At 71.2% G+C, this 56,903-nt stretch carries 49 protein-coding genes, 2 tRNA genes and 1 pseudogene (1 of these 52 cut by a window edge); 18 read left to right on the plus strand and 34 right to left on the minus strand.

The window, feature by feature from the left end:
* A protein-coding gene (locus tag AB0B68_RS14050) for an NAD-dependent epimerase/dehydratase family protein (protein WP_238687678.1) crosses the window boundary here: on the plus strand, positions 1-172 show its 3' portion. Its footprint begins 944 nt before the window's first position; only the last 172 of its 1,116 coding nucleotides appear in the window; the start codon falls outside the window, past its left edge; the stop codon is at positions 170-172.
* On the plus strand, positions 169-975 hold the full coding sequence (locus AB0B68_RS14055) for a WecB/TagA/CpsF family glycosyltransferase (RefSeq protein ID WP_355004607.1): 807 nt from the start codon (positions 169-171) through the stop codon (positions 973-975). The genes AB0B68_RS14050 and AB0B68_RS14055 overlap by 4 nt, the downstream gene beginning before the upstream one ends.
* 66 nt (positions 976-1,041) lie before the next feature.
* Here AB0B68_RS14055 and AB0B68_RS14060 read toward each other — a convergent pair whose 3' ends face one another.
* Positions 1,042-2,598: a S8 family serine peptidase gene (locus tag AB0B68_RS14060; protein WP_357260214.1), complete on the minus strand. Its 1,557-nt coding sequence runs from the start codon at positions 2,596-2,598 to the stop codon at positions 1,042-1,044.
* 216 nt (positions 2,599-2,814) lie between these two features.
* Here AB0B68_RS14060 and AB0B68_RS14065 point away from each other — a divergent pair, with 216 nt between their 5' ends.
* Entirely contained in the window at positions 2,815-3,414 is a 600-nt protein-coding gene (locus AB0B68_RS14065) for a hypothetical protein (protein ID WP_357194790.1), read from the plus strand.
* Here the strand turns inward: AB0B68_RS14065 and AB0B68_RS14070 are convergent.
* The 3 genes from AB0B68_RS14070 to AB0B68_RS14080 all read right to left on the minus strand — a co-directional run bounded on the left by AB0B68_RS14070 (position 3,382) and on the right by AB0B68_RS14080 (position 5,066).
* Positions 3,382-3,780: a hypothetical protein gene (locus AB0B68_RS14070; RefSeq protein WP_357194787.1), complete on the minus strand. Its 399-nt coding sequence runs from the start codon at positions 3,778-3,780 to the stop codon at positions 3,382-3,384. The two genes, AB0B68_RS14065 and AB0B68_RS14070, sit on opposite strands and share 33 nt — an antisense overlap.
* A 213-nt stretch (positions 3,781-3,993) precedes the next feature.
* Complete coding sequence (locus tag AB0B68_RS14075) at positions 3,994-4,215, minus strand: DUF397 domain-containing protein (protein WP_091396369.1); 222 nt, start codon at positions 4,213-4,215, stop codon at positions 3,994-3,996.
* Positions 4,185-5,066 carry a helix-turn-helix transcriptional regulator gene (locus AB0B68_RS14080; RefSeq protein ID WP_091396372.1) on the minus strand — a complete coding sequence of 294 codons (882 nt, stop codon included), beginning with the start codon at positions 5,064-5,066 and terminating at the stop codon, positions 4,185-4,187. Before AB0B68_RS14080 ends, AB0B68_RS14075 begins: the two co-directional genes overlap by 31 nt.
* Positions 5,067-5,692: 626 nt before the next feature.
* Between AB0B68_RS14080 and AB0B68_RS14085 the strand changes: the two genes are divergently transcribed.
* Entirely contained in the window at positions 5,693-5,977 is a 285-nt protein-coding gene (locus AB0B68_RS14085) for a hypothetical protein (RefSeq protein ID WP_355004603.1), read from the plus strand.
* Positions 5,978-6,080: 103 nt separating this feature from the next.
* Positions 6,081-6,542: a hypothetical protein gene (locus tag AB0B68_RS14090; RefSeq protein WP_357194783.1), complete on the plus strand. Its 462-nt coding sequence runs from the start codon at positions 6,081-6,083 to the stop codon at positions 6,540-6,542.
* A 7-nt stretch (positions 6,543-6,549) separates the two neighbouring features.
* Here the strand turns inward: AB0B68_RS14090 and AB0B68_RS14095 are convergent, their stop codons facing one another.
* Together AB0B68_RS14095 and AB0B68_RS14100 are read right to left on the minus strand one after the other, a co-directional pair.
* Complete coding sequence (locus AB0B68_RS14095; protein ID WP_357194780.1) at positions 6,550-7,365, minus strand: PASTA domain-containing protein; 816 nt, start codon at positions 7,363-7,365, stop codon at positions 6,550-6,552.
* Between the two features lie 153 nt (positions 7,366-7,518).
* Positions 7,519-8,199, minus strand: a complete 681-nt coding sequence (locus tag AB0B68_RS14100; RefSeq protein WP_357194777.1) for a PASTA domain-containing protein — start codon at positions 8,197-8,199, stop codon at positions 7,519-7,521.
* A gap of 123 nt (positions 8,200-8,322) precedes the next feature.
* Here AB0B68_RS14100 and AB0B68_RS14105 point away from each other — a divergent pair, with 123 nt between their 5' ends.
* Complete coding sequence (locus AB0B68_RS14105; RefSeq protein WP_357194774.1) at positions 8,323-9,753, plus strand: hypothetical protein; 1,431 nt, start codon at positions 8,323-8,325, stop codon at positions 9,751-9,753.
* Positions 9,754-9,894: 141 nt separating this feature from the next.
* On the opposite strand, the gene AB0B68_RS14110 is transcribed toward AB0B68_RS14105, so the two are convergent.
* Positions 9,895-11,373 carry a glutamate--cysteine ligase gene (locus tag AB0B68_RS14110; RefSeq protein WP_357194771.1) on the minus strand — a complete coding sequence of 493 codons (1,479 nt, stop codon included), beginning with the start codon at positions 11,371-11,373 and terminating at the stop codon, positions 9,895-9,897.
* 313 nt (positions 11,374-11,686) lie between these two features.
* Positions 11,687-12,268 carry a YceI family protein gene (locus AB0B68_RS14115; RefSeq protein WP_357194768.1) on the minus strand — a complete coding sequence of 194 codons (582 nt, stop codon included), beginning with the start codon at positions 12,266-12,268 and terminating at the stop codon, positions 11,687-11,689.
* 99 nt (positions 12,269-12,367) lie between these two features.
* Here AB0B68_RS14115 and AB0B68_RS14120 point away from each other — a divergent pair, with 99 nt between their 5' ends.
* Entirely contained in the window at positions 12,368-12,886 is a 519-nt protein-coding gene (locus tag AB0B68_RS14120) for a MarR family transcriptional regulator (RefSeq protein WP_355004596.1), read from the plus strand.
* Between the two features lie 257 nt (positions 12,887-13,143).
* Here the strand turns inward: AB0B68_RS14120 and AB0B68_RS14125 are convergent, their stop codons facing one another.
* From AB0B68_RS14125 to AB0B68_RS14135, 3 genes are all read right to left on the minus strand, one after another.
* Positions 13,144-15,795: a helix-turn-helix domain-containing protein gene (locus AB0B68_RS14125; protein ID WP_357260217.1), complete on the minus strand. Its 2,652-nt coding sequence runs from the start codon at positions 15,793-15,795 to the stop codon at positions 13,144-13,146.
* A 133-nt stretch (positions 15,796-15,928) separates the two neighbouring features.
* Complete coding sequence (locus tag AB0B68_RS14130) at positions 15,929-17,077, minus strand: acyl-CoA dehydrogenase family protein (RefSeq protein ID WP_357260220.1); 1,149 nt, start codon at positions 17,075-17,077, stop codon at positions 15,929-15,931.
* Between the two features lie 78 nt (positions 17,078-17,155).
* Positions 17,156-18,688 carry an acyl-CoA carboxylase subunit beta gene (locus AB0B68_RS14135; protein WP_357222310.1) on the minus strand — a complete coding sequence of 511 codons (1,533 nt, stop codon included), beginning with the start codon at positions 18,686-18,688 and terminating at the stop codon, positions 17,156-17,158.
* Between the two features lie 168 nt (positions 18,689-18,856).
* Between AB0B68_RS14135 and AB0B68_RS14140 the strand changes: the two genes are divergently transcribed.
* Positions 18,857-19,417, plus strand: a complete 561-nt coding sequence (locus AB0B68_RS14140) for a snapalysin family zinc-dependent metalloprotease (protein ID WP_357194758.1) — start codon at positions 18,857-18,859, stop codon at positions 19,415-19,417.
* A 56-nt stretch (positions 19,418-19,473) separates the two neighbouring features.
* Here the strand turns inward: AB0B68_RS14140 and AB0B68_RS14145 are convergent, their stop codons facing one another.
* From AB0B68_RS14145 to AB0B68_RS14165, 5 genes are all read right to left on the minus strand, one after another.
* Positions 19,474-20,394 (minus strand): hydroxymethylglutaryl-CoA lyase, encoded by a 921-nt coding sequence (locus AB0B68_RS14145; RefSeq protein WP_357194755.1) that lies wholly within the window; start codon positions 20,392-20,394, stop codon positions 19,474-19,476.
* 142 nt (positions 20,395-20,536) lie between these two features.
* Entirely contained in the window at positions 20,537-21,904 is a 1,368-nt protein-coding gene (locus tag AB0B68_RS14150) for a biotin carboxylase N-terminal domain-containing protein (RefSeq protein ID WP_357194752.1), read from the minus strand.
* Positions 21,905-21,975: 71 nt separating this feature from the next.
* Positions 21,976-22,575 (minus strand): TetR/AcrR family transcriptional regulator, encoded by a 600-nt coding sequence (locus AB0B68_RS14155; RefSeq protein WP_238669677.1) that lies wholly within the window; start codon positions 22,573-22,575, stop codon positions 21,976-21,978.
* 104 nt (positions 22,576-22,679) lie between these two features.
* Positions 22,680-25,565 (minus strand): hypothetical protein, encoded by a 2,886-nt coding sequence (locus tag AB0B68_RS14160; RefSeq protein ID WP_357260223.1) that lies wholly within the window; start codon positions 25,563-25,565, stop codon positions 22,680-22,682.
* A gap of 2 nt (positions 25,566-25,567) precedes the next feature.
* Positions 25,568-27,355 carry an HSP90 family protein gene (locus AB0B68_RS14165; RefSeq protein WP_357194746.1) on the minus strand — a complete coding sequence of 596 codons (1,788 nt, stop codon included), beginning with the start codon at positions 27,353-27,355 and terminating at the stop codon, positions 25,568-25,570.
* Positions 27,356-27,475: 120 nt separating this feature from the next.
* Here AB0B68_RS14165 and AB0B68_RS14170 point away from each other — a divergent pair, with 120 nt between their 5' ends.
* On the plus strand, positions 27,476-28,708 hold the full coding sequence (locus tag AB0B68_RS14170) for an MFS transporter (protein WP_357194743.1): 1,233 nt from the start codon (positions 27,476-27,478) through the stop codon (positions 28,706-28,708).
* On the opposite strand, the gene AB0B68_RS14175 is transcribed toward AB0B68_RS14170, so the two are convergent.
* On the minus strand, positions 28,705-29,862 hold the full coding sequence (locus AB0B68_RS14175; RefSeq protein WP_357260226.1) for an FAD-dependent oxidoreductase: 1,158 nt from the start codon (positions 29,860-29,862) through the stop codon (positions 28,705-28,707). The genes AB0B68_RS14170 and AB0B68_RS14175 overlap by 4 nt on opposite strands.
* 106 nt (positions 29,863-29,968) lie before the next feature.
* Here AB0B68_RS14175 and AB0B68_RS14180 point away from each other — a divergent pair, with 106 nt between their 5' ends.
* The 3 genes from AB0B68_RS14180 (at position 29,969) to AB0B68_RS14190 (ending at position 32,359) form a co-directional block, all read left to right on the plus strand.
* Positions 29,969-30,550 carry a TetR family transcriptional regulator gene (locus tag AB0B68_RS14180; protein ID WP_357194738.1) on the plus strand — a complete coding sequence of 194 codons (582 nt, stop codon included), beginning with the start codon at positions 29,969-29,971 and terminating at the stop codon, positions 30,548-30,550.
* A gap of 70 nt (positions 30,551-30,620) precedes the next feature.
* Positions 30,621-31,169, plus strand: coding sequence for a SigE family RNA polymerase sigma factor (locus AB0B68_RS14185; RefSeq protein WP_357260229.1), 549 nt, complete (start codon positions 30,621-30,623; stop codon positions 31,167-31,169).
* The gene (locus tag AB0B68_RS14190; protein WP_357260233.1) at positions 31,166-32,359 is read left to right on the plus strand and encodes a hypothetical protein; all 1,194 of its coding nucleotides are present in this window, start codon (positions 31,166-31,168) and stop codon (positions 32,357-32,359) included. The genes AB0B68_RS14185 and AB0B68_RS14190 overlap by 4 nt, the downstream gene beginning before the upstream one ends.
* 49 nt (positions 32,360-32,408) lie before the next feature.
* Here AB0B68_RS14190 and AB0B68_RS14195 read toward each other — a convergent pair whose 3' ends face one another.
* From AB0B68_RS14195 to AB0B68_RS14220, 6 genes are all read right to left on the minus strand, one after another.
* The gene (locus AB0B68_RS14195; RefSeq protein WP_357194729.1) at positions 32,409-33,311 is read right to left on the minus strand and encodes a sulfurtransferase; all 903 of its coding nucleotides are present in this window, start codon (positions 33,309-33,311) and stop codon (positions 32,409-32,411) included.
* 19 nt (positions 33,312-33,330) lie between these two features.
* A complete protein-coding gene (locus AB0B68_RS14200; protein ID WP_357194726.1) occupies positions 33,331-33,777 on the minus strand; it encodes a hypothetical protein in 447 nt (148 codons plus the stop codon).
* 2 nt (positions 33,778-33,779) lie between these two features.
* Positions 33,780-34,547, minus strand: a complete 768-nt coding sequence (locus AB0B68_RS14205) for an SGNH/GDSL hydrolase family protein (RefSeq protein WP_357194723.1) — start codon at positions 34,545-34,547, stop codon at positions 33,780-33,782.
* 176 nt (positions 34,548-34,723) lie between these two features.
* Positions 34,724-35,851: a hypothetical protein gene (locus AB0B68_RS14210; RefSeq protein ID WP_357260236.1), complete on the minus strand. Its 1,128-nt coding sequence runs from the start codon at positions 35,849-35,851 to the stop codon at positions 34,724-34,726.
* Between the two features lie 227 nt (positions 35,852-36,078).
* Positions 36,079-37,275: a hypothetical protein gene (locus AB0B68_RS14215; protein WP_357260239.1), complete on the minus strand. Its 1,197-nt coding sequence runs from the start codon at positions 37,273-37,275 to the stop codon at positions 36,079-36,081.
* On the minus strand, positions 37,272-37,802 hold the full coding sequence (locus tag AB0B68_RS14220; RefSeq protein WP_357194714.1) for a SigE family RNA polymerase sigma factor: 531 nt from the start codon (positions 37,800-37,802) through the stop codon (positions 37,272-37,274). The genes AB0B68_RS14215 and AB0B68_RS14220 overlap by 4 nt, the downstream gene beginning before the upstream one ends.
* A gap of 141 nt (positions 37,803-37,943) precedes the next feature.
* Between AB0B68_RS14220 and AB0B68_RS14225 the strand changes: the two genes are divergently transcribed.
* The 4 genes from AB0B68_RS14225 to AB0B68_RS14240 are packed head-to-tail and all read left to right on the plus strand — an operon-like array spanning position 37,944 to position 41,322.
* The gene (locus tag AB0B68_RS14225) at positions 37,944-39,713 is read left to right on the plus strand and encodes a proline--tRNA ligase (RefSeq protein ID WP_357260242.1); all 1,770 of its coding nucleotides are present in this window, start codon (positions 37,944-37,946) and stop codon (positions 39,711-39,713) included.
* A 57-nt stretch (positions 39,714-39,770) separates the two neighbouring features.
* Positions 39,771-40,196 carry a CBS domain-containing protein gene (locus AB0B68_RS14230; protein WP_354945799.1) on the plus strand — a complete coding sequence of 142 codons (426 nt, stop codon included), beginning with the start codon at positions 39,771-39,773 and terminating at the stop codon, positions 40,194-40,196.
* A gap of 35 nt (positions 40,197-40,231) precedes the next feature.
* Entirely contained in the window at positions 40,232-40,660 is a 429-nt protein-coding gene (locus tag AB0B68_RS14235; RefSeq protein ID WP_357194707.1) for a SufE family protein, read from the plus strand.
* A 20-nt stretch (positions 40,661-40,680) separates the two neighbouring features.
* Positions 40,681-41,322 (plus strand): DsbA family oxidoreductase, encoded by a 642-nt coding sequence (locus AB0B68_RS14240; RefSeq protein ID WP_357260245.1) that lies wholly within the window; start codon positions 40,681-40,683, stop codon positions 41,320-41,322.
* A gap of 74 nt (positions 41,323-41,396) precedes the next feature.
* On the opposite strand, the gene AB0B68_RS14245 is transcribed toward AB0B68_RS14240, so the two are convergent.
* From AB0B68_RS14245 to AB0B68_RS14265, 5 genes and pseudogenes are all read right to left on the minus strand, one after another.
* Entirely contained in the window at positions 41,397-41,945 is a 549-nt protein-coding gene (locus tag AB0B68_RS14245; RefSeq protein ID WP_357194822.1) for a YbaK/EbsC family protein, read from the minus strand.
* 95 nt (positions 41,946-42,040) lie between these two features.
* Complete coding sequence (locus AB0B68_RS14250) at positions 42,041-42,235, minus strand: hypothetical protein (protein WP_030331904.1); 195 nt, start codon at positions 42,233-42,235, stop codon at positions 42,041-42,043.
* Between the two features lie 91 nt (positions 42,236-42,326).
* Complete coding sequence (locus AB0B68_RS14255) at positions 42,327-42,980, minus strand: GAP family protein (RefSeq protein WP_357260248.1); 654 nt, start codon at positions 42,978-42,980, stop codon at positions 42,327-42,329.
* Between the two features lie 51 nt (positions 42,981-43,031).
* A complete protein-coding gene (locus tag AB0B68_RS14260; RefSeq protein WP_357194698.1) occupies positions 43,032-44,420 on the minus strand; it encodes an MFS transporter in 1,389 nt (462 codons plus the stop codon).
* A 59-nt stretch (positions 44,421-44,479) separates the two neighbouring features.
* A pseudogene (locus AB0B68_RS14265) lies at positions 44,480-44,796 on the minus strand (hypothetical protein).
* Positions 44,797-44,958: 162 nt separating this feature from the next.
* Here AB0B68_RS14265 and AB0B68_RS14270 point away from each other — a divergent pair.
* Together AB0B68_RS14270 and AB0B68_RS14275 are read left to right on the plus strand one after the other, a co-directional pair.
* Entirely contained in the window at positions 44,959-49,404 is a 4,446-nt protein-coding gene (locus AB0B68_RS14270) for an HAD-IC family P-type ATPase (RefSeq protein ID WP_357260273.1), read from the plus strand.
* Positions 49,405-49,753: 349 nt separating this feature from the next.
* Positions 49,754-50,515: a hypothetical protein gene (locus tag AB0B68_RS14275; RefSeq protein WP_357260252.1), complete on the plus strand. Its 762-nt coding sequence runs from the start codon at positions 49,754-49,756 to the stop codon at positions 50,513-50,515.
* Positions 50,516-50,608: 93 nt separating this feature from the next.
* Here the strand turns inward: AB0B68_RS14275 and AB0B68_RS14280 are convergent.
* The 6 genes from AB0B68_RS14280 to gyrB all read right to left on the minus strand — a co-directional run bounded on the left by AB0B68_RS14280 (position 50,609) and on the right by gyrB (position 56,637).
* Positions 50,609-50,684: transfer RNA gene (locus tag AB0B68_RS14280), tRNA-Ala, on the minus strand.
* Between the two features lie 33 nt (positions 50,685-50,717).
* Entirely contained in the window at positions 50,718-50,846 is a 129-nt protein-coding gene (locus tag AB0B68_RS14285) for a DLW-39 family protein (RefSeq protein ID WP_209444550.1), read from the minus strand.
* Between the two features lie 42 nt (positions 50,847-50,888).
* A tRNA-Ile gene (locus tag AB0B68_RS14290) sits at positions 50,889-50,962 on the minus strand.
* 150 nt (positions 50,963-51,112) lie between these two features.
* Positions 51,113-52,033, minus strand: coding sequence for a DUF3566 domain-containing protein (locus AB0B68_RS14295; protein ID WP_357194692.1), 921 nt, complete (start codon positions 52,031-52,033; stop codon positions 51,113-51,115).
* Between the two features lie 4 nt (positions 52,034-52,037).
* Positions 52,038-54,560, minus strand: a complete 2,523-nt coding sequence (gene gyrA, locus AB0B68_RS14300) for a DNA gyrase subunit A (RefSeq protein ID WP_357194689.1) — start codon at positions 54,558-54,560, stop codon at positions 52,038-52,040.
* A 130-nt stretch (positions 54,561-54,690) separates the two neighbouring features.
* Positions 54,691-56,637 carry a DNA topoisomerase (ATP-hydrolyzing) subunit B gene (gyrB, locus tag AB0B68_RS14305; RefSeq protein WP_357204860.1) on the minus strand — a complete coding sequence of 649 codons (1,947 nt, stop codon included), beginning with the start codon at positions 56,635-56,637 and terminating at the stop codon, positions 54,691-54,693.
* Positions 56,638-56,903 lie beyond the last annotated feature (266 nt).

Consider the following 56,903-nt stretch of genomic DNA (forward strand, 5'->3'; position numbering starts at 1 on the left):
GGCGCAGATCAACTACGTCGAGCAGAACCGCACCGGTGATCACCAGTGGTACGTGAGCAGCATGGCCCGGTTCGAGGCGCAGTATCCGGACTGGAAGATCACCTACGACGTGCCGATGATCCTGCGGGAGATCTACGAGGCCAACGTGGACAAGTGGGTGGCCCAGCCGTGAGCGCCCGGACGAAGCGCAACGTGCTCGGCGTCCTGGTCGACGCCACCGACTACGCCACGGCGACCGACGCGGTGGTGACCGCGGCACACGAACGGCGTCCCCTCGCGCTGACCGCGTTGGCAGTGCACGGTGTGATGACCGGGGTGCTCGACCCGGCGCACAACGCGCGGCTCAACTCCTTCGACGTGGTGACGCCGGACGGGCAGCCCGTGCGGTGGGCGCTCAACCTGCTGCACCACGCGGGGCTCAGCGACCGGGTGTACGGGCCGACCCTGACCCTGCACGTGCTGTCGCGCTTCGCCGACGAAGGGCTACCGGTCTACCTGTACGGCTCGACCGAGGAGACCCTCGCCCGGTTGATCCCGGCCCTGGAGCAGATGTTCCCGGCGCTGAAGATCGCCGGGGTGGAGCCGTCCAAGTTCCGTGCCGTTCAACCCGGTGAGGACGCCGAGATCGCCGACCGGATCCGGTCCAGTGGCGCCCGGTTGGTGCTGGTCGGGCTCGGCTGCCCGCGCCAGGAGGTCTTCACGTACGCCATGCGGCCGCTGCTCGACATGCCGCTGATGGCGGTCGGCGCGGCCTTCGACTACCACGCCGGGCTGCTGCGCCAGCCCCCGCCGTGGATGCAGCGCGTCGGCCTTGAGTGGTTCTGGCGCCTCGGTCTGGAGCCGAAGCGGCTCTGGCGCCGCTACGTCATCCTCAACCCGGCCTACCTGAGCCGGCTCGCCGCGCAGAAGACCGGCCTGTGGAAGGCCCGCCCGCCGGCGCCGGCCACCGAGCGGCCGGCCACCTTCTCGGTCTGAGCCCGATCCGTACGACACGAGGCCCCACCCGGCGTGCCGGGTGGGGCCTCGGTCGTCAGAACCCGATCAGACGGTCAGGGTCCAGGTGTTGATGTAGCCGGTGTCGGCCGAGTAGGTGTCCCGCACCTGGAGTCGCCAGATGCCGTCGGCGGCCTCACCGGACACGTTGACCGTGTACGTGGCGTTCACGTTGTCGGCGCTGTCCGAGGTGCTGCTGTTCTTCAGCCGGTACGAGCTGCCGTCCGGGGCGAGCAGGTCGATGACCAGGTCACCGCGGTAGGTGTGCACGATGTTCACCGCCACGGTGGAGGCCGAGGAGGCGTTGCGACCGCAGCCGGAGATGGTGATCGAGCTGGTCACCGCCGAGCCGGCGTCCGGGATCGACACGTCGGTGCCGTTGGTGCCGGTGCAGCCGGTGGGCGGCGGCGGGGTGCTGCCGGTGCCGACGTAGAGCAGCAGGTTCGGCGAGCCCGAGCCGGGGTTGCCCACCACGTTGGGGGTGGCGTTGGCCACCAGTTGGTTGCGGACCTGGGCCGGGGTCCAGCTCGGGTTGGCGCTGGCCACCAGGGCCGCCGCTCCGACCACGTGCGGCGTGGCCATCGAGGTGCCGCTGATCGTGTTGGTGGCGGTGTTGCTGGTGTACCAGGCCGAGGTGATCGACGAGCCGGGCGCGAAGATGTCCAGGCAGGTGCCGATGTTGGAGAACGACGAGCGGGCGTCCGTGCTGGTCGTCGAGCCCACAGTGATGGCTTCCGTGGTACGCGCCGGTGAGGTGTTGCAGGCGTTCGCGCCGCTGTCGTTGCCGGCCGCGAGACCATACGTGACGCCCGAGGCGATCGAGTTGCGGACGGCGTTGTCCAGCGAGGTGTTCGCGCCGCCGCCGAGGCTCATGTTCGCCACGGCCGGCTTGATCGCGTTCGCGGTGACCCAGTCGACGCCACCGATCACACCGGCGTTGGTGCCACTGCCGGAGCAGTTCAGCACCCGTACGCCGACGAGCTGGACGCCCTTGGCCACCCCGTACGCGGACCCGCCGACGGTGCCGGCCACGTGCGTGCCGTGCCCGTTGCAGTCGTCGGCCGACCCGCCGTCCACCGCGTCGTAGCCGGAGGTGGCCCGGCCGCCGAAGTCGTTGTGCGAGAACTTGATGCCGGTGTCGATGATGTAGGCGTGCACGTTGCTCGCCGTGTTCGGGTAGGTGTAGGAGCTGTCCAACGGCAGGTTGCGCTGGTCGATCCGGTCGAGGCCCCAGGAGGGCGGGTTGGCCTGCGTGCCGGAGATCGAGACGGTGTGGTTCTGCTCGACGTACGCCACGGCCGGGTCGGCCGCGATCCGGGCCGCCGCGCTGGCGCTCACCTTGGCCTCGAAGCCGCGCAACGCCGCGCCGTAGGTACGGGCCACCGTGCCGCCGTGGCGGCCGGAGAGCCGCTTCGCCGTGTCGCCGACCCGGTCCCGGGCGACGGCGCTGTCCTTGAGTACGACGATGTAGCTGTCCGGCACGGCGGTGGCTCCGCCGGCGGCCCGAACCACACCCACGGGTTCGGCGGCCAGGGCTGGGGTACCGACGGCCAGCACGGTCGCCGCGGCCACCCCGATCAGTACGGACCTTCGTGGAAGACCCATTTCCTACCTCCCTCTGACCGGCGGTGGAACGTGACCACCGGTCCCAACATCAATCGACACTTGCCGATCTAGCTGAGGGTAAGTCAGCCGTCGGGCAGTTGAACATGTCGAAACGGCCATACCTTCGAGTGATGACCCCCTACGGGCCCGGCGTCCGGGGCGAACGGGGGGCACGCCCGGATTCGCTCCGCCCGGATTCGGGAAAGACTCTCGAACATGGAGAGTCAGCTCAGCATCCTGCTCCCGGTCGCCGCCGTCTGGCTGGCCGCCGGCGTCGTTGCCGACGGCCTTCCCCGGCTGCGCAACACCCGCATGCTGCGTCGGCGTACCGGATGGTTGCTGGTGCTGGCCCTCACCGGCCTGGCGCTCACCGCCGCCGTGCTCGGCGGCGGGCTGTTCAGCGCCGGCACCGCTCCGATCGACCGGGCCGCCGCCGGGCTCACACTGGCCGCCGGCCCGGCGCTCGTGGCGACGGTCTGCTCGGTACGACGGATCCGCCGGCTGTGGGCCGGCGCGGGCGCGTTCGCCAGTGCCCCCGCCACCCCCGCGCCGCACGGGCTGCGCGCCGCCGCGGCCCACCCGCTCGTCGGGCTGCCGCTACAGGTCACCGCCCTGGCCACGGCGCCGGCGTTGATCGCCGCCGCTGGCGCCGACCTCGGGGCCGACCCCGGCGTCACCGGGCCGGCCATCACCGTGGGCGCGCTTGCGGTGATCGCCATCGGGGTCCGGCACGCGCTACGCCACAACCGCCTCGCGGAGCGGGCCCAGCCCGCCGTCGCAGGGTCAACGCGGGCGGCTGGCGCTCTGCACGTATAGCAGTTCCAGGATCGACCTGGTCGCCTCGAACCAGCGATCCAGCCAGTCCTGCGAGGGCACTGTGCCCTTCGGCGGCAACTCCATCAGCAGCCCACGCAGCAACGGGTGGTCCGCCAGGGACTCGGGCGGCTCGATCGGCCAGCCCGCCGGCGGGAACGACGGCTCGATCAGCGGGTTCGGGTCCAGTGAGGGCAGCGACAGCGGAGGATCCGTCGTCTCGGAAGCACCCTCCCGCCCGCTCAACTCCTGGTCGGTCGAGACCACCTCGGTCAGAACCGTGTCTCGACGAGCGCCGCGGTACTTGCCACCGAACCGCTCCGGCTTGGCCGGACCGGTGGTGAGGTTGTCTGAACCGATCGTCGTCATCCGTCTCGCCTACTCGCTCGGTTGCGGGTCGGTGCGGCGGGTCGTCGACCAGCGCCGTACCGACCGGTTCAACGAGACGGGGACGCTCTGGCGACGGGAATCCCGACGGAACCTGGCCGACTCCTGCCGCGACGCGGCAGTCAGTCGCGCCTACCGCGGACACGGCGGAGTCCCCGTCCGGCGAACCAGACGGGGACTCCACTGACCAGTCGGTCAGACCGCGCCGAACACACCACCCCTGGTGCCGGCAACGAAGGAGTGCCAGTCACCCGGTGCGAAGACCAGGGCGGGGCCCGCCTTGTCCTTCGAGTCCCGCACTCCGACCGCCCCCGTCACGTACGCCACCTCCACGCAGTTGTCACAGTTCGGCCCGCTCTTCGAGCTCTTGAACCATGCTGCCTGCGTCAGGTCCACGGGGAACCCTTTGGTCGCCATTTCCACAACGGCTCCTCTGCCAGTTTTGCGATGTGTGCGACGGACTCCTCCGGACGTATGGCCGCAGCGCGGATGTGATCGAAGATGAAGCTGTACTTCTGTAGTTCGTCGCTCTTCTCGAGGAAAAGCCCACCCGTGGCGTTCTCCGCGTACACAACATCCGGATCACCGGGCTCAGGGAAGCTGAGGATCGTGAACGTGCCGTCCATGCCGGCATGCGCACCCACCTCGAAGGGCAGGATCTGCAGCGTCACGTTCGGCAACTCGGCCACCTCGACCAACCGTTTGAGTTGACCGCGCATCACCTCGTCCCCGCCCACCGGCCGACTTACCACCGCCTCATCGAGCACCACCCACAGATCGACCGGATCGTCCTGGGTCAATAACGACTGACGGCCCAAACGGACACGCACTCTTTGATGCACCTGATCGGCGGTGAAGTCCGGCCGAGCGGCACGGATCATGGCTCCGGCGTACTCCTCGGTCTCCAGAAGACCCGGAACGACCTGCTGTTCGTACGCCCGGATCGAACTGGCCGCCGCCTCCAGCCCGACGTACGCGCCGACGAGCACGGTGCTGTAGGGGTGCCACCAGCCCTTCTGGCGGGCCTCCCGGGCGATCTGCACGAGCTCGTCGCTCTCGGCGCCGACGACGCCGTAGATCCGCAGCATGTCCCGTACGTCGCGGGGGGTGGCCGTGGTGTGCCCGGTCTCGATCCGGGAGACCTTGGACGCCGAGCATTCCAACTGTTCGGCGACCACCTCGATGGTGATTCCGGCGGACTCCCGCTGGCGACGCAGCTCGGCCCCGAGCCGCCGCCGTCTGATGGTGGGACTGCGCCGCTCACTCATCGCGCAACCCCGTGAGTCACTGGTCTCCGCCGCTGGCTGCTCGACCCCACTCGGGCTACCTCCGGTAACGCGCCACTGGGTGACACCCGCCGGGGGCGCGACCGTCGACCGGCGAGCGTTCGCGACGAAGGGGGTGGTGCCGGTCCTCGGCCGGCCGCGACGGGCGAAACCGATCCCCAGTCTGCCGCCCGGACGCGGATGGCTTCAATAGGCCTTTCGCGCGACACGCTCACGTATCGGCAAAAGTCGACGTGCAACTTGCATGAAGCACGTCCCTGATGCACTCTGTCCGTATGGCACGGATCACTCAGCGTCTCCGTTCGGTCCCTCGGAGTGGTGACCCCACCGCTTCGGGGAAGCTGGGCACGACGCGGGCCCGGCCGACGACAACGCGACCTGCTCCGGGGTAAGGACCCCGCCGCTGCAAGCCGGCAAGCTGCGGCGGCGGGCGCGTTCCCGGAAGCAACCGGGTGGTGGTCGGGTGACGGCACGTCACCAGCGGGGTACGGCCCGACCACTGCCATCCGCACCACCGGTTCACGAGGCACGACCCCGTCACCGGCCGAGACGTCCCCCGTTCAGGCACCGCCGGCGCAATCGCCGGCCGATCCTCCCCAGGAGCCCATGTGCTTCCCCGCACCGGTGACGTACTGCATGTGACACGCGCGGCGAGTGTCCAGTTCCTCAGGCCGATCAAGTTCCGGGTGATCCGGGTCCTCGACTGGCCGACCTATGACGGCTGGCTGTGGCTCGACGGCTACGAGTTGAACACCGCGGGTGACGCTGTCACCCGACGGTCGATCTTCGTTCAGCGGGAAGGGTTGCAGCAACTGCAGGCCGCCCCCGAACCCCGTCCGCACACCGTGCGGGCCCGCCGCCCGGTCGCGCGTACCCCGCTCCGGGTGGGCTGACCGACCCGAACCGCCGCCGGTGGGCGTGCCGTCGCCATAGAATCGGTACGCCCACCCCGGCACGTTCCACCCGCTCGTCCAGGACCCTGACCCTGGGATGGTCATGGTCAATCAGCCCGCCCTGCGGCGGCACCACCGCTCTCTTATCGCCTATGCCTTCGGACTCCTCGCCCTCCTCGGGGCGATGGCGACACTCCTGGTCCTCGCCCGCGACCCGGCGATGTCGTCCACCCGGCTGACCGCACCGGTGCCCGCACCGGAGATCACCGTGCTCGACTCCGACCCGCCGACGGGCGACGGTCAGTCGGTCTACGACAAACCCGGCTGGACCGACACCGACACCGACACCCCGGCCGAGCAGGCTGGTGGTACCGACCGGACCGGACCGGTGTCCGGGCTGGGTGCCGGCGGCCAGTCCGACGGCCGTCAGGAACTCACCGAGGCCGCTCCGGCTGGGCACAGCGCCACGGACATCCGCCATTCCCTCTTCTGGTCCGGCATCTTCGGCCTCGCCATCTCGCTGGCCGGCATCGGCCTCGTCGGCACCCGCCGCCGGATGTGGTGACCAGCGGTCACGACGTGCTCGTCACAGTGGGGCTCGGTGTGGTCGGGCTCGCCCCGGTCGAGGGCTGAGCCTGGGAGATGATCAACAACACCTCGTCGTCGGTGGACACCGACGTGCCGGCGTCCGGCTCGGTGCCCACCACGGTCCCGGGTGGCAACTCCGACGGGCGGTACACCACCCGGTAGGTCAGACCGAGCCGAGCCAACAGCCCTTCGGCGGTGGCCTGCGGCAGGCCGGCGAGCGGTGGCACCGGCAGCTCGTCCGGCGCTTCCGTGGTCGGCGAGCTGCTCGGCGACTCACTGGTGGGTGCCGCCGACGTGGGGGCTGCGCTGGTCGGCAGGGCGCTGGGGGCACTGGTCGGCGGAGGCGACGGGGTGGGCCCGCGATCGTCCCGGTCGTCGTCCTGCTGGGCGAGCACCACCCAGAGCGCGCCCCCGAGCAGGCCGGCGAGCAGCAGCGCCAGTACGCCCCAGAGGATCGGCGACCACCACCGCCGACCACCCTGCTCCTCGACGTACCACTCACCGCCGGCGTCATCTGGTCGGGGCGAGCGCACCTCGGCCCGGCCGGACCAGGCCGGCGGTATCGGCGCCGTCCGGTCGGCCGGCGGGCCCGGCCGGGTGCCGGCAGACCGGTCGATCGGCATTGTCTGGTCGGGCGAAGGATCGGGACGAGCCGGGACGGTCCGGTCGATCGGTGCCGTCTCGTCCGGTCCGTCGGCGGCGGGCCCGGTCGGGGCCGGCCGATCAGCGGCGGAGGGCAGGGGTCGGGTCCGGTCGTCGTCGTGCTCGTCGGCGGGAGGCTCCTGGCGGTCGTCGCTCATCGCACGTCCTTTCCCGAACCCGGACGGGCGTCATGGCCCTCGACCGCCAACCTAGTCGCCCACACCGCCATCGGTGGGGATCAGCGTGCCGAGCCGCGCCGGCTGTCGGCGAGACAGGACGCCGGTACGAGGCGCGAACCCGCCGGCCTGGAATCAGGGAGTGGGTTTCGGGGTCGGCTGGCCGTCGGAGCCACACCAGATGCTGACCTGGTCGTTCCACCGGGCCGGGCCGTCCTCGGCGGGCTCCTGCCGGCTGACCTTTCCAGTACGTCCGCTGAGGTAGCGCGGGTAGAGGCCCTCGTCGACCAACTCGTCGGCGGCGTCGGCGCAACTCTCGCCGACAACGTCCGGCACCTCGGCGGCCGGCGCCGGCCCGGCAACCTGTAGTTGCACAGTCGTCCCCCGGGCGACCTCGGTGCCCACGTCCGGTGTGGTGCTCTCGACCGTACGGCCGACGCCGCCACCGAAGACCAGCCGCCAACCGAGCCGCTGCTTGCGCAGCGCCTCCCGGGCCTGCTCGAAGTCGGTGCCGATCACCGGCGGCACGGTCAGGCCGGCTGCCTTGGTCGGGGCGGCGGAGGTCTGGACCGCCGACGGTGTCGGTCGGCCGCTGCTCGGCCGGGGTGCGGTGGGCCGGGTGGTCGACGCGCCAGCCGTGGTCGCAACGGCCAGCGGGTCACCAGAGGATGCGTCGTCCTCACCGGCCAGCAACCAGCCGCCGGTCGCACCCACGGCGGCGAGCAGCACCGCTGCCAACCCACCGCCGAGCACAACGCTGGCACGGCCCGCACCGCCACCGGCGGCATTCTGCTGGCCCGTGTTCGTGTCCGTCATAACGCCCACCGCCTCATCACCGGCGACCGTACCGCCCGCCGCCCAACCCGCCCGCACCGGCGGTCCACACCGGCGGGTCTCTGCGACTCGCCGCGCCGACGACGGGACGTTACGCTGCCCGGCATGGCCAGACAGGGCTGGGGAGTGTCGATCGCGGCGGCGATCGGGGTCGCTGCCGGCGCGGGTGCCGCACAACTGGGCTTCGGCTACGGGCTCGGCGTCATCACCTGGACGCCCACCGATGCCGGTGCGACAGACACAGCCTGGGCGGACGGCCTCGCCTGGGCCACCTGGCTCGCCGCCAGTTCGACGGTCCTCGGCGCGGTCTGCGCGCAGCGGCTTCACCAACGCAACGCCCCGGCGAAGACAGTGATCTCTCCGGAAACCTCGCCAGACGGTGCTGCCCCTCAGGAGGGCCTGCGGCTCGACGAACGGCGGCCGGAGCACGACAGCCCGGTCGACGGGCCTTCACCGGTCGTCGACACCGCCCGCCCGGAGGTGGCGGGCACGCCACCAGCGGCGGCCGACACGCCGGTCGACGACCGGGGCGGCCTGCTGCGCCGGGTGGCAGTGGCGCTTGGCGCCGGGCTGGGCGGGCTGGTCACCGTCCTGTTGATTGCGGTACCCGCGCGGGTCGCGACCGGCGCGGACACCGGCGCCCCGCAACGCACGGCCGCCGTACAGGCGACGCTGGGCATCCTGATCGGCGTACTCGTCGCGATCTGGGCGCTTCGCTCCCGAGCCGCCGCGGTCAACGTGACAGCGACGGCCGCCTGGCTCTGGCTGCTCGCGGTGATCTCCGTCATCGACGGGGTACGCGTCGGACGGGGGCTGACCGGCGCGCAGCTCGGTACCTGGCAGTTCGACCCGGACCACGCCCGGTACTGGATCGGGGGTCAGATCTACTGGCCCGGTGCGCTGCTGGCACTGGTGCCCGCGCTGCTGATCGGCGTACTGGCCGCTCGGCGGTCCGCCCGCTCGGGCGGACACCGCGTGGGTGCGGCGGCCTCCGGCGCGGCGGGCCCGGTGCTCGTCGCGCTCGCCTACCTGACCACCCTGCCGCACTGGTCGACGCTGGGCCCCGCGCAGCTGTCCACCCAGCTGATCGCCCCGTACGCGGTGATCGCCGGTATCGGCGGCTCGGTGCTGGCCGCCCGCCTCGGCGAGCACAGCGAACGGAACCGCCCGGCCGAACAGAGCCGCCCGGCCCGGCCGGGTGCTGTGCCTCGGGACACGGTGACCGACCCGGCCCCGGTGACAGGGACCGAGCCCGAGCCGCCGGTCTCCGGCGCGACGGGCGAACCCACTGCGTCAACTGCCGGAGCCTCGGCCTCGACGGTTGGCACCACGGGGCGCCGCAGGAAGGTCAGCGTGCCGTCGCAGATGCCCAGGACGGGCTCGCTGCCGGGCGAAGCCACCGCCGCACCGCAGGTGCCCGCTCCGCGTACGGACCCCGACCGCTCGGATCCGACCCCTCCCACCGAAGCCACGACGAAGGACGCGGCCCCGAGCAGCCGCCGCACCCGCGCAGCCCGCCGCCCCACCACCGACTAACCCCGCCCTGCCGCCCCCAGCCCGGCCGCCCCACCCGGCCTCACCCTGTTGATCATGAAGTTATTGCCACCTCGCTCGGCGTGTCATGGCAACAACTTCATGATCAACGCGCTTCGAGGGGGGGTGGGGGGGTGCAGGGGGTTAGGTGGTTGGCCAGGTGTGGACGGGTTCGTTGGTGCGCTGGAGTTCGGCGTAGCGCTGGACCATGTGGTGCAGCGCGGCAGGCCGGTCCATGCCGTGGCGCCGCTCCGCCGCCCAGACCGCCTCGGTCTGCCAGACGGCGCCGTTGCGGCCGGTACGGCAGCGCTGCTCGATGATGTCGAGCAGCCGGTCCCGCTGCGCCGGGGCGACGCCGAACCCGTCCAGGCCGGTGGCGGCGGTGGGCAGTAGCTGGTCCAGGACCAGCTTGGTGACTGGCACGTCGCCGAGCGCGGGCCAGTGCAGCACGGCGTCGAGGCCACGTCGGGCGGCGGCGTGGAAGTTCTCCTCGGCGGAGCTGAAGGTGAGTTGGCTCCAGATCGGGCGGTCGGCCTCGGCCAGGCCGCGTACCAGCCCGAAGTAGAAGGCCGCGTTGGCCAACATGTCCACCACGGTCGGGCCGGCCGGCAGCACCCGGTTCTCCACCCGCAGATGGGGTCGGCCGTTCATGATGTCGTAGACGGGACGGTTCCACCGGTAGACCGTGCCGTTGTGCAACCGCAACTCCCCGAGCTGTGGCACACCGCCGGCGTGCAGGACCTCCACCGGGTCCTCGTCCTCGCAGATCGGCAGCAGCGGCGGGAAGTACCGGACGTTCTCCTCGAACAGGTCGAAGATCGAGGTGATCCATCGTTCGCCGAACCACACCCGCGGCCGTACGCCCTGGGCCTTCAGCTCGTCGGGACGGGTGTCGGTGGCCTGCTGGAACAGGGCGATCCGCGTTTCGGCCCACAGTTGGCGGCCGTACAGGAAGGGGCTGTTCGCACCGACCGCCACCTGCACACCCGCGATGGCCTGGGACGCGTTCCAGTAGTCGGCGAAGCTGTCCGGGGCGACCTGGAGGTGGAACTGGAGGCTCGTGCAGGCGGCCTCGGGGGCGATCGAGTCGGTGTGCGTGCGCAACTGCTCGACGCCGCGGATGTCCAGCTCGATGTCCTCGCCCCGGGCGCCGACGATCTGGTCGTTGAGCACCCGGTAACGCTCGTTGGTGGAGAGGTTGTCCTCGACCAGGTGCCCCTCGGTGAGGGTGGGCAGGATGCCGACCAGGACGATGTTCGCGTCGGATCTGGCGGCACGCTCGTCGGCCCGGGAGAGGCTGCCGCGCAGGTCGTGCTCGTAGTCGGCGAAGCCGTTGCCCTCGATGAGTCGGGGTTCGGCGTTCAGTTCCAGGTTGAACTGCCCTAACTCGGTCTGGAAGAGGGGGTCCGCGATGTCGGCGAGGATCTCCTCGTTGCGCATCGCCGGCTCGGCGGCCGAGTCGACCAGGTTGAGCTCGATCTCCAGACCCGTCATCGGCCGGTCGGCGTCGAAGCCGAAGTCGTCCAGCATCAGGGCGAAGACGTCCAGGCACCGCCGCACCTTCTGCCGATATCGGACGCGATCATCCCGGGTGAAGGCGCCCTCTGAGACGTCCCTGCCCATGTGTCCTCCCGACGGCCGGCGCGGTCGGGATCATCCCGTCCCGGAAGCGCTTTGTGAAGCATCCACGGTAAGAGCGCCCACCTGACCGGGGCCAGAGGCCGACGGCGGTGATCCGACGTCGACCGGGGCGGACGCGCTCGTGGCGCCATCTGTACCCCGTCGTCGACCGAGTGGACCGGAAAGCGGTGAGAACAACCCGTGACAATTACCACCGCCAGTGGGAACGACGCAGGGCCCGCGCCGACGTGCGGCGCGGGCCCTGCGTACCGGATCGCCGGGAGGATTCCCCTGGCCCTCCGGCGATCCCCGGGGATCAGGCCTGGCGTACGGCCTCGCCCTCGATCTCAATCTTGATCTTGCGGCTGACCAGCACGCCCCCGGTCTCCAGGGCGACGTTCCAGGTCAGGCCGAACTCCTCGCGGTCGATCTCGGTGCTCGCGGAGAAGCCGAAGATGTCCTGGCCGAACGGGCTGCGGCCGACACCCTCGAACTCCACCTCCAGCTCGACGGGACGGGTGACGTCCTTGATGGTCAGCTCACCGGTGAGCACGAACTCACTGCCGCTGCGGGACTTGACCCCGGTGCTGCGGAACTCGAGCGTCGGGAACTTCTCGGCGTCCAGGAACTCGGGGCTGCGCAGGTGCGCGTCCCGGTCGGCCTGGGTCGTGTCGACGCTGGCGGCCTGAATGGTGGCGACGACCGACGACTGCAGCGGGTCCTCGGCGACGGTGATGGTGGCGGTCGCGTCGTTGAACTCACCGCGAACCTTGCTCACCATCATGTGCCGGGCAACGAAGCCGACCCGCTTGTGCGCCACGTCGAGCGCGTAGGTGCCGGCCGTCGGGATGGTGAGGCCGTCCCAGTCGCGGGTAACCGTCTCGATGCTGCTGGTCATGCTGCTGTCCTCCAGGGGATTGTTTAATAGCCCAACGACTGCCTGAGCAACTATAACCGCAACAATATTCCCCGTGTCAAGCACTGGTATGATGAACGGGTGACCAACGTCTTCGACGATCCCCGGATCACCGCCGTCGGCCTGCTCTTCGAGGCACACGCCGGGCTGTCCGCCCGGTTCAACGCTCAACTCGAGGAGCACGGCCTCTCCGCGGTCGAGTTCGAGGTCATCACGCGACTGGCCCGCTCGCCGGGCAACCAACTACGCATGACCGACCTTGCCGCACAGACCTCCCTGTCGACAAGCGGAGTGACCCGGGTCGTGGACCGGATGGAGCGCGACGGGTTGCTGACCCGCCGGGCCTGCCCGAACGACCGCCGCAGCTCGTACGCGGTGGTCACCGCCTCCGGGATGCAACGCCTCAACGAGACGCTGCCCGGGCACCTGCAAATGATCGAGCAGTGGTTCACCGGGCAACTCGACCCAGAGGCGCTGGTGGCGCTCCTCGACGGGTTGCGCCGCGTCCGCGACGCCGCTCATCCGTGCGCAACCGCCGGCAGTGACGACGTCAGCCCGGAGCAGGCCACAGCCACCGACGAAGCCACCCGACGGCACTGATCACCACTCGCCGTCGGGCGGCGGCAGCGGCAGAAAGACCGGCAGAACTGATCCAGCCAAGCTGGAGGATTCGGTCCAAGCCGACTTTCTGCCACCCCATCGGTGGCAGGCTTCGGGCACCGGGGATCACCGGGGGGTGACGGCGCGGGCGATCAGCGAGGGGTAGCACCAAAGGGGGCTCTTCGCCCGCGCCACTCTCCCGTCGCGATCCGCTCGGGGACAGCGCAGGGCTCGATCCGCGCAGGGACAGCGCAGGGCTACTGAGCCGGTCCACCCCGGGCGGCGATCAGCGCGTAGAGCAGTCCCGACTCCTGCGGCAACAGCCGGATGCCACTCTCCACACAGACCCGGTCCAGTCGATCGAGCACCGACGGGTCCGCAGTGCTCGCAGCCAGCCCCACCAGCGCCTCCACCACGTCGCGGCGATCCTGCCCCGCATGGTCGGCCGCAGCTGCGAACCACTCGGCAGCCAACTCCCGGTCCCCCCGGTGCAGCGCCAGGTTCCCCTCGATCAGCGCACAGAGCCCGGCCTCCGGGCCACCCCAGACCAGCGCCGAGTCGTCCGAGCGCGGTCGCGGCACGGTCCCCGCCGGCAGCGCCTCCCCGCCCCCGGCGCGCAACTCGGTCAGCACCGCTGTCGCCTCCGCGGCCCGCCCGTCCTGGGCGAGCGCCAGCCCGACGGTCCCGAGCACCCGACGGCGACGCCCGGGATCACCCAGCTCGGACAGGGCAGCGATCGCTCGCCGACCACGGTCGATGGCGTCCGCGTACCAGCCCTCCAGCCGGGCGACCTCGGCGCGATTGGCCCAGCCCAGCACGCGCAGCCGCTGCTCCCCACTCTCGGCGGCGAGTCGGTCCACCGCAGCGAGTCGGCGGCGGGCCGCAGCCAGATCGCCCGCGCGGATCTCGTGCCAGGCGAGGCTGTTCTGGGCCACCGCCAGGTCCCGGGTCCGCCCGTTGCGGGCGGCCAACCGCAGCAGCGCCTCGGCCTGCTCGCGAGCCTCGTCCTGCCGCCGGACGGAGATCAGCAGGGTGCCCAGCACGTTTCGCGCCTCCAACTCCCCTGTGACGTCGCCGGCCTGCCGGAAGGTGTCCAACGCCGCACGGGCCGTCGACAACTCCTCGGCACCGGCGCCGTGCTCCGCGGCCAGCCGGGCGACGCCGAGGGCAGCCCAGCCACGCAGGAGAGGATCGGCGTCGGCGGTCCGCGGGTCCGCCAGCAGCCGCCGCAGCCACTGCCGCCCGACGACGTCGCGTCCGCGGAACCGCCACCAGCGGGTCAGACAGGCCGCCAGCCGCAGCGCTGTCAACGGGTCGTCGGTGGCCGCGTGCGCCAACGACGAGCTGATGTCACTGCTCATCTCGTCCAGCCGGTGCACCGCGTCGGGTAACCGTGGGCCGATCAGGTCACTGGCGGTACGGGCCACCAGGCGCGCGATGACCTCCGCGTGTCGACGCCGGATGCAGGTCAGCTCACCTCCGCCGGCCGCCTGCTCGACGGCGTAGTCCCGGACCGCGTCGAGCAGGCGGAACCGGAACGACCCGGTTCCGCGTACGCTCAGCAGCCCCAACTCGACGAAGCGGTCCAACAGTGGAACCGGATCGATCGCCACGGTGCCGTCCCGGTCGGCCTCGTCGACGAGCATCTCCTCGGCCAACTCGACCGACCAGCGGTTACCGAAGACGGCCAGTTGCCGCAGCGCGGCCTGTTCGTCAGACGCCAACAGGCGGTAGCTGAACGCCACCGCGTCCCGCAGGGTGACGGCGACCGCCACCGCCGCACTGGTGTCGGGTCCGCTCGTCCGGCTGCCGAGCGCCTCCGGTGCGTCCCAGGCCGGGTGGGCGGACGCGTCCGCGGGGGTGGCCAGGTCGAGCACCCGGTCGCCGTACCTGTCGAGCAATTCGGTGAGGTCGAGGAGACGGCCCCGGGCGGCCATCAGCTCGATGGCCAACGGCAGCCCGCCCAACCGGCGCACCAACGCGGCGAGCGCCGGCAGCTCAGCGGGGGTGGGCGGCTCTCGGCGGACCTGAGCGAGCCGGGCGGTGAACAACGCGCCAGCCGGCCACGATTCGAGTCCGGAGTGCTCAGCCTCCGGTGGTGGTACGTCGAGTGGCGCGACCGGCCAGACCCGCTCGCCGGGCAACCCGACCGGGTGCCGCCCGGTGACCAGCACCCGCAGCGAGGGCAGCGCTCCGAGCAACCGGTGCACTGTCGCGGCCACCGGGCCGGGCGCGCGCTCCACCGCGTCCATCACCAGCAGCGTCGGCCGCCCGGCGAGCAGCGCCACGAGTTCGGACAGGCGCGCCACTCCGAGCACGGACATCGAGGCGGCGAGCACGTCCGGACCGTCGGCGCCCTCGCCCACCAGCACCCCGGCAACACCGGCCGGGTGAGCGGCGGCCACCAGGTGCGCCACCGACGTCGCCAGGGCGGTCTTGCCGACGCCGGCCAACCCGACGAGGCTCACCAACCGGGGTCCTCGCTCCGCCGTCAGCATTTCGGCCAGCTCGGTGAGGTCGCGCTCCCGGCCGATCAACTCCACCGGCGGCGGGAGCGCGACCGACCTGTCGGCGGGGGCGGCGGCTGACGTGGCGTTGCCGCCGACCGCGAGCGCCGTCGACGTGGCGTCCGGCGAGGCCGGTTCGGCACCGGCCCCGCGGGCAGCGGCCAGGAACGCCGCCCGGCTGGTGCCGGTCAGCGCCAGTGCCCCGGCGAGCAGTTCCACAGTGGTGCGTTGTGGCCGGTTCGACCGGCCACGCTCCAGGTCACGGACCGTCCGCACACCCACCCCGGCCCGGGACGCCAGCTCGGCCTGGGTGAGGCCGGCGGCGCGTCGATGCCCGCGGAGCAGCTCCGGCAAGGTGGTACGTCCAGCCGGGCTCCGCGACCATTCATGATCCGGAGTCATGGGCTCGAAGAGTACGGATGGACTACGACCGTCGGCAGTCGAACGTCGGGCTACTGACGTCCGCTCGCCGAAACCCGACAGCCGTACGGACAGCCCGTCCGGGGCGACCGGCCGATCAGCTCGGCCTGGCCGCTCAGAGGCCGAGATCCCGAGCGATGATCATCCGCTGCACCTCGCTGGTGCCCTCGCCGATCTCCAGGATCTTGGAGTCCCGCCAGAACCGGGCCACCGGGTACTCGTTCATGAAGCCGTACCCGCCGTGGATCTGGGTGGCCTCCCGGGCGTTGTCCACGGCGATCGTGCTGGCGTGCAGTTTGGCGATGGCGGCCTGCCGCTTGAACGGCTCGCCGGCCAGCATCCGTGCGGCGGCGTCGTAGTACGCCAGGCGAGCGGTGTGCGCCTTCAGCTCCATGTCGGCGATCTTGAACTGGATGGCCTGGTTGGCGCCGATCGGCTGACCGAAGGCGTGCCGCTCCTTCGCATACTTGATCGACTCGTCGACACAGCCTTGCGCGAGGCCAACGGCGAGCGCGGCGATCGCAATCCGGCCCTCGTCGAGGATCCGCAGGAACTGCGCGAAACCCCGACCCCGGGCGCCGAGCAGGTTGGCGGCCGGCACCCGGCAGTCGTCGAAGGTCAGCTCGTGGGTGTCCGACGCGGTCCAGCCCACCTTGGAGTAGCCGGGCGCGACGGCGAACCCGGGCGTTCCGGTGGGCACGATGATCGTCGACAGCTCCTTGGAGCCGTCCGGGTTCGTGCCGGTCACCGCGGTGACGGTGACCATGGCGGTGATGTCGGTACCCGAGTTGGTGATGAACGCCTTCGAGCCGTTGATCACCCACTCGTCGCCGTCCAGCACTGCCCGGGTCTGCGTGCCGGCGGCGTCCGAGCCGGTGCCGGGCTCGGTGAGACCGAAGCCGGCCAGCGCCTCACCGCTGAGCAGTCGGGGCAGCCAGGTCGCCTTCTGCTCCTCGGTGCCGAAGCGGTAGATCGGCATCGCGCCCAGCGAGACCGCCGCCTCCAGGGTGATGGCCACGCTGGAGTCGACCCGGGCCAACTCCTCCAGGGCCAGGCAGAGCGCGAAGTAGTCGCCGCCCATGCCGCCGTGTTCCTCGGTGAAGGGCAGACCGAACAGGCCCATCTTGCCCATCTGCCGGATCACCTCGTACGGGAAGGTGTGCTGCTCGTAGTGCTCGGCGATGACCGGGGCGATCACCTCGCGGGCGAATTCCCGCACGCTCTCGCGCAGCGCCGCTTGTTCGTCGGTGAGCCGGAAATCCATCTCATCCTCCTGTAAGGACGGTCCGCCCCGGCGCTCGTGACGCCGAAGGCGGGTCGCTGTGCGGGCCCGAGTCGATGGTCAGACCGGGGTGACGCCGTGCCGACGGCGGGAGAAGTGCCGATCCTTGGTACGCGCCGCCGCGAATCGACGGACCAGCTCAGTGCGTAGGTCCTGCGGCTCCACGATGGCGTCCACCACCAGCTCGCTGGCCAACCGGACGACGTCGATGTCCTGCTCGTACTCGGCCCGCTTGGCGGCGACGAAGGCCGCCCGCTCGTCCTCGTCGGCAATGGCGGCGATCTTGTTGGCGTAGACCGCGTTCACGGCGGCCTCGGCGCCCATCACGGCGATCTTCGCGGTCGGCAGCGCGATCGTGGCGTCCGGCTCGAACCCGGGCCCGGCCATCGCGTAGAGACCGGCGCCGTACGCCTTGCGGACCACCACGCAGATCTTCGGAACCGTCGCCTCGGAGATCGCGGTGATCATCTTGGCGCCGTGCCGGATGATGCCCTGCTTCTCCACCGCGCTGCCGACCATGAAGCCGGGCACGTCGCTGAGGAACAGCAGCGGCACGTTGAACGCGTCGCAGAGCTGCACGAACCGGGTGGCCTTGTCGGCCGAGTCGACGAAGAGCACACCGCCCTTGAACATCGAGTTGTTGCCGACCACACCGACGACCTGGCCGTCGAGGCGGCCGAAGCCGATGGTCAGCTCCTTGGCCCAGAGCGCCTGGATCTCGAAGAACGACCCCTCGTCGAGCAGGCCCTTGACGTACCGCCGCATGTCGAACGCCTGTCGCTCACTGGCCGGCACCAAGGCGGCCAGGTCGGCCTTCGCGGGCGCGGCGACCGCCGGTGCGGTCGGCGGCGCCTGTGTCCAGTTCGCCGGCAGGTACGACAGGTAGGTCTTCACGACGTCGAGCGCGTCGGCCTCGGTCTTGCAGAGGAAGTGCCCCACGCCGGATTCGGCGGTGTGCACCTTCGCCCCGCCCATCGCCTCCAGGGTGGTCTTCTCGCCGGTGACCATCTCGACCATCCGGTCGGAGCCGAGGTACATGCTGGCGTTGCCGTCGACCAGCGCCACCACGTCGCAGAACGCCGGGATGTACGCACCACCGGCGGCGCTCGGGCCGAACAGCGCGCAGACCTGTGGGATCGAGCCGGAGGCACGGACCTGGTTCCAGAAGATCTTGCCGGCGCCACGCCGGCCGGGGAAGAGATCGACCTGGTCGGTGATCCGGGCGCCGGCCGAGTCGACCAGGTAGACCATCGGCACGCCGGCGCCGTACGCCCGCTCGATGATCCTGATGATCTTCTCGACGGTGCGGGCGCCCCAGCTGCCGGCCTTGACCGTGGAGTCGTTGGCCATCAGGCAGACCTGTCGGCCGTCGATGGTGGCGGTGCCGGTCACCACGCCGTCGGCTGGCAGACCTTCGGCCATCGTGTTGGCGTAGAGGCCGTCCTCGACGAACGAGCCCTCGTCGACCAGGAGCGCTACCCGTTCACGGGCGAAGAGCTTGCCCTTGGCCGCGTTGGCCGCGTGGTACTTGTCCGCGCCGCCGGACCGGGCCCGCTTGCGCAGCTGCTCCAGTGCCTCACCGTCGAGCGTCACGCCGACTCCTCCGCCATACTGACCTGAACGATCGTTAGGCTAGCGCATCGGCGCGGTTGTCGGCGACCTACGAGCGAACCAGACAGTTGAGCCGAGAGCAAGACATTGAAAAACGTGAATACATATCGCTAGGCTCCTGACACCCCTTCTTTCAGATCGGAGTCAGCGATGACCTCACGACTCAACCGGCTCGCCGTCGCGTTGCTCGCGACGACACTCGCCACCCTCGGCATCACGGTCGCCAACCCGTCGCCCGCGTCCGCCGCCATGACCATCTGCTACAACACCAGCCAGGCGGGCAGCTACGCCAGCGTCGCCAACCAGGCCGCCTCGATCTGGAACAACGCCACAGTCAACCTGACACTCTCCGCCAACTGCGGCTCCAACCTGCGCATCTACCGGATCACCGGCGGCGGCTCGTACGCCCAGCGGACCAGCCTCGGCAACGGCCGGGTCTACATCGACACCCAGCAGGCCGCCCAGTACAGCGTGCTGCGGATCATGACCCACGAGATCGGGCACATCCTCGGCCTGCCGGACAACTACAACGGGAACTGCTCGCTGCTGATGTCCGGCGGCAGCGCCGGCACCAGCTGCACCAACGCCTACCCGAGCACCGCCGAGGCGAACCGGGTCAGCAGCCTCTTCGCCGGCACGTTCAGCGCCACCGACCGCAGCGCGGACATCTTCCGCGACAGCTGGCCGAGCGCGCTCACCACGGTGAACTGACCGAACCCGCCAAAAACGAAGGGGCCGGCGCGTGCGCCGGCCCCTTCGTCGCGTCCTCAGCTCGGCAGCGGCGTCAGCCGGGTACGCGGACCGGCCCGCAACACACCCGACGGCAGCTTCTTGCCGAGCAACGCCTCGGCCAACTCCGCCACCTCGATGAGCGCCGGCAGGTCGATGCCGGTGTCGATGCCCATGTCGTGCAGCATGTGCACGGCCTCCTCGGTGGCCAGGTTGCCGCTCGCCCCCGGCGCGTACGGGCAGCCACCGAGGCCACCGACGCTCGCGTCGAACTCGGTCACCCCCAGCTCCAGCGCGGTCAGCAGGTTGGCCAGCGCCGTACCCCGGGTGTTGTGGAAGTGCAGCAGGACCGGCACGTGCGCGTTGCGGTCGCGTACCGCGGTCAGCAGCTCACGGACCCGACGTGGGGTGCCCATGCCGGTGGTGTCGCCGAACGCGACCCGGTCCGCGCCGTCGCGGACTACCCGGTCCACGATCCCGGCCACCCGCTGCGGATCGATGTCCCCCTCGTACGGGCAGCCAAAGCTGGTCGCCACGATCACCTCGACCCGCGCCGACGCGCCGTGCAGCAGGTCGATCAGCTCGGCGATGTCGTCCAACGACTCGTCAGTGGACCGGTTGACGTTGCGCCGGTTGTGCGTGTCACTGGCCGAGACCACCACCTCGATCTCGGTGAATCCGGCGGCGAGGGCCCGCTGGGCGCCCCGGGTGTTCGGCACCAGCGCGGAGTACCGCACCCCGTCGGCCTTCACCGCCCGCTGCCACACCTCGTCGGCGTCGGCCATCTGCGGAATCGCCCTCGGGTGCACGAACGACACCGCCTCGATTCGGCGTACGCCGGTGCCGGAGAGGGCGTCGAGCAGCCGCACCTTGGCGTCGGTCGGGATCGGGTCCTCGTTCTGCAACCCGTCGCGCGGCCCGACCTCGCGGATCGAGACGAAATCTGGCAGGTCCGCCATAAGGGGTCACCTCACTGTGACGAAAGCAGTGCCTAGGGGGTCCTCCCAGCATGCCACCCCGCTGTTGATCAAGAGGTTTGCGTCACCTGCGGCGCGGAACCTGACGCAGACCTCTTGATCACCGGGGAGTGGTGGGCGGGGGTCAGCGCATGCGGGAGACGATGCCCGTGTCGTAGGCGCCGGAGCGGAACTCCTCGTTGTCCAGCAACTCGGTGAAGAAGGGGACGTTGTTCTTCGGGCCCTCGATCTGGAACGCCGCGACGGCTGCCTTCGCGCGATCGAGCACCTCGTCGCGGGTCGCGCCGCTGACGATCAGCTTGGCCAGCAGGCTGTCGTAGAACGGGGTGACCGTGTTGCCCTCGGTGTAGCCGGAGTCCACCCGGACACCCTCACCCGTCGGCTCCACCCACGTCCTGATCACACCCGGGCCGGGCAGGAAGCGCTTCGGGTCCTCCGCGTTGATCCGCATCTCGATGGCGTGCCCACTCGGGGTCAACGCGTCCGGGTCGAACGTCGGCGCCAACCCGGAGGCCACCCGCAACTGCTCCTCGACCAGGTCGATGCCGTACACGTACTCGGTCACCGGGTGCTCCACCTGCAAGCGCGTGTTCATCTCCAGAAAGAAGAAGTCTTCGGAGCCGGGAGCGTCGCCCTCGGAGTCCCGCTCACGTGGGACCAACAGGCACTCCACGGTGCCCGCGTTGCGGTAGCCGACCGCCTCGCCGGCCCGCACCGCCGCCGCCAGGAGCCGGGCTCGCAGCTCCGGCGAGACAGCCGGCGACGGGGACTCCTCGACCAACTTCTGGTTGCGCCGCTGCACCGAGCACTCCCGCTCGCCGAGCGCCACCACCCGGCCGTCGGCCAGGCCGAGGATCTGCACCTCGACGTGCCGTACCCGGGGAAAGTACCGCTCGATCAACACCGAGCCGTCGCCGAACATCCGCTCGGCGAACGCGCGCACCTTGTCGTACTCGGTGCGTAGCGCGGCCTCGTCGACCGCCACGCCCATACCCATGCCGCCACCGCCGGCGGCAGCCTTGACCATCACCGGGTAGCCGATCTCGGCCGCGGCCGTCACCGCAGCGTCCAGGTCGGCGGCCGGGTCGGTGGTGCCCGGCGCGACCGGAACGCCGGCCGCCGCCATCAGGTTCCGGGCATTGATCTTGTCGCCCATCGCGGTGATCGCGTCCGCGTCGGGTCCGACCCAGATCAGGCCGCTCGCCTCGACGGTACGGGCGAACTCGGCGTTCTCCGACAGGAAGCCGTACCCGGGGTGGATCGCCTGCGCGCCCGTCGACTTCGCGGCGGCGAGGATGGCCTCGGTGTTGCGGTAGCTCAGCGCCGGGTTCGGTGGGCCGATGAGGACCGCCTCGTCCGCCTCCGCGACGAACGGCAGGTCGGCGTCGGCCTCCGAGTGCACCGCGATCACGCGGATGCCGAGCCGCTTGGCGGTCCGGATGATCCGGCGGGCGATCTCGCCCCGATTGGCGACCAGCAGTGACTCGATCATGTTTCCTCCCGGCGTCCGGATGGTGGGACGATGTCAGGGAATCATGACCGGCACGGTTCTGACGAGTCGGCTCAGGCGAGCAGCGCGGCCAGTGTCGCCCCGCGCAGCAGCTCCGCGCGGCGTCGCCGGTCCACCTCACCACCGAGGAACGGCGTCGAGTTCATCAGGCCGAACGCGGCGTGCGCGAGCACCCGGGCCTCACCGTCGGGCATCCCCGGGTGCAGCGCGGTGAGCACTGTCACCCACTCCTCGACGTAGAGCCGTTGCAGCCGACGGATCCGCCGCCGCGGCTCCTCGGGCAGGCGGTCCAGCTCGTGCAGGTGCAACGCGATCACCGCCGGGTTGGCCAGCGCGAACTCGACGTGGAAGTCGATCAGCGACTCCAGCACGCCGCGCGGGTCGTCCGAGCGCCCGACGGCGCGTTCCCGCCCACCGGCCAGCAACCCCTCACTGACGGGAATCAGCGCGGCGGCCAGCATGGCTTCCTTGCCGGCGAAGTGGTGGTAGAGCGCCGGACCGGTGACCCCGGCGGCCGCGCCGATGTCGTCCATCGAGACGCCGTGATATCCACGCGCCGCGAACAGACCTACCGCGATCTCCAGGATCTCGTCCTTGCGGGACCTGCGCCGGCCCGCGCCCGCCGCACCCCGTGCCTGCTGCTCCACCGTCACCGGACAAGCCTAGACCGCGAGGAGCCCGCGATGGTTGCCGGTCAGTCCCGTCCGTCCGTCCCGGACCGGGCCGCCCCTGACCTGGCCAGGGGCGGCCGCCGAGGTCAGTCGTCCTCGTCCAGGTCGTGTTCGGCGCGCAGCGCCGCGGCTTCCGTGGGCCGATCGAGCAGATCCAACACCCGAGCCAGCAGCCAGGCCGTCTGGCGGACCTGCCGCGAGGCGGCCGGCAACCCGCCGAGTACGCGGCGCAGCAGCGGCTCCGCCTCGGCCGGCCGGTCCAGGCGCAGCAGCAACTCACCGATCAGGGCCTCCACCTGGGCGGCCTCGCCGAACGCCTCGATCGAGCGCAACCGGTCCGGCACCCCGGTGAGCCGGTCCAGGGCCTCGTCCGGGCGGTCCTCGCCGGTGAGCACCCGCGCTCCGGCCTCGGCCGCCAGTGCCAGCTCGTACAGCACCGGCGGTTCGGCCTGCCCGGCCAGCTTCGCCGCCAACGCGTCCATCACCTCGACGGTGCGCAACGCCGCGTCCCGGTCGTCGGCCCAGAACCAGGCGTACGTCTCCCGTCGCCGGGCACGCAGCTCGTCGAGCGGCAGGTCACCGAGCCGGTACGCCTCGGCCGCGGCGGCGAACCGCTCGCCCGCCGCCGCGTCCCGGTCTGCGTCGTAGAGGATCCCCCCAGCCTCCTCCAGAACCTGCGCCCGGTGCGGAAGGTTGTCCGGTCCGTCCAGATTGCCGGCCAACTGTTCCAACAGCGCCAACGCGGGATCGATCTCGCCAAGTCCGGCGTAGACGCCGGCCAGCAGGTGCCGGCAGCGGTCGGCCTCAGCCTGAGCGCCCAACCGGTCCAGACCGAGCACGGCCTCCTCGGCGACCTCGGCGGCCTCGGCGAGCCGGCCCACGATCCGGTACGCGTTCGCCAGCTCCCACCGCAGGAACGCGTCCCCCTCGGCGCCCCGCTCCACGCACAGCGTCACCGCCTCGACGAAGTCGTCGACCGCGTCCGCAGCCTGGCCGGCCGCCAGCAACGCCCGGGCGCGGGCGACCCGGACGGGCAGCTCCGCGTCCGCCGGTGCCGCCTCCAACGCCTCGTCGCAGGCGGCCACGGCGTCCGCCGGATCGTCGACCAGCCGCGCGTACGCCAGGCAGGCACCGGTGACCACCTCGCCGACACCCAACTCCCGGCCGATCCGGCGTGCCTCGTCGACGGCGGCGCGGGCCTCGTCGACGCGGTCCAACTGCTCCAGCAGGTGCCCCCGGTGCAGTGCGATCCGGGCGGTCAGGTGCCGATCGCCGCCCGCGTCGGCCGGCACCCGGTCGAGGGCGGCGAGCGCGTCCGCCCAACGTTCGCGGTGCAGCAGCGCCAACGCCACCCGGTCGTGGCCGGCCGCCCGCTGCTGGGCGTCGCCGAGCCGGTCCAGGACGTCGGCCGCCTCCCGGGTCAGCAGCAGGCCCTCCTCGGTGTCCTCGTCGGACCGGGTCAACAGCACGCCGAGTCGCCCGGCGACCGTCTGGGCCGCCACCTCTTCGCCCGCCTCCCGGTACAGCTCCAACGCTGCCCGATTCAGCGTGATCGCACCCTCGATGTCGTCCTCGTCGCCACGCTCCGACGCGCGCAGGGCCAGCCGGTGCGCGGACGTGCGGGCGGGCAACTCGGCAGAGCCGAACCGGTCGTCGAAGGCAACCAGCGCCGCCCGGAAGGTGCCCCGGTCGTGCCGGCCCAAGCTCTGCTCCGCGAGGTCCAGCAGATCGTCCGGGCCGGCGTCTCCGGGCACTGTCACGACCTGTGGTTCAGCCCTGCCGGTTCGCACCCGCCGGGCCCGGTCCGCGGACGACGCCGGTGTCCCCGGCGCGCCGGCCGTCTCGTCGCCGACCGGTCGGGCCGGACGGCGGCGGACGCTCGCGGACAGCGGCACATGCTCGCCGCTCGCCTGCACGGCAAGCCGACTGGCGATCCACTCCGACTGGTGGCTCGTGCCGTTACGGGCGTCGAAGCGGGCGGCCAGACCGGCAGCGGTTTCGGCCAGCTCGTTCGCCAACGACGCCGCCGACACCTCGGCGGCCGGCCGGCCCTCGGCGGCCCGGCGGTACACGGCCGACGGGCCGGCCTGACGCAGCGCCGCGGCGGCTGCCGCCGAGAAGTGCATGGCGGCGGCCGGCGACGGCGGCCGGTCCAGCCAGTCCAGGTGCCGCTCGACCAGCTCGATCGCTCGCGCCTCGTTGCCGGTCAGCGTGCAGAACTCGACGTGGTCCGCGATGTCCCACAGGTTGGCGAGGTTGCCGCGCTGCCGGCGGTACGCCTCCCGGTGCGCGTCCCGCGCCTCTTCGACCCGCCCGGTCCGCAGGTACGGCAGGAGCAGCGCGGTGAGGATCGACTGCGGCTGCTCGTTGCAGTTGAGCCGGCCGGCGAGCACCGGCTCGGCCAGCTCCACCGCCTCGACGTCCCGCCCGGTGTCGGCGAGGTAGCCCACCTGGCTCGTGGGGTCACAACCGGCGCAGTCGGACAGGGCGTCGCGCGGGGTGGTCTGCCAGAGGCGGTACCAGTGCGCCGCGGCCTCGACGTCGCCCACGTGGTCGGCGACGCGGAACCGGTGCTTGTGCACGGCCTGGAGGCTGTGCCCGCCGGCCCGGTAGCGGCGTTCCATGTCGTCCAGCACGGCGTACGTGCGGTCGAGCGGCACCTCCGGGAAGTTCAGCAGGCCATTGATCATGTACTTGAAGTGCCAGAGCAGGTTGTGCAGGTGCCCCTGGTGGTACGGCTGCGGATCGCTGTCGAACTCGGACAGGCACCAGGAGAAGGTCACGAAGGACTTGGCCGGCTCACCGCCGTAGATGTAGCCGGTGGTGGCCTGCATCCGGGTGACGAACGCGAGGTGCCGGTCGTCGGCGGCGTCCACCCGGCGCAGCAACTGCTCCAGGGCGGCGATCTGCCCCGCCCCGTACGGCATGTCGGCGATGCCGCGAAGCACCCGCCACAGATCCTCGTCGCTCATGCTCACTCCCGTCCCGGGACAGCCCGGCCGAGCAGGCCGAGGAAGGAATCGTTCAGCAACGCCGCGTCGGCGGCGCGGATCGGATGGTGGCCGAGCAGCAGCGCCTGCCCGTACAGCGCCTCGATGGCCAGACCGACCAGCTCCGGGTCGCTCAGCATGGTCACCCGTCGTACCAGCGGGTTGCGGTGGTTGAGCACCAACTGCGGACGGTCCGGCGGGGCGGTGGCGGCGAGCGCGTCGAGCACTCCACCCCACAGCTCGTCGGCCCGGTCCCGGCTGGCCGCGAGCTGGTCGTTGAACGCCGCCGACCGGCTGACCAGGTAGAGCGCGGGCAGGGAAACCGGGTCGTACGCCCGGATGACCACCTCGCAGCCGGAACGCTCGACGGCCCGCTGCGCCGCCGCGAGGAACTGTCGCAACGCCAACTCCACCTGCGGGTCGAGCGCGTCGAACCGGGTGGTGAGGTCACTCGGCTCCAGGCGCTCGATGAGCACCGAGCGGTCCACCACCGGCAGCCGCTCGATCAGCTCGGTGTCGTACGTGTAGCCGGCGTTGACCACCGCCAGGTCCTGCGCAGCGGCGACAGCGGCCAGTTGACGGAACTCGTCCAGGCTGGCCGCGTAGCGGACCACTCCGTAGCGCTCCCGGAACTCGGCGAGGGTGAGCGTGCCGACGTTGGTGTCCATGGGCCACCACCGGTCGACCAGGCGGAGCATCTCGTCGTCGTGCAGCGCCAGGGCCTTCACGCCGAGGTGATGCACCTGGAGGAACTCGGCCAGCCGGTGCGGGTCGTGCCGGGCCAACCGGACCAGCCAGCCGCGCACCTGGTCGCCGAGTGCCTCCCGGGTCGCCGTCAGCAGAGTGTCCTCGTAGAGGGCCTCCCGGCTGGCGGTCGGGCGCAGCTCGGTCGCGTCCACCACGCAGTGCGCGAAGAACGCCCACTCCGGCAGCAGCCCGTCGGCGTTCTCGGTGAGCAGCATCCGCTTGAGGTAGACGCGGTGCCCGGCCCGGGCCGCCGGGTTCACCGGCGTCGGCAGGATGACGGCGACACCGGTCAGCCCGGCCTCCGGCACAGCCAGCGGCAGGACGTCGAACGGGTCCACGCCGAGCGTCTCCCGGGCGTACCGGATCAGCGCCGCGCGGTCCAGCGGCGCACCCGGCGTGGTCGGCCAGGGCGGCTCCCCGGCGGTGGTGACGACGTCGCCGACGCGGACGGTGACCGGCAGCAGCGCGCCGAACAGCCGGGCCAGGTCGGTGACGGTCGCGGTGGTGAACCACTGGTCCGCGTCGCGGCGGGGCACCAGCGTGACGGTGGTGCCCGGCTCGGCACGAGCGGCTTCCGGCGGGGCCACCGTCACCGCGTAGCGGCCGTCGGCGTACCCGGTCCAGCGAACCGTGGGCTCGTCGCCGTGCCGGGTGAGCACCTGGATCTCGTCGGCCACCAGGAAGCAGGAGAGCAGACCGATGCCGAACTGGCCGAGGAACTCGTGCCGGGAGAAGCCGAGCTCGTCGCGCTTCGAGCTGCGGCCGATGGTGGCCAGCAGCTCGTGCACCTGCGCCTCGGTCAGGCCGATGCCTGTGTCGTGCACCCGCAGGGTGCCGTCGCCGGTGCTGTCCGGGGGTTCGATGCGTACCAGCGCCGGCGCGTCCGGTTCGGTCCTGCGGCGGGCGGTGATCGCGTCCACCGCGTTCTGGAGCAGCTCACGGACGTAGACCCGCGGGCTGCCGTAGAGGTGATGACTGAGCAGGTCAACCACGCCACGTAGGTCGACCTGGAAAGTGTGATCCACGCCTGTTGTCTCCCCGTCCCGATATCGGCGCTCACCGTACCCATGATCACCGACCGGCGCGGTCCCCTCTCTGCCCGGCGGCTTGACCCTCGACCCGGTCGAACCGGCACGGTCGCCGGCATGACTTCCTCCGCTCTGGGCCGGGACTTCCAGCTCCTGTGGTCCGCGGCCGTCTCGTCCCGGTTCGGGGATGCGCTGCGTGCCCCGGCGCTGGCCCTGCTGGCCGCGACCGTGACCCGTGATCCGCGGATCATCGCGGCGGTCACCGTGGCCGGGCAGTTGCCGCCGCTGCTCTTCGGCCTGCTCGGCGGCGTGTACGCGGACCGCTGGGACCGCCGTCGGACGATGGCGGTGGTCGACGGGGTACGCGCGGCAGTGGTGGCGGCGCTGGCCGTGGTGGTCGCGCTCGACCGGGTCAGCGTGCTGGTGCTGCTGGTGGTGGCGTTTCTGCTCGCCACGTTGGGCACTCTCTTCGACTCCGCGTCGTTCGCGCTGCTCCCCGCGCTGGTGCCACCGGACGCGCTGCCCCGGGCGAACGGTCGGCTCCAGGCGGGGTCGGCGGTGGCCGGTGGCTTCCTCGGGGCGCCCGCCGCCGGTGTCCTGTTCGCCGTCGCCCCGGCGCTTCCGTTCGCAGTCGACGCCGTCACCTTCGCGGCGGCCGCCCTGCTCGTGCTGGCCCTCGGTGCGCCTCCCGCCAGCACCCCGGGAATGGCACGGCGGCGCGGCTCGGTGTGGGGCGAGATCGTCGAGGGGCTGCGGTGGTTGGTGGCGCACCGGACCCTGTGGCGGGTCACAGTGCTCACCGCCGCGAGCAACCTGGCGATCAGCGGAATCATGGCGGTGTTGGTGCTCTACGCGCTGGACGTGCTCCGGGTGCCACCGGCCGGGTACGGGCTGTTCGCCGCCGCAGCCATCGTCGGGGGCGTGGCGGGGGCGCTCGGGGCGGGACGGCTCGCCGCCCGACTCGGAACGGTGCCGGCGCTGCGGGCGGTGCTGGCAGTGGAGACCGTGGCGCTGACCGGCTTCGCGCTTGCTCGGCATCCGGTGTCGGGCGGGATCGCGCTGGCCGTCTTCGCCGCCGGCACCGTGGTGTGGAACAGCCTGTGGGCGTCGTACGGGCAGCGGCAGGTGCCGAGCGAACTGCTGGGCCGGGTCGGTGCGGCCCAGCGGATGGTCGGTCTGCTCACCGCACCGCTCGGGGCGGCGCTCGCCGGGTTGGCCGCCGCGTCGTACGGCACGGAGCCGGTGGCGGGCGCTGCGGCGGCGACGTTCGCGCTGGTCACCGTCGCCGCGTGGCGGACACTGCGACCGGCCGTGTCCGCTGTGTCCGCCGTGTCGAGCGGCGCGGGTTAGCCCGGCGTCCGCTCCCGGTGCGACAGCCCGGACAGGCGCAGCGCGATGCGTCGGCGGGCCGGTGGAACGGCACCGAGCAGCCGGAGCAGCACGTCCCGGGCGGGCCGACGAGCCGGGGAGACACCGGCCATCCTGGTCAGCCCGGCGGCGAAGCTCAGCACGTCCTCGGCCATCGGCCGCTGCCGGGCGGTGTAGTCGTCGAGCAGCGTCTCCGGGCCGCCGTCGAGCACGTCCGCCACTGCGGTGCCGAGTGCCACCGCGTCGCAGATCCCGAGGTTCATGCCCTGCCCGCCGGCCGGGCTGTGCACGTGCCCGGCGTCGCCGGCCAGCAGCACCGGTCCGACTCGGAAGGTGTCGGCGATCCGGTGGTGCACCCGGAACCGGGAGCCCCAGAGCACCTCGGTCACCCGGTCGGGTCGTCGCGCCGGGCCGCGCTCGTCGAGCAGCGCCTGGAGGTAGGTCGCGTCCGGTTCGGGCGGGGCGTCCGCCACGGCGGCGACCAGCCGGACCACCCCGCCGGGCAGCGGCGCCCAGACCAGCGGCCCGGGGCGGGCGAGGAAGAGCGCCGCCTCGTCGCGGGGCAGCACGCTGCGCACCCGCACGTCGGCGAGCACGAAGGACTCCTCGTCGCTGCTGCCTGTGAAGCCGATGCCGGCCAACTGTCGGACCGTGCTGTGCAGGCCGTCCGCGCCGACCACGAACCGGGCCCGCAGCGCCGCCCCGTCGACCTGCGCGAGCATGCCGTCATCGGCGCGGCTCAGCCCGGTGAGCTGGCACGGCCGTCGTACCTGGACACCGCGTTCAGCCAACTTCTCGGTGAGCACGGCCTCGGTGACCGCCTGGGAGACCAGCAGCGCGTAGGGGAAGCGGGACGGCAACTCGTGGAACGGCACCGACAGCAGCACCCGGTCCCGGTCGCGCACCGTGAAGCGCGGCGTCCGCACCGCCTGGGCGATCAGCGGCACCGCGGCGTCGATCCGGTCCAGCACCTCCAGGGTGTACGCGTGCACGACGGCGGCGCGGGAGGTCGTCGGCGGCGCGGCCAACCGGTCCAGCACTGTCACCTCGACGCCGCGCCTTGCCAGCGTCAACGCGGTGGCGAGACCGGTGGGGCCGGCGCCCACCACCAGGACGTCGGTGCTCGTGGGCAGCATTGCCACCTCCAGAAGACCGCTGCCAACACGTGTTGGCAAACACTTGTTGGCAACGCTAGGGCCCGCCCGATTGCGTGTCAACACTTGTTGGCCTACGGTCGTTGGCATGACCCAGTCCGCCCAGTCGACCCCGCCCCGACGCTCCGACACCACCAGGGCGGCGATCCTGCGAGCGGCCCGGGAACGGTTCGCGGCGGACGGCTACGAGCGCGCCACGATCCGGGCCATCGCCGCCGACGCCCAGATCGACCCATCGATGGTGATGCGCTACTACGGCAGCAAGGAAGGGCTGTTCGCGGCGGCGGCCGAGTTCGACCTCCGCCTGCCCGACCTGACCTCGGTGCCGCCCGCTCGACTCGGTGAGGTGCTGGTCCGGCACTTCCTCGCCCGCTGGGAGGGCGACGAGACCCTGGTGGCGCTGCTGCGGGCCGCCAGCACCAACCCCGGCGCCGCCGAACGCATGCGCGGCATCTTCGCCGACCAGCTCACCGCCGCCGTGGCCACGTTCGGCGGCGACCCGGCGCTGACCGCCCGACGGGCCGGCCTGGTGGCCAGCCAGATCCTCGGCCTCGCCTTCACCCGGTACATCGTCCGCCTGCCGCCCATGGTGGACACCCCGCCGGACGACCTGGTCTCCTGGATCGCGCCGACGCTCCAGCGCTACCTGACCGGAACGCCACCGGGCTGACCCAACCTTTTCCCACCTCCCGTGCGTCTGCCAGTTGACGCGTACAGCGCGACGGCCGGGAGGGGGGCGGATGGCGCCGCCGAAGGACGACGGACGCGACGGCTACCTCGCCTTCGTGGAGAACCACCAGCACCGGCTGCTCCGCGCGGCCTACCTGATCTGCGGCAACCAGCATCAGGCCGAGGACCTCCTCCAGGACGCGCTGCTGAAGCTGGCGCTGCGCTGGTCCTCGGTCCGCAACGGCGACCCCTCCGCGTACGTCCGGGCCATCCTCTACCGCGACTCGGTGTCGTGGTGGCGTCGCCGACGGCGGGAATGGCTCAGCGCCGCACCGCCAGACCAGGTGGCCCACGACCGTGACGGCGCGTTACGGCTGACGATGCACGACGCGCTGGGCCTGCTGCCACCACGGCAGCGGGCCGTGCTGGTGTTGCGCTACTACGAGGACCTGACCGAGGTCGCCACCGCCGAGGCGCTCGGGGTGACCGTCGGCACCGTGAAGAGCCAGTGCCACGCGGCGCTGCGCCGACTCCGCGAGGTCGCCCCGGACCTCGCCCGCGATGCCCGACCGAGCCAAGGCTCGGCCGATCTGGCGAGCGGCTTGGAGGTGAACCCGTGAACGAGCAGGAACTGCGCCAACTGCTGACCGTCAGCGTCGAGGACGTGCTCCCCAGCCAGCCGGCCGCCGCCGGATGGGAGCGGGCTCGGCGTACCCGGCGTAACCGGCGGGCCGTCGGAGTGGTCGCCCTGGCCGTGCTCCTTGTCGGCGGTGGCACCGTTGCGGCGCTGCGACCGCCCGCCGATCCGGCGCCGGTCCCACCGGTCGGCCCGACGGTGACCCCGACCGCCGATCCCACCCACGCTGGTCCGGTGCAGCGACCGCCCGCAGACCTGACCTACCCGCCCGATCCCTTGGCGAAGCTCGGTGCCCCGGCGACGGTGCCGCTCTCCGAGCGACCGGTCCAGCGGGCACTGGCACTGTTCCAGCCGCTTGACGAGGAGGGTCGCGAGGACGGCCCGGTTCGGGTGCTCGGCAACGACGGCGTGGTGCGCAGCCTCGACGTGGTGCCGCTGGCACCCACCCGGGACGCGAGCGGCAACGAGGCAGCGGCCCTCAAGCCGGGAGTGCTGTCGCCGGACGGCCGGTCGGCCGCGTTCGCGCAGACCAAAGAGCTGATCATGATCGACCTCACCACGGCGGCCGTCCGCCGGATACCGCTCGACGGCTACCTGGAGCAGGTGGTGTGGGCGCACGACCGGGTGCTGGTCGGGGGCGACGACCGGACGTACGCGGTGGACCTCGCCACCGGGGCGGCCAGCACGATCGACGTCTCGACCTGGGAGTTGATCGCGCCCGACCCGGCCGCCGGCCGCGAGGCCCCGTTGATCGACATGTACGGCGAGGGGACCAGCCTGAAACTACGCAGCCGGACCGCCCGGGAGGGTGAACTCCGCTCCGAACAGCCGATCAACGCCTCGGCGTTGCCGTCGCCCTACCAGGTCAACGAGTTCTACGGCCGGGGCTGGCTGCACGGCGAGCGGCTGGCCCGGGCAGCCTGGATCACCAGCGGCGAGATCAGTGGCGCCGAGGGAGCGGCGGTGCTGGACGCGCGGACCGGCGCCGTGCTCCACCTGCTCGACCTGGGCCGGGAGCGCGGCAAGGGCTGTTGCGAGGTGCTGGGCTGGGACAACAGGGGCGCGGTGCTGCTCCGTCTGGAACCGGCCGCCCTGGCGCGCTGGCATCCGGAGACCGGCGAGATCACCGGAATCGTCCGCGACCTGCGCGGCGTGATCGCACTGGCCAGCTGAACACCGTCCCCGCGCGACATCGACTGTCACGCGGGGACGGTCGTGCCGCTCAGACGGCCAGGCCGCCGGGCTGGTCACCCTTGACCACTGGTGCCCGGACCAGGTTGCCCCACTCGGTCCACGAGCCGTCGTAGTTGCGCACCTGCGGGTAGCCCAACAGGTGCCGCAGCACGAACCAGGTGTGGCTGGACCGCTCGCCGATCCGGCAGTACGCGATCACATCGTCGTCCGGGCTCAGCCCGAGCTGGTCGGCGTAGATCACCTTCAGCTCGTCGGCCGACTTGAACGTGCCGTCTTCGTTGGCGGCGGACTTCCACGGCTTGCTGACCGCGCCCGGGATGTGCCCACCGCGCAGTGCGCCCTCCTGCGGGTAGTCCGGCATGTGCAGCATCTCGCCCGTGTATTCACCCGGCGACCGGACGTCGACGAGTGGCCGGCCGGACGCGACGTGCGCCATGACCTGCTCCCGGAAGGCCCGCAGCGGGGCGTCGTCACGCAACGGCACCGGATAGTCGGCGCGCGGGCGAGCCGGCTTGTCGCGGGTCACCTCGCGCCCCTCGGCGATCCACTTCTGCCGGCCGCCGTCGAGCAGTCGCACATCGGCGTGGCCGAAGAGCGAGAAGACCCAGAGGGCGTACGCGGCCCACCAGTTGAAGTTGTCGCCGTAGAAGACGACGGTGTCGCCCCGGCCGATGCCCTTCGCGGCGCACATCTCGGCGAAGCTCGTGGCGTCCAGGTAGTCCCGGGTCACCTGATCGTTCAGCTCCAGGTGCCAGTCGACCTTGACCGCACCGGGAATGTGACCGGATTCGTAGAGCAGCACGTCCTCGTCGGACTCGACGACGACGAGGCCCTCATCGCCCAGATGCTCGGCCAGCCACTCGGTGGTGACCAGCCGCTGCGGGTCCGCGTACGACTGGAGGCGGGGATCGGGATCGTTCGGCACAGACATGATCCCCAAGGTACGCCGTTCAGGCGCGACGGTGGGCTATCCGACCAGCGACGACTGTCACCAGGCAGGTGCCGTCGAGGCCGTGCACCGCGAGGTCGGCCCGCCCGCCCGGACGCAGCGTCGGCGCCACGGCGGTGGCCAGCACCAGCAGGTCGCCGCGCTCGGCGGCGGCCCGCAGGGCAGGGTCGGTCAGGTGTTCCGCCAGCACCGCCGTCACCCCGGTACGCAGCAGCGCGTGCACCCGCTCACGCGGGGTCGGAGCGGGCGGCAGCGGACCGTCGTGCAGCAGACCCGGCCCCAGCGAGCCGGGCCAGCGGCGAACCCGGGCGTTGGCGTACGCCGAACTCAGCTCGGCCAGTGGGCCGACGGCCTCGATCCGGTCGCCACTGACCAGCACGGCGTGGTCGGGCAACGGCTCGCCGTCCGGGTCACGGCGCAGCAGGGCCGCCGTGTGCACTGTGAGCATGATCAGTCGACGAGCGGGCCGAGTTGTGGGCGCTTCGCCGTCACAGTGTCGCCGGACGACCGACCGGTCAACCGCCGCTTCACCCACGGGGCGAGGTACTGACCGGCCCACCGCAGGTCGGAAGCGCGGGCGGCCAGCCATGGTGACGGCGCCGGGTGCGGCGGAACCATCAGCCACTCCTCGTCGCAACCAACCCCGAGGGCGTTCAGCACCTGCCCGGCGACCCGGCGATGCCCGGCCGGGGAGAGGTGCAGCCGGTCGGTGCTCCAGAGCATGGGGTTGAGGAACGTGTCGTCGGCGTACAGGTCGACCATGATGGCGCCGTGCCGCTCGGCGGTTTCACCGACCGCCTGATTGAGCAGCTGCACCCGGGGGGCGACGAGGCGTTGGCCGGGCAGTCGGGCCATCACGTCAGCGAACCGGAAGAGGAGCACGTCCGCGCCACCCGAGCGTAGTTGCCGGACCACCTCGTCGAAGCGGGCGACCAGCGTGTCCGGGTCGAAGGTGCGCCGCAGCACGTCGTTGCCACCGGCCGCGAAACTGATCAGGTCCGGCTTCATCGCCACGGCGGAGGGCACCTGCTCGGCGACCACGCTGGGGAAGAGCCGGCCCCGGATGGCCAGGTTCGCGTACCGGAAGTCGGGCCCCGCGTCGGCGGCGAGCCGGGTCGCCACCAGGTCCGCCCAGCCTCGGAAAGTGCCGTCCGGGTACGCGTCGTCCATACCCTCGGTGAAGCTGTCCCCGACCGCGACAAAACTGCCCCAGCGCACCCGCGCCTCCCTCACGCCACCCGTTGCCTGCGGCGACCAGTCTGTCACCGCAGCAACGCCCGGCACCGCCCCGAATCCACTACGTGTCGGAGGTCATTGCGCGGACGACGACGGGCGGAACCGGCCACCCCCGTGAGTGGCCGGTCCCTCATACCCGGTGACGCTGCACCGGGAGCTCAGCCCAGCAGACCACCCCACGGCTGGCCGGCGGGCACCGACGCGGTGGCCAGCACCCGGCCACTGGCGGTGTAACGGACCAGCCGGTACGCCGGCGCGCCGTCCGACGGTGTTCCCGCGTTGACCTGCACCACCAGACCGCCGTCGGCCAGGACGAGCCCGTCGATGGCTTGGCCGTGCCCGGTCGGCTGCTTCCAGGCCGGGTCCAAGGGCGCCAGCTCGGTGACGGCCCCGCTGGCGGCGTCGAGCCGGTAGTTGCGGAACCGCCAGGCGCAGCCACATCCGCCAGGGCTGGTCGTGTGGGCGCTGATCACCAGCGTCTGGCCGTTGCCGGAGATCGCCGCCACCCCACCAATGACGAGGCCGGCGGGGAGGCGCGGGCTGATCGCACGTCGGACGCCTCGCTCGTCCCCGATCGCCACGGTCTGCGCGCCGACCTGGGCGATCCATCCGCCGGACACCGTCGGGCACTTCGGGTGGTGGGTGGCGAGCACCTTCTGCCCGGTCCCGTCCGCGTTGACCGCGATGAGCGTCAGCTCCTTCTCCCGCCCCAGGCCGTACAGCACCCGTCCGGAGTCGAGCCAGCTCGGCGCGCAGGTCTGCTGACCCTGGGTCGGGATGACGTGCCGCTTCGTGCCGTCGAACGCGCTGATCACCAGCCGGCGGGCGGACCCTTCCATCCAGGCCGCCCGTCGGCCGTCCGGCGAGACGGCGAGCGGGCCGTTGAGGGCTTTGCCGTTCTCGGGGCGGCCCGAACGCACCACCTGCCAGGCCCCAGCAGTGGTACGCCGCCAGATCCGGGCCGGGTCGTTCTGCTTCTGGCCTGACTCCTCGGCGGTGTACCAGGTCAGCTGCGGCCACTGCGTCGAGCCGACCGCCGGCCGGGCCGGCGCGACGGCCGGGGCCGCGTCCGGCACGGAGCCGCCAGTGCCGGCGGCCGGGGTGTCACCGGTCGCGGGAACGGCGGTGGCGGTGGCGGTTTCGGTCGGAGCGGGAGTGGTCTTCGGGTCGGCGGTACCGCAGGCCGCAGCGCTGAACGTCAGCAGCAGTGCGGCCGTACCGGCGAGCGCGCCGGAACGGCGGGCCGAGGCGGGACGGGTGGTGTGGGTGAACGGGCCGAGGTTCATCGTTTCAATCCTTTGTGGAGGCTTCCCGTGCCTGACACCACCCAAGACGAGCGCCTGGCCGTGGCGAGTTGCCGTCGCGGCGCGCTACTACCGGACAGTCGGATCCGCTCGCACCGGCAACCTTTTCCACAGTTCACCGACCGTGATCAACACTGGCCCGTTGACGGTGCGCAGACACAGGAAGGGCGGGCCACCCGAGGGTGACCCGCCCTTTTTCGCGCTGATCGTCAGTCGACGACGGCCAGGATCTGCTCGTTCTTCAGGCTCGCCGGCTCGGCGGTCTCGGAGATCTTCCTGCCGTCCTCGTCCACCAGCAGCACCGCGTACCCGTTGCTGGTCTTGACCCGCACGACCATCGAGCCGTCGGTCTGGAAGTAGACCTGCTGCGGCTTCCGGCCACCCAGGGGCAGTCGTATCTCCTTGCCCGTCTGTGTGGCCCGCACCACGACGACGCCGGAAGTTAGAACCCCGGCCTCCTGATTTCTACTGCCAGAGTCGCGGCGGTTCAGTGCGATGCGATCACCATGTGGGGAGAGGCTCATAACGTCACCGCTCGCCAAGAAGTCACTTGGATCCAGCACTGGCATGTCATGCTTTCGATTGCCACTGCTATCGAGCAGCACCACACCGTCATGGGTGTTCATCGCGATGGTGGCACCATCGGACGACCAGCGGGGATTGCACCCAGCAAGCTCGCTGGCCCACCAGCGCACCGTCCTATTCGCCGAGCCTGTGTCCAGCACCCCGTAACGGCCAGGCCCCTCCGCCTCGTTCCACTCGCCGAACAGCAAGTGCCGCCCATCGGGCGACCAGACCGGGTGGACGCATGTCTGGTCGACCTCTGTGCGCATCCGCTGCCTGCCGGAGCCGTCGACGTCGGCCGTGTAGAGGTTAATACTGCCCTCGCCGTCACCCTGCACCCACGCAACCCGGCGCCCGTCCGGCGAGATACTCACCCGCTCGACGGACGCAAAGGGTTCAGGCAGAGCCCCTAGTCGTACCGGACTGTTGCCCGGACGCCAGGACCGCAGGTTCGCGGTCTTCACCTGGGCCACGCTGGCGGGGCCGTAGAAGAGCTTGCCGAACTGCACGGACGGGGTGTTCGTGCTGGACCCGCCGCTGGGCGGGGCGCCGGGCGTGTCGCCGGCGCTGCCGGACGGCGTCGGGGTGGGCGTCGGAGTCGGCGACGGCGACGCGGTGACCGACGGGGTGTCAGCCGGCAGCGGGGGTGGGGACTGGTCCGGCCGGATGGCGAAGGCGGTGCCGGCCGCTGCGGCGACCAGCACCAGCGCGGCGGCCGACGTGGCAACCGCCCGTTGGATACCGAGCCGACGGGACGTACGCAGGGTCCGGTCCCGCAGGTCGACGGAGGTGACCTCGTCGGCCAGGGCGGTCAGGTCGAGCCGAAGGCGCTGGTCGTTCATTGGGTACTCCCTTCCAGGACGTACAGCTCGGCGAGTTCGGGCGCGACGGCGCGCAGCCTGGCCAGTGATTTGGCCGTCTGGCTCTTCACGGTGCCGATCGTGACGCCGAGCAGGTCCGCCGCCTCAGCCTCGGTGCGGTCCTCGAAGAACCGCAGCACCAGCACGGCACGTTGCTTCGGGGAGAGCTTCGCCAGTGCCGCCCGCAGGGTGAGCCGCAGACTGGTCTGGTGGGCGTGGTCCGGGGCCGAGTCGCCTCCGCGTGGCTCGGGCAGATCGCCCGGCATCGACTCGGGTACCCGGCGCCGTCGCCACCAGGACACCTGTAGGTGGTACATGGTCTTGCGGGTGTACGCCTCGGCGTTGCCGCTGTGGTGCAGGCGGTTCCAGGAGCGGTGGGTCCGGGCCAGGGCCGACTGGACGAGGTCCTCGGCCAGGTGCTGGTCGCCGGTGAGCAGGTAGGCCGAGCGCAGTAACGCTGGGGTGCGGGCACGGACGAACGAGTCGAACTCACTCAGCAGAGGGTCCACACGGGCCAATCCTTCAGGTCGAGGTACGAGGGCTTGGTGTCATTGCAGACGCGAGCAACGGCGTCGATGGTTGCCGGCGTCGGGTCCGGTTCGGATCGATTTGGATCGCTCATCCTGCCGTACCGGCCGTAGGCTGCGCGGATGCTGCTACGCATGTCGACCCTGTTGCTGCGGACCCTGCGCGAGGATCCGGCCGACGCGGAGGTGCCGAGTCATCGGCTGCTGCTGCGCGCCGGCTACATCCGTCGTGCCGCACCGGGCGGCTACACCTGGCTGCCGCTGGGCAAGCTGGTGCTGGATCGGATCACCGACGTCGTACGCGCCGAGCTGATCGCGATCGGCGACCAGGAGGTGCACTTTCCGGCGCTGCTGCCCGCCGAGCCGTACCGCACCAGCGGCCGGTGGACGGAGTACGGCGACGACATCTTCACCCTCGCCGACCGGCGCGGTGCCGAGCACCTGTTGGCGCCCACCCACGAGGAGATGGCGGCGCTGCTGGTCAAGGACCTGTTCAGCTCGTACCGGGACTTCCCGGTGACGCTGTTCCAGGTGCAGACGAAGTTCCGCGACGAGGCGCGGCCGCGGGCCGGGTTGCTGCGCGGCCGGGAGTTCCTGATGAAGGACGCGTACTCCTTCGACCTGGACGAAGCGGGGCTGCGGGAGGCGTACGGGCGGCATCGTGCCGCGTACCAGCGGATCTTCGATCGGTTGGGGCTGGACTACACGGTGGTGCGGGCGATGTCCGGCGCGATGGGCGGCTCCGCGTCGGAGGAGTTCCTGGCGGCGACGCCGGTCGGCGAGGACACGTTCGTCGGCTGCACCTCCTGCGACTTCGCGGCGAACACCGAGGCGGTGGCCACCCGGGTGCCGAGCGCCGGTGACCCGAGCGCGCAGCCGGCGGTCGAGGTGCACGACACTCCGGAGACTCCGACCATCGCGAGCCTGGTGGAGTTGGCCAACGCGCGCCGGTTGGGCGGTCGGGACGGCTGGACCGCCGCCGACACCCTGAAGAACGTCGTGTTGTCCGTGCGTCAGCCGGGTGCCGACCGGGCCGAACTCCTGGTCGTCGGGCTGCCCGGTGACCGGGAGGTCGACCTGAAGCGGGTGGGCGCCGCACTGCACCCGGCACAGGTGGCCGTCTTCGAGGAGTGGGCCGAGCATCCGGAGCTTGTTCGCGGCTACCTCGGGCCGCAACTGCTCGACAAGCTGGGCATCCGCTACCTGGTCGACCCTCGGGTGGTGACCGGTTCTGCCTGGCTGACCGGGGCGAACGAGCCGGGCCGACACGCGACCGACGTGGTGTGCGGACGGGACTTCACCCCCGACGGCACCATCGAGGCGGCCGACGTCCGCGCCGGCGACCCCTGCCCCGCGTGCGAGGCGGGCGAGCTGACCATCCGGCGGGGCATCGAGATCGGGCACATCTTCCAGCTCGGTCGCCGCTTCACCGACGCCTTCGCCGTCGACGTGCTCGGGCCGGCCGGCAAGCCGGTCCGGCCGACAATGGGCTGCTACGGCATCGGGGTCTCCCGGGCGGTGGCGGCCGTCGCCGAGCAGCACCACGACGACCGGGGACTGGTCTGGCCGGCAGCGATCGCGCCCTGTGACGTACACCTGGTGGTTGCGGGCAAGGGCCCGCAGCTCGACGCGGCGCTGGAGCTCGGCGGGCGTCTCGCCGCCGCCGGCCTGCGGGTGCTCGTCGACGACCGCACGCACGTCTCGGCCGGGGTCAAGTTCACCGACGCCGAGCTGATCGGCATCCCCCGGGCCGTCGTGGTCGGCCGCCGGCTCGCCGAGGGGTACGTCGAGCTGCGCGAGCGGGCCGGCGGCGAGCGCATCGAGCTGCCGCTGACCGGTCTGGCGGAACGACTCGTCGAAGAGGTACGGCGGGAACGTGCAAACCTGGTGTAGCGACGGCGTCACGGGGTAGTGCAGTCGGATCGGGTGGATACGTCTTCGGAGGCTCTCATGACCGGTTACCGGGTCAGCGACGTGATGACCAAGCAGGTCGTGTACCTGCCGGTGGAGACCACCCTGGACGAGGCGGCCAGGGTGATGAAGGAGGCCGACATCGGTGATGTGGTGGTCACCGACGGCGCCAGCCTCGCCGGCATGCTCACCGACCGGGACATCGTGGTGCGGGCCGTGGCGGAGAACAGCTCCCCCGCGGCCACCACCATCGGCTCGATCGTCACCCGAGAGGTCGTCATGATCGAGCAGCACTGCACGGCGGGTGAGGCGGCGGCGCTCATGCGGGATCGGGGCATCCGACGGGTGCTGGTCTGTGACAGTGACCGCAAGCTGGTGGGGATCGTCTCGCTCGGCGACCTGGCCATGCAGCTCGACCCCACCAGCGCGCTCAGCGAGATCAGCGAGCAGTCACCGACGGTGTGAGCGGGGCCCCGGCATGACGGCGGTAGCCTCGACGCATGGCTGACATGCCGGCCCGACTGGCCGAGATCGTCGACGAGTTCGCCGCCGCGCCGCGCGACCTGGTGCTGGAGATGCTCCTCGAGTACGCGGACGTCATCCCGGCGCTGCCGGAAGGCGCCGCGGAGCGCGAGGGCATGGAGCAGGTGCCCGAGTGTCAGACGGCGTTCTTCCTTCGGGCCAAGGTGACCGCGGAAGGCACGGTGGAGACGCTCTTCGACTGCCCCCCGGAAGCGCCCACCACCCGGGCGTTCGCCGGGATCCTCGCCGAGGGGCTGGCGGGGGCGAGCGCCGAGCAGGTGCTGGCCGTGCCGGACGACCTCTATCAGCGGATGGGGCTGGCCCAGGCGATCAGCCCGCTACGAGTCCGTGGCGGCACCGCGATCCTGGGCCGCCTCAAGCGGCAGATCCGGGAACAACTCGGCTGACCTCGGGGTTGCCACCGAGCATGGAGATCGAGATCTACGCGGACGTCATCTGCCCGTGGTGCTACATCGGCAAGCGCCGCCTGGATGAGGCCCTCGCCAGCTACGACGGCGAGGTGACGGTCCGTTACCGGCCTTTCCAGCTCGACCCGTCGCCGGTGCCGCAGCCCCTGCCACTGGTGCAGGCACTGGCGGGGAAGTTCGGCGGCCCGGAGCGCGCCCGGCAGATGGTCGACCACGTGACTCAGGTCGCGGCGGCCGACGGGCTGCGGCTCGACTACGACCGCGCGGTGATCGCCAACACCTTCGACGCGCACCGCCTCGTCTCGTGGGCGACCGACCAGGGCCGGGCGGCCGAGATGGTGGAGGCGCTCTACCAGGCGCACTTCAACAACGCTGTCGACGTCGGCTCGCGGGAGGAGCTGGCCACGCTGGCCGGCGAGATCGGCCTCGACGCGGCCGACGCGCGCCGGTTCCTCGACTCCGACGAGCGCGTCGCCGACGTCGCCGACGCACTGGCCACCGCCCGGGACCTGGGCATCACCAGCGTGCCGACCTTCGTGCTGGCCGGGAAGTACGCGATCTCCGGCGCGCAGGACGTGCAGACATTGCTCGCCGCGTTCACCGAGGTCGAGCAGCGAGAGTCCGCAGCGCACTCACACTGAGTCACCAACGGCCGGGCGTCCGGCATCGATGATCACGATGTTTCACGTGCAACAACATCGATGCCGATGCCTGGTCAGGCCGGCCTGGCCAGCCCCTCCACCACCTGGGCTCCCGGCAGCGCGCCCAACGCCGGCCCCGGCAGCGCTATCTTGCTGTGCCGAACGCCGGAGCCGACGATCACGTGCGGTGTGGCGATGACCCGCGAGTCCACCAGGATCGGCCACTGCGCCGGCAGCCCGATCGGGGTGATGCCGCCGTACTCCATGCCGGTCAACTCGACAGCGTCGTCCATCGGGGCGAAGCTCGCCTTGCGGACGTCCAGCGCCCGGCGGGCCACCCCGTTCACGTCGGCCCGAGTGGTGGCCAGGACGATGCACGCCGCGTAGCGCACCACTCCCTCGCGCTTGCCCGCCACCACGACACAGTTGGCCGACACGTCCAACCCCACCTCGTACGCCGCGCAGAACGCCGCGGTGTCGGCGAGGTCGGCGTCGATCGGCGCGACCAGCACGTCGTTGACGTCCACCGGCGCGTCGGCCGGCCACTGCGCGATGGCCTCCGCGACCGGCGGGGCGAGCAGATCCAGGCGGGCGCGGGCCGGTTCGGTCTTCAGCGTTCCCATCACGGGTGCGATCCTCGCATCCGCGACGCTGAACCGCCCAGCGGCTCCCCGGCCCCCCGGCGACGCCACCGGCCGGGGTCGGATCGATCCGGCGCTCAACTGCCGGCGAGGAACGCGTTGTCGCGCATGAAGGAGCGGTCGCGGGCAGCGGCCAGCTCCTCCTCGCGCTGGGCCTTGGCCCGTTGCAGCTCCAGATCCTCGAACGCGTGCCGGACACCCAGCCGGATCACGCCGTAGAGGAAGACGAAGCCGAAGACGTAGAGGATCACAGTGGTGACGACAGCGAACATGGCGTCACGGTAAGACGAACATGAACCGTTGTTGCTCTCATTTCCGGCCGGTTCCCCCGTACGTGTTCGCGAGCCTCTTGAGCAGTCTGGTTCACCCCGACCGGATCAGGTCCAACACGGTGAGCAGCGCGAAGAACGCGATCACGATCTCGTTGACGATCCAGGCGTGCCCCTCGGCCCAATCCCGCATCCGGGTCAGCACCCGTGAGGCCCTGCTCCCCAACAGCAGCAACGCCAGCAGAGGCAGCGCGAGCAGGAGCACGGTGAGCAGCACGAACGGCACCAGGTGCCACCACGGCAGATCATGTCGGGCCACGCTCGCCCCGACGGTTGCCATGGTCAGGTCGTCGGTCGGCGTCGCCACGAAGAGCAGCGCACCCAGCCGCAGCGCCTGCGGCGGACCGGCACGCTCGATGCTCCCCAACCAGCGCGGCGGTCCGGAGCGGCCCCGGCGGACCCAGATCAGCACGGCCAGGCACACCAGCAGGGCCAGCACGACGAGGTCGATGGCGGGGCCGCGATCAACCCTTCCGGCGACCGCGCTGGCGTCGGCCGCCACTCCACCAACCAGTTTGGCCACCAGCCAGGCCACAGTCACCCCGGCGGCGACCACCAGCCCCGCGCCGGCGAGGAAGCCCAGCGACGCCGCCCGGGGCCGATCCGACGAGGCGAGGAAGACCGCCACCACCAACTGCGTCCCGGCGACCATGACCACGGCGAGCGGCAGAATGGTCAGGAGGTTCATCGCCCGCCATCTTTCCGGCACGAGCAGGTGGGACGCTGCCGAATCCGCTGATCACCCGGCCGGTCGCACACCCCCGCCCACCACGACCCGGCCGGCCAGCAGCGCCCCGAGCAGCGCCAGCCCCGCGGTTACCACAAGCGTCGTCGTGTAGCTGGCCGGGCCCGGCGCATTTCCTGCTGCCAACACGGCCCCGGTCAGCGCGAGCACTGTCGCCGCGAAGAGGGAGTCGCTCAGTTGCAGCGACGAGCTGTTGCGGCCCTGCTCACCCGGCGCGGACAACTCCAGGGTGAGCACCGACAACGGCGGGTAGAGCAACCCCATGCCCAGGCCGGCGATCGCCCAACCGAGCACGGCGACGGCCACCGGCAGCTCGGGCCGGACGGCCAGCGCCACGGTCGCGGTGCCGACGGTGATGCAGCTCAACCCGGCTCGCGGCAGACTGGCCCGCGACGCCGGCACCGGGATCCGGCCCTGCAACCAGGAGCCCGCCGACCAGGCCAGCGCGCCGACCGTGAGGACCAGCCCGGCCGCGGTCGGCGAGAGACCTCGTTCCCGGGAGAGCATCAGCGGGATCACCACCTCGCTGCCGACGAAGGCCGCCGACGCCAGGCCACGCAGCCCCACGACGGTGGGCAGCCCTCGTGCGGCCCGAAGGAACCCGGCCGGCAGCAGGCGCGGTGCACAGACCAGCAGGCCGACCACGGCGGACGCGACAAGAACCAGGGCCGTGGCGCCGCGCTGCTGTCCCCCGATGTGCAGCAGTGCGGCACTCACCGCGGCCCCGCACGCCCAACCGATCCGTGCCGCCGCACCCGCCGGCGGGCTCGTCGCCGCACTCCGGCCCAGCGACCGAAGGCCGGGATGAATCAGCAGCCCCGCCGGCACCGCCACCGCCGGCACCGCCAGGAAGACCCACCGCCAGCCCAGGTGCTGCACGATCAGGCCGGCAACCGCCGGCCCGACCAGCGACGGTACGACCCACGCCGCCGCGAACGCCGCGAAGATCCGCCGGTGCAGGTCCGGCGGGTACGCCTGCCCGACGATCACGTACAGCGCCACCGAGAGCAGCCCGGAGCCGAAACCCTGCACGACCCGCCCGACGACCAGCGCGCTCATCACGGGGGCGGTCCCGGCGATCAGCAACCCGACCACGAACCAGGCGACGCCGTGCCACATCGGCCCCCTGGGCCCCCGCGCGTCGCACCAGATGCCGGAGACCACCATGGCCAGCACACCGGTGGCGAACGGGCCGCCGAACGCGATCCCGTAGAGCGCCAGCCCGTCCAGGCTGCGCGCGACGGTGGGCATCGCCGTGCCGACCGCCAACGCCTCGAACGCGAGGAGTGAGATCAGCGCGACGCTGCCCACCGTCATCGCGCGCAGTCGGGGTGCGAAGAGTCCCGGTGCGGCGGGTGTGGCGGTGACGGCTGTGCTCGGCATCGACCGAGCATGCGACTTCAACCCTGATTCATGTCAACCGCCCGGTGACCCGGCTCTCGTCAGGCGTCCTCCAGCGCCTCCCCGAGACCGCGCACCAGTCCGGAAAAATGCTGGTCTGCCAGCACGTGACCAGCAGTGATCACCACAGCGATCGGCCACTCGATGACCTGTAGCGCGGCGAGCACTCCGAGCCCGGCGTAGTAGACGACCTTGTCCGGTGGTGGCACCGCCACCTCACCCAGCATCGGCAGTTGCACCCGCCGGTTGTACATCGTGACGTTCTCCCGTGAACCGTTGAGATGTCGCGTCAGCGTGCTCATGCCGGCCTCCCCATGTCCGGTGATGGTCGTCGGGTTCCACGGCCCATCCCGTCCATGCGCCTGCGACGGCGGAAAATTCCGCCACTCAGGGGGCATAACGGATGGCAGGTCGGGAAGCCAGGCCGCCGGACGTCAGTGCGGTGGGAGGACGACATGGCCAAGGTCAGGACGAGCGGCAACAGGGAGCCGGGCCGGCGCCCGTCCAGCCGTACGCCTCGATGACGGCGGCGGGTCGCACTGCCGGCCGCATCCTGCCGTCCTTCGGCGTGCCGCACCTGGTCGGCGAGGCGTCCCGGTCGGTCAGTTCGGCCGCGGTCCGGCTGGCCCGGTCGGCCGGACTGACGCGGCGTCGCGTCTGGTCCCGGCCGGGCCGGCACCACATCGAGGTACACGGCGTCTGCCAGGACGGTGGCAACCGGCTGGCCCGTCAGGTGGAGGGCGCGCTGGAGCAGATGCCCGGCGTGGCCTGGGCCCGGGTCAACGCACCCTCCGGCCGGGTGGTGGTCGCCGTTCAGACCCCCGAGCCGACGTTGCGGGACCTGATCGCCACCATCGACCGCGTCGAGCGGACCTGCGACCACGAACCCGACCCGGAGATCCCACCCCCGCACCCACCGGAGGAAGGGCCGCGCACTCCGCGCACCCTCGGCGCGCTCGCCTCGGACGCACTGGGCCTGACCATCTCGGCGGCCACCCGGATCCTGCCGTTCGCGCCGCTGCCCGGTGAGGTGGCCGGCCTGCTCTCCGCAGTGGATCTTCAGCCGAAGCTGCACGGGATACTCGGCAGACGGCTGCGCTCCGACCCGCGCGCCGACATCCTGTTTCCGCTGGCCGAGGCGGTAGTGCAGGGCTTGACCGGCCGCTGGACGGGCATCGTCCTGGACGGCGCCCAGCGGGTCGTGCAGTGGGGTGAGGACCGGGCCCAACTCTCCGCCTGGGAGAAGGCCGAACCACGGCTGACCGGAGACGCCGAACGGGCCACCGCCCGCTGGCCGGTGATCGAACGTCCGAGGCCGAAGCCGGACGGCCCGATCGAGCGGTACATCAACCGCATGCTCGCCGCCGGTGCGGCCGCAGGTGCGGCGGCGGTGCCGTTCGCCGGGCCGAAGCGGGCCACCGCGCTGGGACTGTCCGCACTGCCGAAGGCCCCGGGCAGCGGTCGTGAGGGGTACGCGGCTCAGCTTGGCCGGATACTGGCCCGGCGTGGTGTGATCGCGATGGACCGGAGTGTGCTGCGCGAACTGGACCGGATCGACACGCTCGTGCTCGACGCCGCCGTGCTCGGCTCGGACCGGGGCGTCCTGGCCGATCTGGCACCGGCCCCTGACGCCGATGTCGACCAGGTGGCCGAGCGGGCCTTCGCGTTGTTCGACCCGGACGACCCGTCCGCTTCCCGTACGGCGGACGGCTGGCGGCTCGGGCCGCTGGACCGGATGCCCGCGAACAACCTGGACGACATCCCGGACGCGGCCCGGCTGCGCTCCGCCGGCGGCCAACTCCTCGGCCTCGCCCACGGCGACCGGCTCGCCGCCCTGTTGCGGGTCGAGCCGGAACCCGCGCCCGGCGTTGACGGCCTGCCCTCGGCCGCCCGACATGCCGGCCTGCGGCTGGTCGTCGCCGGCGGCGACGAGCAGCGGTACGGATTCGCCGACGCGATACTCCCCGGCGGGGACCAGTTGGCCGAGTCGGTACGCGCGTTGCAGCGCGACGGCGCTGTGGTGATGCTGGTTTCCGCGGACCGCAAGGCACTCGGCGCGTCCGACTGCGGTCTCGGGTTCGCCGCACCGGAGGAGCTGCCGCCGTGGGGTGCGCACCTGCTGGTCGGTGCCGACCTGCGGGTGGTGGCGCTGGTGATCGAGGCGACCGGGGTGGCCCGGCGCACGGCTCAGCAGAACATCCGGCTGGCCATGGCCGGCACCGGTCTCGGGGCGCTCGGCGCGTTCACGGCCCCACCGACCCAACTGCCGCACCGGGCGCTCGTCGCTGTCAACGGCGCGGCCGGGCTGGCCTTCGCCAACGGCGTCTGGCAGGCCCGCCGGTTGCACGACCAGTCGGACACCCCGGCACCCGTGGCGACCGCCTGGCACCTGATGCCGGCCGGCACCGTGCTCGACCACCTTCGCTCCACCCCGGACGGCCTGACCAGCGCCGAGGCGCAGCGCCGACGCCACGGTTCCGGTGACAACGGCGGCGGCGCCCCCGGAAGTGGTGGGCTGCTGCGTGCCTTCGTGGACGAGTTGTCCAACCCGCTCACGCCGGTGCTGGCCGCCGGGGCGGTGCTCTCCGCGTCGTTCGGCTCACTGGTCGACGCCGCGCTGGTGGGCAGCGTGGTCGGTGGGTCCGCCCTGATCGGCGCTGTGCACGAGCGCAACACGGAGAGGTCGCTGGCGGAGCTGCTGTCGCGGTCGGCGGTGACCGCCCGGGTCCGTCGGGACGGTGCCGAGCAGGTTCTCGCCGCCGAAGACCTTGTCCTCGGGGACGTCATCGCCCTCGAACCGGGCGACTCGGTGCCCGCCGACTGCCGGGTGCTCGAGTCGGTGGGACTGGAGGCCGACGAGTCGTCGCTGACCGGCGAGTCGCTGCCGGTCGCCAAGTCCAACCGACCGGTGGTCGCCGCCGCCATCGCCGACCGACACTCGATGCTCTACGAGGGCACCACAGTGGCCGCCGGGCACGGTACCGCCGTGGTGGTGGCGACCGGCAACGACACCGAGGCGGGGCGCAGTCTGGCGTTGGTGCGGCAGGCACCCCCCACCAGTGGGGTGGAGGCTCGGCTGGGCGCGTTGACCAGCGCCGCCATCCCGTTGGCGGCCGGTTCCGCGGTGGCGGTGGCCGGCGCTGGCCTGCTTCGAGGCGTACCCCTGGCGGAAACGGCGGCGACCGCCGCGAACCTCGCCGTGGCGTCGGTGCCGGAGGGGCTGCCGTTCCTGGTCAGCGCGGCGCAGCTGGCCGCGGCCCGGCGGCTGGCCGAGCACGGCGCGCTGGTCCGCAACCCGCGCACCATCGAGGCGCTGGGCCGGGTGGACGTGCTCTGCTTCGACAAGACCGGCACCCTCACCGAGGGCCAGTTGCTGCTGGCCGGGGTCGGCGACAGCGTCGGTGACCGGTACGCCCCGCTGGACCGGTTGGACGACCGGCTCCGGATGACGCTGGCCGCGGCGCTGCGGGCCACCCCGGCCGCGAAGAACCCGGAGGAGTTGGCGTTGCAGACCGACCGGGCGGTCCGTCGGGGCGCCGGGGAGGCCGGGGTGGTGGAGCAGACCGGCGCCGCCGGGTGGCGGGCCGCCGGAGGGCTGCCGTTCGAGCCGTCCCGCGGCTACCACGCGAGCGTCGGACAGACCGATGGTCACCTGTTGTTGAGCGTCAAGGGTGCTCCGGAGACGGTGCTGCCGCGCTGTTCGTCCCGACGCATGGACGGTCGTCAGGAGCCACTGGACGACGCCGGCCGCGCGGAGCTGGAGCGGATGCTCGCCGACCGGGCCGGTGCGGGAAACCGGATCCTCGCCGTCGCGGAGTGCCCGGTGAACGACCCGAAGGTGACCGACTCCGACGTCCGAGGGCTGACCTTCGTGGGCTTCCTGGCCCTGGCGGACGGCGTCCGGGAGAGTGCAGCCCCGGCGGTACGCCGGATCCGGCAGGCCGGCGTGCACACCATCATGATCACTGGTGATCACCCGGCCACCGCCGAGGCGATCGCCGCCACCATCAGTGAACACGACGAGCAGCGGGTGGTGACCGCCGCTGAACTCGACCAGCTGGACGACGACGCGCTCGCGGAACGGTTGGCCAACACCGACGTGGTGGCCCGCTGCACCCCTGCACACAAGGTGCGGATCATCCAGGCGTTGCAGAAGTGCGGACGGACCGTGGCGATGACCGGCGACGGCGCCAACGACGCCCCGGCGATCCGGCTGGCCGACGTCGGCATCGCCCTCGGCCAACGGGGCACCCCGGCCGCCCGCGCCGCAGCCGACCTGGTGGTCACCGACGACCGGCTGGAAACCATCATCGCCACCCTGATCGAAGGGCGGGCCATGTGGTCGTCGGTGCGGCACGCGCTCAGCATCCTGGTCGGCGGCAACCTCGGCGAGATCGCGTTCAGTGTGCTCACCGCTGCCGCGACCGGCCGTTCCGCGCTCACCGGACGACAACTCCTGCTGGTCAACCTGCTCACCGACCTGGCGCCGGCACTGGCCATCGCGGTCCGGCCACCCGCGTCCGACCGGACCGACGCGCTCCTCAAGGAGGGTCCGGACACGGCACTCGGCGAGAGCTTGACCAGGGAGATCGGCCTGCGGGCGGCAGCCACCACGCTGGGCGCCACCGCGGGCTGGACGTTGGCCCGCTACACCGGACGCCGCCAGCGGGCCGGCACTGTCGCGCTGGTTTCCCTGGTCGGCACCCAACTCGGGCAGACCATCCTGGCCGGCGGCACCAGCCCGACCGTGCTGGCCTCCACGGTGGCGTCACTGGGCGTCCTGGTCGTGGTGGTGCAGACCCCGGGGGTGAGCCAGTTCTTCGGCTGCACCCCGCTCGGACCGGTGGGCTGGACCATCGGGGCCGGGTCGGCGCTCGGCGCGACCTTTGCCAACGGCGCGCTCACCAAGCTGGTGGAACGCCTCCCGGAAACCCGTCCCAGGGCCGCCGGTGGCTCCGAAGGCTGACTGGCGGCGTTCGCAGCAAAGTGCGCGATGTCCCTGAGTCATCATGATGTCCCTGAGTCATCACGCTGACCAGAATGGGATCGCCCCCGACGGGCAGCGCCGTCACCCCAAAGCCCAGGGGCGCCTACGTGCAGGTACATGTCCCCATGGGCGCCAGCGGACTGGCGGCGTCGACCGCCTGCACCGATCCCCGACGCGGTGAAAATCTGCCACGGACGCGCGATGTGAGCCTTGCTCGGCGTTGCTAGCGTCGTGGCTACGTCTCGGGGCGAACAGGTAGGACGACGCGATGGCCAGCGGCGGAACTACAGCTAGCTTGGCGAATCGCCGTGCTCGCGCGCCGATGGTCGTGATCGGCAGCGTCGTGGCGTTGGCCGCCCTCATCGCGCTGGGGTACATGCTGGGTACCGACCCGCGGGTCGGGCACGGCGGGGACGTCATCCGCGTGGCGCTGGCTCCGGGAGCCTTTCTGGTGCTGTCCTGGCTCGTCCGCCTGGTGCAGTGGTGGGGTGCCGCTCGTGCTCCCGCGAGGCGCGCCATGGTGACCGCGCATCTGGCGCAGTCGCCGCCGCCGGGAAGCGCGGGGCGGGTCACCGCTGCGGCGCACGCCGTAAGCGCCGCCGGCGGGATCGACACCAGCCCCAAGGGATACTCCGTGTGGCTGACGGTGAGCGGCCGGGGCGGGGGCGGTGTCCTGCACCAACGTGTCGTCTGGGAACCGTGGTTGCGGGAGCTGACCAGGTCGCGTCAGGCTACGGTCCGGCACGGGCCCGGCGTCAGCGTGGTCGACGTGGCCGGGTACGGGCGGCTCTGGCCGGCGAGTTTCACGCTGCGCCGTCGTCCCTACGGGGTCAGACTCATTCCGTTCCGCAAGGCCCGGGGGCTGCCGAAGAGGACCAGCCTCTCGTACGGCCGTCTGGCCTATCTCTTTCTCGTGTTGCTCGTGCCCGGCCTGGCCGACGCCCTCGCCCACGGTATGTGGGCGCTGCTCGGGTGGTGGGCGGCGTACCTCGTCGCCCTGATGGCCGCCACCGGAGCCTGGTTCGGCATCATCCCGCCCGGCGTGCGTTGGGAAGCAGCCCCTCGGGGCCACGCCCCGACGACCTCCTGACCACGGACGCGATCGAGCGAATTGAGGGCTTCGGTCCAGACCTCGACGCCGGCCCAACCGGGTCGCCGGCAGCAGAACTGAACAGGAAAGTGCTGGTGGAGCCCAGGGGACTCGAACCCCTAACCCCTGCCTTGCAAAGGCAGTGCTCTGCCAGTTGAGCTAGGGCCCCGCGAATTGCGCGACGATTGGCGCGGCGCGAGCGTCAGCGCAGGTCGGGCGCGGTGGTCGCCTCGTGCCACAGGGCACGCTCGTCGTTCGACGCCTTGATCTTGTTGAACACGACGGCGGCCACACCGACGACGCCAGCCAGAATCAGCAGCTTCTTGAACATGGGGCGACCCCTCGCGCTCGACTACCGTCGGACGACATGCGGTGGGGCTAGATGGAATCGAACCATCGACCTCAGAGTTATCAGCTCTGCGCTCTAACCGACTGAGCTATAGCCCCGCGTTGCGACGAGCAAGATTAACCCATCCGCTCCGCCGGCCCCAAATCGGGGTCCGGCTTGCGAGCCAGGCCCGTCGCCGCCTGTAAAACCTACCCGGGTACGGGACGCCGGAGCGACCGCTTTCCGCGGTGCCCCGGCGTCCCGGTCGTTCAGTCCCGCTCGGCGAGGGTCAGCTCGATGCCGCCGACCAGGTCGGCGCAGACGTTGTAGACGAACGCGCCAAGGGTGGCCAGTGCGGTGAACAGCACCACATTGACCAGGCCGATCAGCGCCGAGCTGAGGATCACGCCCTTGGCGGTGATCTGGAAGCCGCTGGTGCTCTGCCCACCGCCGGCGTTGACCAGATCGCTCAGGCTCTCGTTGACGCTCTGGAACACACCCATCGCGTCCAGCGCCAGGTAGAGCACCGAGGTGGCCACCACCACGACGATGAAGAGCACCACCGACACCGCGAATGCGAACTTCATCACGGACCACGGGTCGATCCGCTTGAGGTTCAGCCGGGCCCGTCGCGGTCCGCGGGAGGCGGCCGAACTGACCGACGTACGCGCCGCACGCACCGCGTCACCGACGCGGGCTGCGCCGACGGCGGACGCGTTGCCGATCCCCGGTGGCAGGCCACCGCCGCTGGCCGGGCGGCCGGCGGCGGCGGTGGCGGTCGCCCGCCCCGCGTCCGGCTGTGGCTGGGTCATCCCGGGTGTGATCCGCGGCTGGGTGCCGGTGGACCCGCTTGACGCCGCCTGACCGGGCCGGAGACCGATCGGCTGGGTGGTCGTCGGACGTGCCGGGGGTGCCGCCGCCGGACCCGGAGGATTGGCGGCGGCCGACGTCGGCGCCTCGGCGCTGGACGCCTCGGTCTTGTCGCCGGACTCGCCGTCCTCGCCCGGTTGCTCCGGCGGGGGTGTCATACCTGGAGCCCTGGTGAACTTCGGGGCAGGCGCGTCGGCGGGGACCGTCGCCCGGCCCACGGCCGCGCGGCCGGTCGCTGGTGTGCCGCCCTTGGCGGCCTCCTCGTCGACCGGTTTGGCCGAGGTCCCCGTGTTCCCCGACTTCGCCTGTGTCTCCGTCATTCAACTAGTCCTGTTCGTCAGGCTCGTCGGCATTGCGAGCAATCGCCACGATAGTCACGCCGTCCGGGAGGTCCATCAGCTTGACCCCCATTGTGTTCCGGTCACGTGTACGCCGTACAGGCTTCACCGGAGTCCGAATGACACCACCGTTGCTGGTGATCGCAAACAGCTCGTCGTCCGGATCGATCACCACAGCGCCAACCAGACCACCGCGCCGTTCGGTGATCTTTGCAGTCAACACGCCCTTACCTCCCCGGCCCTGCACCGGGTATTCCTCGATCGGGGTCCGCTTCGCGTATCCCCCGTTCGTGGCCACCAGAACGTCCAGACCATCCCGCACGACCTCCATGGCGAGCAGGACGTCGTCGTCCGTGAAGCGCATGCCGATCACACCGGAGGTGGCCCGGCCCATTGGCCGCAACGCCTCGTCCGAGGCGTTGAACCGGATCGCCTGTGCCTTCTTGGAGACCAGCAGCAGGTCGTTCTCCGGCGCTACCAGCGCAGCACCGACCAGCTCGTCCTCATCGCGCAGGTTGATCGCGATGATGCCGCCGGAACGGTTGGAGTCGAACTCCTCGAGCCGCGTCTTCTTCACCAGGCCGTTCTTCGTGGCCAGTACCAGATAGGGGGCTACCTGGTAGTTCGGGATCTCAATGATCTGCGCGATCTGCTCGTCGGGTAGGAAGGCGAGCAGATTGGCCACGTGTTGGCCCTTGGCTACCCTACTGGCCTCCGGCAACTCGTACGCCTTGGCCCGGTAGACGCGGCCCTTGTTCGTGAAGAACAGGATCCAGTCGTGGGTCGAGCAGACGAAGAAGTGGCTGACGATGTCGTCCTGCCGCAGCGTGGCGCCGCTGACGCCCTTGCCGCCGCGCCGCTGCGAGCGGTACAGATCGACCTTGGTCCGCTTGGCGTACCCGGTGCGGGTGATCGTGACGACCACGTCCTCGCGGGCGATGAGGTCCTCCATCGAGACCTCGCCGTCGAACGGGATGATCTGCGTCCGGCGGTCGTCGCCCCACTTGGAGACGATCTCGCCCAGTTCCTCCGAGACGATCTTCCGCTGCCGCTCGGGCTTGGCGAGGATGTCCTTGAGGTCGGCGATCTCGATCTCGAGCTTCGCCAGGTCGTCGATGATCCGCTGCCGCTCCAGGGCGGCGAGCCGGCGCAGCTGCATGTCCAGGATCGCGGTCGCCTGGATCTCGTCGATCTCCAGCAGCCGGATCAGGCCCTGTCGGGCGTCGTCCACCGTCGGAGAGCGCCGGATCAGGGCGATCACCTCGTCCAGCGCGTCCAGCGCCTTGCCCAGGCCCCGCAGGATGTGTGCCCGCTCCTCGGCCTTGCGCAGCCGGTACGCGGTCCGCCGGCGGATCACGTCGATCTGGTGCTCGACGTAGTAGCGGATGAACTGGGCCAGGTTGAGCGTGCGCGGCACCCCGTCGACCAGGGCCAGCATGTTGGCGCCGAAGGTCTCCTGGAGCTGGGTGTGCTTGTAGAGGTTGTTCAGCACGACCTTGGCGACCGCGTCGCGCTTGAGCACCAGGACGATGCGCATGCCGGTACGACCGGAGGACTCGTCGCGGATGTCGGCGATCCCGGCGAGCTTGCCCTCCTTGATCAGCTCGGCGATCCGCTCGGCGAGGTTGTCCGGGTTGACCTGGTAGGGCAACTCGCTGACGACCAGGCAGGGGCGGCCCCGCTTGTCCTCCTCGACCTCCACCACGGCGCGCATCCGGATCGAGCCGCGACCGGTGCGGTACGCGTCCTGGATCGCGGTAGTGCCGACGATCAGGCCGTAGGTGGGGAAGTCCGGGCCCTTGACGATGCCGAGCAGAGCTTCGAGGGTGGTCTCCTCGTCCTCCTCCGGGTGCTCCAGGCACCACTGGACCGCCGCGCCGATCTCCCGCAGGTTGTGCGGGGGGATCTTGGTGGCCATGCCGACCGCGATGCCCTCGGAGCCGTTCACCAGCAGGTTGGGGATCCGCGACGGCAGGATGGTGGGCTCCTTGGCCCGGCCGTCGTAGTTGTCCTGGAGGTCGACGGTGTCCTCGTCGATGTCCCGCAGCATCTCCATGGCGAGGGGGTCGAGCTTGCACTCGGTGTATCGCATGGCGGCGGCCGGGTCGTTACCCGGCGAGCCGAAGTTGCCGTTGCCGTCGACCAGCGGGTAGCGCAGCGACCAGGGCTGCGCCATCCGGACCAACGCGTCGTAGATCGCCGAGTCGCCGTGCGGGTGGAACTGACCCATCACGTCACCGACGACGCGGGAGCACTTCACGTAGCCGCGGTCCGGGCGGTAGCCAGAGTCGAACATCGCGTAGAGGATCTTGCGGTGGACCGGCTTGAGGCCGTCCCGGACGTCCGGCAGCGCGCGACCGACGATGACGCTCATCGCGTAGTCGAGGTAGGAGCGCTGCATCTCCACCTCGAGCCCGACCGGTTCGATCCGGTCGTGCGCGACCACCGCGGCGATGGCCTCGGCGGGAACCTCTGGCTCGTTCGGTGTGGACTCGGGCGAATCAGTCACTGTGTACCCTTATCAGACTCAGAGTCGTTTTCGTGCTGTGGATAACGGCTGTGGATACCGGCCAAGCTGTGGATAACTCTGTGGACCGCCGGATCGGCCGAGCGATGCCCGGCCGATCCGGCGCAGCCCGTCAGATATCCAGGAACCGCACGTCCTTGGCATTGCGCTGGATGAACGACCGGCGCGCCTCGACGTCCTCACCCATCAACACACTGAACAACTCGTCGGCGGTCGCCGCGTCGTCGAGAGTGACCTGACGCAGGGTACGCGTCGCGGGGTTCATCGTGGTTTCCCACAGCTCGGGATAGTTCATCTCGCCGAGGCCCTTGAAGCGCTGGATGTCGTCCGGCTTCGCATTTGGCTTCTTCTGCTGGCGCAGCGCGATCAGACCGTCCCGCTCGCGGTCGGAGTACGCGTACTGGGCGTCGTCGCCCTTCTTGTTCCACTTGATCTTGTAGAGCGGCGGGGCGGCCAGGTAGACGTGCCCCATCTCGACAAGCGGACGCATGAAGCGGAACAGCAGGGTGAGCAGCAGCGTCTGGATGTGCTGGCCGTCGACGTCCGCGTCGGCCATCAGCACCACCTTGTGGTACCGCAGCTTCTCCATGTCGAAGTCGTCGTGGATGCCGGTGCCCAGCGCGGTGATCAGCGCCTGGACCTCGTTGTTCTTCAGCACCCGGTCGATCCGGGCCTTCTCCACGTTGAGGATCTTGCCGCGGATCGGCAGGATCGCCTGGGTCCGCGGGTCGCGGCCCTGCTTGGCCGAGCCGCCGGCCGAGTCACCCTCGACGATGAACACCTCGGACTCGCGGGGGTCGGTCGACTGGCAGTCGGCCAGCTTGCCCGGCATCGAGCCGGACTCCAGCAGCGACTTGCGTCGGGCCAACTTGCGCGCCTGCTGCGCGGCGATCCGCGCCCGGGCCGCCTGGGACGCCTTCTGGATGATCGTCTTGGCCTCGGCCGGGTTGCGGTCGAACCAGTCGACAAGCCGGTCGTTGCAGACCCGCTGCACGAAGCTCTTCACCGGGGTGTTGCCCAGCTTCGTCTTGGTCTGGCCCTCGAACTGCGGGTTGGTCAGCTTGACCGAGATGATCGCGGCCAAGCCCTCGCGGATGTCCTCGCCGGAGAGCTTCTCGTCGCCCTTGAGCAGCTTCTTGTCGGTGCCGTACCGGTTGACGACGCTGGTCAGCGCCGACCGGAAGCCCTCCTCGTGGGTGCCGCCCTCGTGCGTGTTGATGTTGTTGGCGAAGGTGTAGACCGACTCGCCGTACGACTCGTTCCACTGCATGGCGATCTCGAGGGACATGCCCTCCTCTTCGGCCTCGAACTCGACCACCGTCTTGTGCATCGGGTTCTTGGAGGCGTTGAGGTGCCGGACGAAGTCGGCGATACCGCCGTCGTAGCGGAAGGTGACCTCGCGGGTCTTGCCCTCCTCCTCCTCCGGGACCCGCTCGTCGAGCAGGTGGATGGTGATGCCCCGGTTGAGGAAGGCCATCTCCTGCAGGCGTCGGTAGATGGTCTGGAAGTCGAAGTCGATCGTCTCGAAGACGTCCGGGTCGGGCCAGAAGGAGACGGCCGAGCCGGTGCTGTCGGTGGTCTCGCCCTTTTCCAGCTGGCTGGGCTTGGAGTTGGTGTACTGCTGCCGCCAGACGAAGCCGGACTTGTGGATCACCACGGCCATCTTCGTCGACAGCGCGTTCACCACGGAAACGCCGACGCCGTGCAGACCACCGGAGACCGCGTACGCCTTGCCGTCGAACTTGCCACCCGCGTGCAGCACGGTCAGCGCGACCTCGACACCCGGCTTCTTGAGCTTCGGGTGGAGGTCGACCGGGAAACCACGGCCGTTGTCGGTGACCCGGACGCCGCCGTCGGCGAGCAGCACCACGTCGATGGTGTCGCAGTAGCCGGCCATCGCCTCGTCGACCGCGTTGTCGACGACCTCCCACACGAGGTGGTGCAGACCGCGCTCGCCGGTGGACCCGATGTACATACCGGGCCGCTTGCGAACGGCCTCCAGCCCCTCGAGAACGGTGATCGACTCTGCGCCGTACTCCTGCTTGTCCTGCGCTGCCACCCTCGGCCACTTTCTCGCGTCAGCCACGCCGGTAGGGCGCGTCGGGCGCGGGTTCGGCGGACAGGACGCGACGTCGGCGCGCAGACCTGTGCCGAAGAACTCCGGACAGCGGGTCGAACGCGCCGGTCGCCGCGGTTGCCCGCGGATCGCGATCGGCTCGACCCGACGTGGAGAATGAATCTGGGGCCAACCGGCCCCGTCGCACTCCCGCACCGGGTCTTCGTCTCGCTGTCAATCCTACTGTGCGCGGGGGACAGAACCACCAC

The organism is Micromonospora sp. NPDC049049, from assembly GCF_040649115.1.
Classification (GTDB): Bacteria; Actinomycetota; Actinomycetes; order Mycobacteriales; family Micromonosporaceae; genus Micromonospora.

Bases quoted from the DNA above. Each gene is read 5' to 3' on its own strand.
- AB0B68_RS14060 (WP_357260214.1), bottom strand. From the start codon at position 2,598: ATGGGTCTTCCACGAAGGTCCGTACTGATCGGGGTGGCCGCGGCGACC.
- AB0B68_RS14130 (WP_357260220.1), bottom strand. From the start codon at position 17,077: ATGGATTTCCGGCTCACCGACGAACAAGCGGCGCTGCGCGAGAGCGTG.
- AB0B68_RS14225 (WP_357260242.1), top strand. From the start codon at position 37,944: ATGCTGCTACGCATGTCGACCCTGTTGCTGCGGACCCTGCGCGAGGAT.
- AB0B68_RS14255 (WP_357260248.1), bottom strand. From the start codon at position 42,980: ATGAACCTCCTGACCATTCTGCCGCTCGCCGTGGTCATGGTCGCCGGG.
- AB0B68_RS14285 (WP_209444550.1), bottom strand. From the start codon at position 50,846: ATGTTCAAGAAGCTGCTGATTCTGGCTGGCGTCGTCGGTGTGGCCGCC.
- AB0B68_RS14215 (WP_357260239.1), bottom strand. From the start codon at position 37,275: ATGAACGACCAGCGCCTTCGGCTCGACCTGACCGCCCTGGCCGACGAG.
- AB0B68_RS14095 (WP_357194780.1), bottom strand. From the start codon at position 7,365: ATGAGCGACGACCGCCAGGAGCCTCCCGCCGACGAGCACGACGACGAC.
- AB0B68_RS14140 (WP_357194758.1), top strand. From the start codon at position 18,857: ATGACCTCACGACTCAACCGGCTCGCCGTCGCGTTGCTCGCGACGACA.
- AB0B68_RS14245 (WP_357194822.1), bottom strand. From the start codon at position 41,945: ATGGGAACGCTGAAGACCGAACCGGCCCGCGCCCGCCTGGATCTGCTC.
- AB0B68_RS14250 (WP_030331904.1), bottom strand. From the start codon at position 42,235: ATGTTCGCTGTCGTCACCACTGTGATCCTCTACGTCTTCGGCTTCGTC.
- AB0B68_RS14170 (WP_357194743.1), top strand. From the start codon at position 27,476: ATGACTTCCTCCGCTCTGGGCCGGGACTTCCAGCTCCTGTGGTCCGCG.
- AB0B68_RS14270 (WP_357260273.1), top strand. From the start codon at position 44,959: ATGACGGCGGCGGGTCGCACTGCCGGCCGCATCCTGCCGTCCTTCGGC.
- AB0B68_RS14090 (WP_357194783.1), top strand. From the start codon at position 6,081: ATGGTCAATCAGCCCGCCCTGCGGCGGCACCACCGCTCTCTTATCGCC.
- AB0B68_RS14070 (WP_357194787.1), bottom strand. From the start codon at position 3,780: ATGACGACGATCGGTTCAGACAACCTCACCACCGGTCCGGCCAAGCCG.
- AB0B68_RS14125 (WP_357260217.1), bottom strand. From the start codon at position 15,795: ATGACTCCGGATCATGAATGGTCGCGGAGCCCGGCTGGACGTACCACC.
- AB0B68_RS14150 (WP_357194752.1), bottom strand. From the start codon at position 21,904: ATGATCGAGTCACTGCTGGTCGCCAATCGGGGCGAGATCGCCCGCCGG.
- AB0B68_RS14195 (WP_357194729.1), bottom strand. From the start codon at position 33,311: ATGTCTGTGCCGAACGATCCCGATCCCCGCCTCCAGTCGTACGCGGAC.
- AB0B68_RS14160 (WP_357260223.1), bottom strand. From the start codon at position 25,565: ATGAGCGACGAGGATCTGTGGCGGGTGCTTCGCGGCATCGCCGACATG.
- AB0B68_RS14080 (WP_091396372.1), bottom strand. From the start codon at position 5,066: ATGAGTGAGCGGCGCAGTCCCACCATCAGACGGCGGCGGCTCGGGGCC.
- AB0B68_RS14110 (WP_357194771.1), bottom strand. From the start codon at position 11,373: ATGGGCAGGGACGTCTCAGAGGGCGCCTTCACCCGGGATGATCGCGTC.
- AB0B68_RS14185 (WP_357260229.1), top strand. From the start codon at position 30,621: ATGGCGCCGCCGAAGGACGACGGACGCGACGGCTACCTCGCCTTCGTG.
- AB0B68_RS14075 (WP_091396369.1), bottom strand. From the start codon at position 4,215: ATGGCGACCAAAGGGTTCCCCGTGGACCTGACGCAGGCAGCATGGTTC.
- AB0B68_RS14295 (WP_357194692.1), bottom strand. From the start codon at position 52,033: ATGACGGAGACACAGGCGAAGTCGGGGAACACGGGGACCTCGGCCAAA.
- AB0B68_RS14240 (WP_357260245.1), top strand. From the start codon at position 40,681: ATGGAGATCGAGATCTACGCGGACGTCATCTGCCCGTGGTGCTACATC.
- AB0B68_RS14105 (WP_357194774.1), top strand. From the start codon at position 8,323: ATGGCCAGACAGGGCTGGGGAGTGTCGATCGCGGCGGCGATCGGGGTC.
- AB0B68_RS14065 (WP_357194790.1), top strand. From the start codon at position 2,815: ATGGAGAGTCAGCTCAGCATCCTGCTCCCGGTCGCCGCCGTCTGGCTG.
- AB0B68_RS14145 (WP_357194755.1), bottom strand. From the start codon at position 20,394: ATGGCGGACCTGCCAGATTTCGTCTCGATCCGCGAGGTCGGGCCGCGC.
- AB0B68_RS14180 (WP_357194738.1), top strand. From the start codon at position 29,969: ATGACCCAGTCCGCCCAGTCGACCCCGCCCCGACGCTCCGACACCACC.
- AB0B68_RS14115 (WP_357194768.1), bottom strand. From the start codon at position 12,268: ATGACCAGCAGCATCGAGACGGTTACCCGCGACTGGGACGGCCTCACC.
- AB0B68_RS14230 (WP_354945799.1), top strand. From the start codon at position 39,771: ATGACCGGTTACCGGGTCAGCGACGTGATGACCAAGCAGGTCGTGTAC.
- AB0B68_RS14210 (WP_357260236.1), bottom strand. From the start codon at position 35,851: ATGAACCTCGGCCCGTTCACCCACACCACCCGTCCCGCCTCGGCCCGC.
- AB0B68_RS14175 (WP_357260226.1), bottom strand. From the start codon at position 29,862: ATGCTGCCCACGAGCACCGACGTCCTGGTGGTGGGCGCCGGCCCCACC.
- AB0B68_RS14100 (WP_357194777.1), bottom strand. From the start codon at position 8,199: ATGACGGACACGAACACGGGCCAGCAGAATGCCGCCGGTGGCGGTGCG.
- AB0B68_RS14235 (WP_357194707.1), top strand. From the start codon at position 40,232: ATGGCTGACATGCCGGCCCGACTGGCCGAGATCGTCGACGAGTTCGCC.
- AB0B68_RS14260 (WP_357194698.1), bottom strand. From the start codon at position 44,420: ATGCCGAGCACAGCCGTCACCGCCACACCCGCCGCACCGGGACTCTTC.
- AB0B68_RS14200 (WP_357194726.1), bottom strand. From the start codon at position 33,777: ATGCTCACAGTGCACACGGCGGCCCTGCTGCGCCGTGACCCGGACGGC.